Genomic DNA, 57671 nt, shown 5'->3' with positions numbered 1-57671 from the left:
TGCTTAAAGAACGCATTGAAATCCTTGGTGGCAAAGTAGTTGCGGCCCTCCAGGGTGATGGGACGGTAGCGCCCCCCTTGCAGCAGGGCGGGTTCCATCTGCTCCGCTTTGATCAGGTCCCCCTGGGAGGGGCGGACGGTGAGGGCGTACTTCCCCAGGCCCACAGGGTCCGCGAAGTGGTACTCCGCAGGCTCGCGGTGGATTTTCCCCTCCGGGTTGGTCTCTAAAAACATACGCCTTCCTCCTCTGCCAGCGCCCCAGGGGCGCGCCGGGTCTTGTTACAGTTCGTTGTCCAAACGCCGCTCGTCCACGGCCTTTTTCAGTTGGGCGGCAAAGGCCTCATAGTCCATGGCCCCCAAATCGCCCTTGGAACGGGAGCGCACGGCCACCTGGCCGCTCTCCGCCTCCTTGTCCCCCACCACCAGCATGTAGGGGACTTTTTCCAGCTGGGCTTCGCGAATCTTCTTGCCAATCTTCTCGTTGCGGTGGTCCACCTCTGCCCGGAACCCGGCGGCGTCCAGCTTGGCCGCCACGCTGTCGGCGTATTCCGCCGCCCGGTCGGTGATGGGCAGCACCTTCACCTGCACCGGGGACAGCCATGCCGGGAACGCCCCGGCGAAGTGCTCGGTAATCACGCCGATGAAGCGCTCGATGGAGCCCAGCAGGGCCCGGTGGATCATAATGGGGCGGTGCTTCTCCCCGTCCTCTCCCACGTATTCCAGCTCGAAGCGCTCGGGCATCTGCATGTCCAGCTGGATGGTGCCACACTGCCAGGTACGGCCCAGGGAGTCGGAGAGGTGGAAGTCCAGCTTGGGGCCATAGAAGGCCCCGTCCCCGGCGTTGATGATGAAGTCCTTGCCCATCTCGGTGATGGCGGTCTGCAAGGTCTCCTCCGCAAACTGCCACACCGCCTCGTCGCCCATGTGGTCCTCGGGCATGGTGCTCAGCTCGATCTGGTAGGTGAGGCCAAAGGTGGAATAGATCTCGTCAAAGAGCTTCACCACGTTCTTGATCTCGTCCTTCATCTGGTCGGGGGTCATGAAGATGTGGGCGTCGTCCTGGGTGAAGCAGCGCACCCGGAACAGGCCGTGGAGGGCGCCGCTCATCTCATGGCGGTGGACCAAGCCCAGCTCCGCCACCCGCAGGGGCAGTTCCCGGTAGGAGTGGGGCTCGTTCTTGTACACCAGCATCCCGCCAGGACAGTTCATGGGCTTCACGGCATAATCTTCCTCGTCGATCACCGTGGTGTACATGTTGTCCTTATAGTGGTCCCAGTGGCCCGACTGGTGCCACAGGTGCTGGTTGAGGATGATGGGGGTGGCGATCTCCACATAGCCGTAGCGCTTGTGGCAGCCCCGCCAGTAGTCCAGCAGGGTGTTTTTCAGCACCATACCCTTGGGGAGGAAGAAGGGGAAGCCGGGGCCCTCCTCGCTCATCATGAACAGGCCCAGCTCACGGCCCAGCTTCCGGTGGTCCCGGCGCTTGGCCTCCTCAATCTTTTCCAGGTATTCGTCCAGCTCGTCCTTCTTGGGGAAGGCAATGCCGTACACCCGCTGTAGGGTCTGGCGGTTGGAGTCCCCCCGCCAATAGGCGGCGTTGCAGGCGGTGAGCTTGATGGCGTTGCCCTTGATGCGCCCGGTGGAATCCAGGTGGGGACCGGCGCACAGGTCTGTGAAGTCCCCCTGCTTGTAGAAGCTGATGGTGGCGTCCTCCGGCAGGTCTTGGATGAGCTCCACCTTATAGGGCTCCTCCCGCTCCTCCATAAAGGCGATGGCCTCGCCGCGGGGCAGTTCGAAGCGCTCCAGCTTTAGCTTCTCCTTGCAGATTTTCCGCATCTCCGCTTCCAGCTCCTCTAGCTGGGTCTCGGAGAAGGGTTCGGGGGTGTCGAAATCGTAGTAGAAGCCGTTCTCAATGGCGGGGCCGATGGCCAATTTCACCTCCGGGTGCAGGCGCTTCATGGCCTGGGCCAGGACGTGGGAACAGGTATGCCAATAGGTCTGTTTATACTCGGGGTTTTCAAAGGTATACAGTGCAGCGTCAGACATGGTATCTCTCCTCCAAATAAAATTGATGGGGCTGCAAAGGCAGAAATCCCGCCCCTGCATCAGTCAGGGGCGGGATAGTACATATCTCGCGGTTCCACCCTGCTTGCGCCGCCTGTACAGACTGCGCCGCTTCGTTGCCGCTGTAACGGGCGGACCCGTCCCAGCCTAACAGCTATCGCTCTCGGTGGGCGGCTCAGGGATGGTGTCGCTTCCGGGGGGCGGCAGGGAGCTCACAGCCAAAGGCTCCCCTCTCTGGGCCCGCAGTGCGCCGGGCGAGTTCCCGTCTTGGCCAGTTTGGGTTTATGATGGTCTATTATAGGAGCTTTCCCCGGGCTTGTCAAGGGGTTTTCTGCCCTCTAGACAAGGCTGGAGGCCAGTGTGTCAGAGCCCACCGCACAACTCGCCCTACAATGGGCAGAATATATGGCTTTTCCGCCCCTTCTATGGTAAAATGGAAGCAACATCCCCCGCCCTGGCGGGGCAAATCAGAAGGATGGAAGGCGAACAGAGATGAACGATATGATGCGCAGAGTCCAGGAAGGGATCGACAGCCAGAGCTTTGCCAAGCTCCTGGGGCTCACCGTGGAAGAGGCCCAGGAGGGCCGTGTGGTGATCTCCTGCCAACGGCGGCCAGAGCTTTTGCAACAGACAGGCCTGCTCCACGGCGGCGTAATCAGCGCCCTGTGCGAGGCCTCCGGCGCCTACGCGGCCCTGACGGTGATCCCCGAGGGGCAGTCCATCATCGGCGTGGAGTGTAAGGTCAACCTCCTGCGGCCGGTGACGGCGGACAAGGCCATCGCCGTGGCCAAAGTCCTCAAGCGGGGCCGCCAGCTGATTGTGGTGGATGTAGAGGCCTTCAACCAGGGCAGCGACAAAATCGCCGCCAAGATGGTCTTTACCGGAACCCCGGTGGAGGGGTAAGCCGTACCACAACCCAAAACCCACAGAAAAAGAGGGGCTGTTGTAACAGTCCCTCTTTTGCATAGCTGGAAGGTTTATGTAATCTGGAAGCGTCCGATCAGGCTGTTCAGGCTCCGGGCCTGGCCAGAGAGCTCCATGGAGACCTCTGCACTCTCCTGGGCGGCGGAGGAATTGGCCTGAACCACTGTGGAAATCTCCTTGATGCCATTTTCCACAAAGGCAATCATCTCCGACTGCTGCACACTGGCGGCGGCAATCTCGTCCATCAGGGTCTTGATGGCCTGGATACACTCGTTGATGCGCTGCATGGTGGACACCGCCAGGTCTGTGGACTCCGTCCCCGTTTTCACGTCCTGGATGGAGCGTTTGATGAGCTCGTTGGTGTTCTGGGCAGCCTCTGTGGACTTGGCCGCCAGGCTGCGCACCTCTTCCGCCACCACAGAGAAGCCCTTCCCCGCCGAACCGGCGTGGGAGGCCTCCACCGAGGCATTGAGGGCCAGGATGCCCGTCTGGAAGGCGATATCCTCAATAGCCTTGGTGACTGCGACGATCTGGGCAGAGGAGCGGTCGATGTTCCGGGTGGCAGCGATGAGCTGTTCCATGTTGGTATCCGCCTCGGCGGCGTAGCCGGTAGCCTGGTCCACCAGCTTGCTGGCGCTGCCGCAGCGCACAGAGCTGTCCTGGATCTGGCTGGTGATGGCCGTCACGTTGGTGACCAGCCCGTCAATGGAGGCCGCCTGTTCGATGGTCCCCTGGGACAGGGCCTGGGCCCCGGTGGACACCCGGTCGGCACTGCTGTCCACCTGCCGGGCCACGTGGGTAATGTCCCGCAGCACCCGCACCAGGTTGGCGTGGATGGAGCGCAAGCTCTCATGGAGCAGCCGGAAGTCCCCGATATAATAGTCCTGGTTCCGGGTAACATCCACCGTAAGGTTGCCGTTGGCCATCTCTCCCAGAATCCGCCCCACGTCGTCAATGGTCTGCCGCAGGCAGCCGCAGACCCGGTGGGTGGTCTGGGCAATCATGCCGATCTCATCCTCACGGCCATAAAAGATTTCCAGCTCCCGGTCCGCTGAGAGGTTCAGGTCCCCTAGACGGCCGATGGCCCGTTCCACCACCATAAGCTCCCGGCTCTCCCGGCGCAGGATCAGCAGGGTGAGCAGGATAACCGCAACGCCTACCGCCGCGCACAGTACCCCCACCAGAATACGCACGTTGAGCACCGCTGCGTAGACCTCGGTGGCGTTGTCCCGAACCATAAAGACCCAGCCCCGGTCCTTCAAATACTTGTAGACCACCAGCTGCTTGGTGCGGTTCTCATCCCGGTAGGAATATGTACTGGCCTCGGTGCTGCCCTCGGTACGGATGCGCTGGATGATCTCCTGATACCCGGTATCTGTGGTCTCCGTATTCAGCAGGGCGTCGTCCTCATGGTATAGGTACACGCCGCTGTCCACGTTCAGGAACACGTATTCGCTGTTGGGCAGGCCCTTGATATTCAAATTCAGCAAAGCATCCATCAGGTGGCTGGCATAGACCCCGGCCCCCACATAGCCGATGCACCGCTGCCCATCAAAGATGGGGTAGTACATGGATAGGATCATGCTGCCGGTGCCTGGGGACTTCATAATCCCCAGGTTCGTCAGCTGCTGCTGGGCCAGGATGGTATCCTGGAAGGCAGCCAGGGAGTCCCCCGTCCGGGTGGTCATTCCAATGGCCCCCTGGGAGGTGTGGGTGAGGACATAGGTGCCCGGCGTGGCGATATACAAGCCCTCAAAGACCCCCTTGATGGAGGCGAATTCCTCCGTATACTTCTGGGCCCGGGCCAGCAGCCCAGGGTTCCCCGGGTCCAGGAGCAGATCATGGACCTCACTGCTCAGGGCGAACGCGGTCATGTATTCCTCCGCCGAGCGCACATACTCGTTGATGATGGCGGCCCGGGCCTCCACAGCATCAGTCATCTGGTTGGTGATATCGCTCTTGACCATGGACGCGGCATTGGTGGACACGATGATCCACAGCAGCAGCATCCCACCTAAGGTAATGGCCGATGTGATCACACCGATACGGGTGGCGAGTTTTTTGTTTGCGAGAAATTTCATAAACTCTCTCCTCCACATAATGATCCGCCCCAAAGACTCACTCCGCCCAGCGCTGCACGATGCCGTGGCGGCAGTCCATGGAGACCTTCATGCCGTCAAAGAGCTTCCGGGTCGCCCCCACGGCCCCCACGATCACCGGCTTCTCTAAGCTCATCCCCACCACGGCGGCATGGCTGCCCATGCCGTTCTCCTCGGTGATGACACCCTCCGCCTGGCGCAGATAGGGGAGGAACTCATTCCTGCTCTGGGGTACCACCAGGATCATTCCGGGACGAAATTTGTTCTTCACGTCCTCCAGGGTGCGGCAGACGCATAAAACCCCTTTGGCCGCCTTATCTCCCACCCCGGCCCCGGTGATGAGGCTGTTTCCCACCAGGTGGACCTTAATCATATTGGTAGTCCCGGCAATGCCGGCGGGAACCCCCGCCGTGACCACGGCGATGTCCCGGTCCTGGAGCAGCCCCGCCTCCTGGGCAATGCGCACGGAACCCTCGATCATCTCGTCGGTGGAGTTCACATAGTCCATAATCAGGGGGGTGACCCCCCAGGTCAGGGAGAGCTGCCGCTGGATCTTCTCATCCATCACGCAGGCAATGATGGGGGTCTCCGGGCGGAAGCGGCTGATAAGCCGGGGGGTGGCCCCGCTGGCGCTGACGGTGAGGATGGCGGTGGCATTGGTGTCTGTGGCGGTGGTGCAGGCGGCGTGGGCAGTGGCCCCGCCGATGCCCAGGCGCATATCCGGGATCATCTCCTTCAGCCGGCTATAGTAGTTGATATCGTTTTCCGTGCGCTCCGCGATGGCAGCCATGGTGGCCACGGCCTCCACAGGGTATTTCCCCGCCGCGGTCTCCGCAGAGAGCATCACCGCGGCGGTGCCGTCATACACGGCGTTGGCCACGTCGGTGATCTCCGCCCGGGTGGGGCGGGGGTTGGTGACCATGCTGTCCAACATCTGGGTGGCGGTAATCACGTGCTTGCCACAGCCCAGGGTATAGGCGATGGTCTCCTTTTGGATCACGGGAATCTCTGTGAAGTCGATCTCCACCCCCATGTCCCCCCGGGCGATCATCACCCCGTCGGCCACTGCCAAAATCTCGTCCAGGTTATCCACGCCCTCCTGGTTCTCCAGCTTGGCAATGATACGCATGTTGCACTGGTGCTCATCCAGCAGGCGGCGAATCTCCATCACGTCCTGGGCAGAGCGGCAGAAGGAGGCGGCGATGAAGTCAAAATCCTCCTGGATGCCAAAGAGGATGTCGTCCCGGTCCTGGGGGCTCATATAGGGCATGGACAGGTGGACGCCGGGGACATTGACCCCCTTATGGTCCTTGATGGGGCCGCCGTTCTCCACCACGCAGGTGATGTCCGTGTCGGTAACCTGGGTGACCCGCATGCTGATGAGGCCATCATCCAGCATGATCTGGGTGCCCTCCTTCACGTCCTGGGGCAGGCTGCGGTAGCTGATGCTGCAAATCTCATGGGTGCCCACCACCTCCCGGGCGGTGAGGGTGAAGGTCTGGCCAGTTTCCAGGGTCTCCTTCCCCTTCTCAAAGGATTTCAGGCGGATTTCAGGCCCCTTGGTATCCAGCAAGGCCGCCACAGGCTTGCCCAGCTTTTTTCGCATTGCCTTGAGGGATTCCAGGCGTTTTTTGTGGTCGGCGTGGGTGCCGTGGGAAAAGTTGAAGCGGGCCACGTCCATACCACTTCGGATCACCCCTTCCAGGATGGCGGGGTCGTCGGTGGCAGGCCCTAGGGTACAGATGATCTTTGTTTTTCTCATGAAAATACCTCCCTGTCTGATATATATTCTAATGGATAGGATGGGATAATCGAGAGTAAATCATTCTTTCATTCTACTCCCTTTCAGGGAGAGATGCAAGATATTATCGCCCCTGCCGGGGATTCAAACTTCTCCGCAATCCCTCCCCCACCAGCAGCAGGGCCAGCACCGTGGTGACGATGCACAGCCCGGGCGGGACCCAGGCCCAGGGCCGTCCGGTGAGGGTGGCCAGCTCAAGGGCACTGTTCATCAAATTCCCCCAGCTTGCCTGGGGAGTACGCAGGCCCACCCCCAGAAAGCTGAGGCTGGACTCCCACAAAATGGCCCGGCCTACCTTCATGGGCAGGCTTGCCCACACCGGGGCCACCACGTTGGGCAAAATGGTCCGCAGGAGGATGTCCCCATCTGTGGCCCCCAGGGCCCGGGCGGCCTCCACGTACTCCTTATTCTTGGCGGCCAAGGTGCTGCCATACACCAGCCGGGCCACCGAAGCCCAGCCCAGGCCACCAATGACGAAGATCAGGTTCCACACCGACGGCCCCAACAGGGACACCAGGCACAGCACCAAGATCAGGCTGGGAAAGGCCTGGACCACGTCGCAGGCCCGCATAATCCAGAACTGCCACCCCCGGCCCTTGTACCCCGCCAGCAGCCCCAGGGGGATGCCCAGTAAGGCGCTGAGCCCCGCCGAGGCGAAGCCCACCAGCAGGGACACCCGCCCCCCGTGGAGCAGCCGGGCCAGGAGGTCCCGCCCGGTGTCGTCGGTGCCCAGCCAGTGTTTCGGGCTGGGGGGGGCCCAAAAGCCGGCGGCCCGGTCTGTGAGGTTTGGGTCCTGGCCCAGGAGGGGGGGCAGCAGAAGCACCAGGGCCAGCATCCCCAGGAGGAACACCGCCCCGGCTAGGGCCGCCCGCTCCCCCAAAAAGCGGCGGAAGCTGCCGTTTCTCATGGCCTCCCACCTCCCCACTCCACGCTGGGGTCCACCAGGCGGTAAACCACGTCCATCAGCAGGCTCATCCCCAGCACCGCCAGGGCCACCACCACGGTGACGCCCATAATGACCGTATAATCCCTGCTGTTCACCGAGGTAAACAGCAGGCTCCCCATCCCCGGCCACCCAAAGACCCGCTCCACCACCATGGAACCGCCGATGAAGTGGGGGATGTGGTTCAACACGGTGGTAAGCACCGGGATCAGGGCATTGCGGAAGGCGTGTTTCCACACCACCGCCCCCTCCCCCAGGCCCTTGGCCCGGGCGGTGCGGATGTAGTCCTCCCCCAGCACCTCCCCCACCGCGCTCTGGGCCTGGCGGATCAGGTTGCCTATGCTCCCCAGGCATACCACCGCCCCTGGGAGCAACAGATGCCGCAGCAGGTCTGAAAGGGGGCCGCTTGTCCCCGCGCTGTACATCCCCGCGGCGGGAAGCCAGCCCAGTTTTACGGAAAAAAGGCAAATCCCCAGCAAGCTGAGGAAAAAGCCCGGGGCGCTGAAGCTGAACAGGGCCAGCCCCCCCGCCAGGCGGCTCCAACCGCTGTGGGGCTTCCAGGCGGCCAGCACCCCCAGGGGCACCCCCAGGAGCACCGCCCACAGGATACCCGTGCCAGTGAGGAGCAGCGAGGGGCCCATGCGCTGGGCGATCATCCTCCCCACACTCTGGCCGGTGCGGTAAGAAGTCCCCAGGTCCCCCCGGAGCAGGTCTTGCAGCCAGTGGAGATAGCGCAGGGGGATGGGCTGGTCGAAGCCAAGTTCAGCCTCCAGGGCAGCTCTTGCCGCGCTGGAGGCCTCTCCCTCTCCCGCCGCGTCCGCAATGGTGGCGGGGGCCATATTCATCATAAAAAACACCAGGAGCGTGATGCCGAAAAACACAGGCACCGCACTCAGGCAGCGTTTGGCAAATTGGTTCAAAGAAAAGTTCCTCCTGCACTTCCGGCCCCAAGGGGCACAGGCCGGGGAACCGGCCTTACGGAGGTAAGTCGATGGGTGGGCGGCCGGCCCATCAAAGGCAGCGGCCGCCCACTGGATGTTTCCTGTTAATTTTGGCCTGTCATGGTCCACGCCCACACGTTTTCGTTGCAGCTGGCGGAGGCGGGGTAGTCGATCCCCTCCACCGTCTTGGACTGGACCCGGAGGGAGTTGCTAAACCACAGGGGCACAAAGGGCATCTCCTCCCCCAGGTAGGCTTCCAGCTCTGCCACCAGGGTTTGCCGGGCATCCTCCTGGGTCTCAGCCTGGATGGCGGAGACCAACTGGGTATAGCGGCTCAGGTCCTGGACGTGGAAGATGTTGTTATCCACATGGAAGCGGCTGCCCGTAAACCACAGGGGCAGGCTGTTGGGGGTGTGGCTGGCGATGGCCATGTCATAGAGGCCGTCGCTCATCCCGGCGAAGAGGGTGGAGGAATCCACCGTCTGAATCTCCACCTGGAAGCCCACTGCCTCTAGGTCCTGCTGGATCAGGGCGGCGATGCTGGCCCGGGGGCTGGTGCAGGCCAGGGTGAGCTGCTTGCCGCTGTAGCCGCCCTCCCGCACCAATTCCTCTGCCCTGGCGGGGTCATAGCTGCCGAAGGGCTGGGGGCTGTAGGGGGTATCGGGGAGGATACTGCTGTTGGTGGCGGTGCCCAGGCTGCCAGTGGACTGCTGGCACAGCAGCTCCTTGTCCAGCGCGGCGTTGACAGCCTGCCGCAGCGCCGATGCACCCAGGGAGCTGTTGTTGAGCATCAGCTCGTAGAAGGTAGAGGGGACGCTGTCCTCCACCACGGTGAAGCCCGCCGCCTCCGCCGTGGGACGGTTCTCCTCAGAGACATTGGCCCCGAAGGCATAGTAGTCCAGGTCCCCGGAGATCAAGGCGGTGAGCAGATTGGCCTTGTCCATGACGGTGATGGTCATGGTATCGAAGCCAGGGGCCCCCAGCTGGTAGTCCTTGTTGGCCTCCAACACCAGGCTGCTCCCCGCCACCTCAGAGACAAACTTACAGGGGCCAGAGCCCACGGGCTTCAGCCAAAATTCGTCCTTCACCAGCTCCTCTATGGGGATATCCTGAAGCAGGTGGGTGGGCAGGACGTAGAGGTCCCGGTTATACTCCACCAAAAATTCCTCCGGCACCACGGTGGTCTTGAAGCTGAGCTTGAGGCTGTGGTCGTCCAGGGCTTCCACGCCCAAAGTCTCCCCACTGGCCTGGGCCCCCTGTTCGTTGGTGCCGGTGAGGCAGGCGAAGCTGCCCTGTCCCAACACGCCGCTGGCGGGGTCGGTCATCCACTGGATGGTCTCCACCCAATGCTGGGCGGTGACAGGGGTGCCGTCGTGGAACGCGGCCTTCTCGTCCAATGCAAAGACGATGGCCCTCCCCTCGTCGGCACTCTCCCAGCTCTTGGCAGCCCTCGGCAGGCAAGTCCCGTCAGCCTGGATGTAGGCCAGGCGGTCATAAATCTTGTCGTAGATGATCCGGGAGTAATTGCTGCCTGACAAGCTGTAGTAAGGCATCAGGGAATCCCAGGGGTTGGAGAGGCCATAGCTGAGGTCCCCTCCGGCGGTGGCTTCGTTCTGTGTCCCATCTCCGGCGCAGCAGGCCAGGCCCAGGGTCAGGGCCAAGGTCAAAAAGAGGGCCCCCGCTCGCTTCCAAATATTCTTCATTGTGTCTCCTTTGCCACGTGGCAGTCCGGTAAAAATTGCTGTGTGTTTGCCTTAGTCTTCCGCTGTCAACTCCTCATACTCGTCATAGTCATCTGCCGCATCCATTTGAGAGTTGATCATCATCTGCTCAAAGTGTGCGTCCAGCTGCTTGGTGAACTCCTGGGCGGCGTTATAGCCCATGCGCTTGTGGCGGTTGTTCATGGCCGCCACCTCAATGATAATGGCCAAATTCCGGCCAGGCTTCACGGGGATGGTGATGGAGGGAATCTTCATATCCAGGATGGTGGTAAACTCCTCGTTGGTGCCCATGCGGTCGTAGAAGGTATTGTCGTTCCAGGGCTCCAAATTCACCACCAGGTCTAAGTTCTTCTCCTCCCGGACAGAGGACATGCCGAAGAGCTGCTGCACATCCACAATGCCGATGCCCCGCAGCTCAATGTAATGGCGGATCAGCTCCGGGGCGGAGCCCACCAGGCGGGTGCCGATGTGGCGGATTTCCACAGCGTCGTCGGCCACCAGACGGTGGCCCCGCTTGAGCAGCTCCACAGCGGTCTCGCTCTTACCCACGCCGGACTCACCCATAATGAACACGCCCTCGCCGGATACGTCCACCAGCACACCGTGGCGGGTGATCCGGGGGGTGAGCTTGGCCTTGAGCACGTCGGTGAGGTTGGGCAGAAGCAGCGACGTGGCCTCCTTGCTGCGCAGGATGGTCCGCTGGTGCTTTTCGGCCATCTCCATCAGCTCCGGGAAGGGCTCTAAGTTCCGGGTGAGGATGAGGGCAGGAATGGGATACGCGAAAAAGGCGTCGAAGCACTTGCGCCGCTCCTCTTCGCTCTGGTTGCTCAGGTAGGTCCATTCCACCTTGCCGATGAGTTGGAGTCGGGTGGGGTCGAAGTATTCAAAAAAGCCCAAGATCTGCAACGCAGGGCGGTTGATCTCGTTTTTCCGGATCTGGCAGCGTTCAAAATTCTTGCCTTTGTTGAGCACTTCCAGCTCAAAGCGTTCGATAATCTTATCTAACCCAAGGGTCTGGGATGATGCCATGGTGATTCCTCCTCTGATGCCGCGGGACGCGGCGGATCGAATGGGGTGTCTGCCTAATCTGGTACATTATACCACAGGCTGTCCACCCTGGCAAGAAAAAGCGCGCTTCCGGCAGCGCGGCAAATGCCCCCCTTTCGTGGTTGACAAAGTACGGGGAGGAGGCGGTATAATAGACGCAGAAGGGCGCTGTTACAACGGTCAGCCCATTTCAGTCAATGTATCAAACAGTTGACGTTTGGATGCCAGCCGAGCGGTCAACACGCTTTTGCAGTCGTAAGTATAAGTCCGATTGCTAGGCACACCAAAACTCGGCGTGCTGCCCCGCCAGGGTTTGTCAATTCCTAGCACCTTGGCACAAAAAAAACAGACGCCTCCGATGATTCGGAAGCGTCTCTTTTTTCAAGCCTCGCAGGGTTCGCGCCCATGGGGCGCACGCAGTCAGGCCGCAGCCTTTGGCAAAAAGGCAACGCCGCTTGCCGCCTTACACTGCGCGGGTGACTTTGCCCGAACGGAGGCAATGGGTGCACACATAGACGTGCTTGGGCGTACCATTGACAATCGCCTTGACCCGCTTGACGTTGGGCTTCCAAGGACGATTGGAGCGGCGGTGGGAGTGGGACACCTGAATGCCGAACACGACGCCCTTGTCGCAAAATTCACACTTAGCCATTCGCTTGACCTCCTCGCTGATTTATTCTTGGGGCACAGCCGCTGAAAGCAGGGGAGGCCCACCCGTGGTTAAAAAGTATCGGTTAGTATAATACCAGAACCGGGGGAAAAATGCAAGTCCTATTTTGCGGATTTCTGAGAAAAGCTGGGGAGATTTCCCGCTGTCACGACCAAGTCTCCTCGCTCTCATGGCGCTTTTCCCGGCGCATGAGCTCTTGGAGGACAGTTTGGGGCTTTTTCCCGTGGTAGAGCACCTCATAGGCCGCCTGGGTGATGGGCATCTCCACCCCCACCCGGGCCGCCAGCTCCCGGGCGGAGGCCACGGCATAGTAGCCCTCCACCACCGCGCCGATGCGCCCGATGGCCTCCTGGACCTCCACCCCCTGGCCGATGAGGATGCCCGCCCGGTAATTGCGGGAGTTCATGGAGGTACAGGTGACAATCAGGTCCCCCATCCCCGCCAGACCCGCCAGGGTATCCCGCCGGGCCCCCAGGGCCACTGCTAGGCGGGCGGTCTCCGCCAGGCCCCGGGTCATGAGCATGGCGCGGGTATTGTCCCCCAGGCCCATGCCGGTGCAGCAGCCGGCGCACAGGGCCATGACGTTTTTCAGGGCCGCCCCCAGCTCCACCCCCACGGTGTCGTAGGCGCTGTAGACCCGAAAGCGGTCGTTGATGAACAGATCTTGGACCTTCTCCGCCGCCGCCCGGTCCTCACAGGCGGAGACCACGGCGGTGGGGACCCTGCGGGCCACCTCCTCCGCGTGGGAGGGGCCGGAGAGGGCCACCACTGGGCAGATTTCCCCGGTGACTTCCCGGATCACCTGGGTCATCCGCAGGGACGTCCCCTTCTCAATGCCCTTGGACACGGAGATGAGCACCATGTCCCGGCGCAGGTGGGGCTTGATCTCCGCCGCTGTGGCACGCAGGGCAAAGGAGGGGGTGGCCAGCACCACCGCGTCACAGCCCGCCACGCAGGCCAGGTCAAAGCTCAGCCCCAGCGTCTTGGGCAGGGGGACCCCAGGCAGGAGGGGGTTCTCCCCAGCCTCTGCCAGGTGCTTGGACTCCTCCTCCAAATAGGACCAGAGGGTCACCTGGTTCCCGTTTTCCACCAGCAGCAGGGCCAGGGCTGTCCCCCAGCCGCCGCTGCCCAACACAGCGATCTTCATGACTTCGCCTTCTTTCTCAGGGATAGCTTAGGCTCCTCCCCCCGGAGCAGACGGGCCAGGTTCGCCCGGTGCTTCCAGTCAATGAGCCCCGCCGCCAGCAGAGCCGGGATGGCGATGGAGGGGGTGGGGTACAGGAGGGCGGAGCTCACGCCAAAAGACGTGGCCGCCAAAATGGAGCCCAGAGACACCCAGCGGGTGAGCAGCACCCCCAGGAAGAAGAGCCCCCAGGCGATCAGCGCCACCCGCCAGTCCACCAGCAGGGCCAGGGTGCCCCCGGCCAGGATGCCCTTACCCCCCCGGAAATGCAGGGTACAGGGGAACACATGGCCCAGCACACAGAATACCCCCGCCCAATATTTGATAAACAGGGGCGGCTTCTCTCCCATGGGCATGACCACGGTGAAAATACCCCAGGCAATCAGCACAGACAGCACCATTTTCAGCATATCCGTGGCAATCACCATCAGGGTCAGCTTATTGCCCCCATAGGTCCGCTGGAAGTTGGTGAGGCCGCCGTTGCCGCTGCCGTGCTGGCGCACGTCGTCGTGAAGGAACAGCTTGGAAATCATCACCGCCCCGTTGCAGTTGCCCAGGAAGTAGGCAATCACCGCCGTGAGGGCCAGGGCAAACAGGGCGGTTTCCCGGCTCATGGCGTCGAAAAGCACGGAAATTCCTTCCATGGCTCAACCCTCCTTCTCGCCCTTTTGGCGGATGGTCAAGCGCAGGGGCGTGCCCTCCAAGCCAAAGGTGCTGCGGATTTGATTCTCCAAGTAACGCTGGTAGGAGAAGTGAAAGAGCTTGGCGTCGTTGCAGAAGAACACAAAGTGGGGGGGCTTGATCCCCGTCTGGGTCATGTAGTATATCTTCAGCCGCCGGCCCTTGTCTGTGGGGGGCTGAACCCGGGCGGTGGCATCCGCCAGGAGGCTGTTGAGCATCCCGGTGGTGATGCGCATGGACGCCTGTTCGTTGACATATTGAATGAGCTGGAACAGCCTTGGCACCCGCTGCCCTGTAAGGGCGGAGATGAAGAGGATGGGGGCGTAGGTCATATAGGCCAGGTCCCGGCGGATATCCTCCCGCATCCGGTCCATGGTCTTGTCGTCCTTCTCTATGGCGTCCCACTTGTTCACCACGATGATACAGGCCTTCCCGGAGTCATGGGCCATACCGGCCACCTTGGTGTCCTGCTCGGTGACCCCCTCGTTGGCGTCGATGAGCACCAGGCACACGTCGCAGCGCTCAATGGCCATGGCCGCCCGGAGGACGGAAAACTTTTCGATCTGGTCGTTGACCTTGGCCTTTTTCCGCATCCCGGCGGTGTCGATGAAGCGGAATTTCCCCACCTCGTTCTCAAAATAGCTGTCCACCGCGTCCCGGGTGGTTCCGGCCACTGGGGAGACAATTACCCGCTCCTCCCCCAAAATCCGGTTGATGAGGGAGGATTTGCCCACGTTGGGCTTGCCAATCACCGCCACCTTGATGACGTCTGGGTCCTCGTCCTCCTCGTCCTCCTCGGGAAAGTATGCAAAGCAGGCGTCCAGCAGGTCCCCGGTGCCGTGGCCGTGGACAGCTGAGACGGCCACGGGGTCCCCCAGCCCCAGGTTGTAAAACTCATAGATGTCCGGGTTGGTCATGCCCACCTGGTCCATCTTATTCACCGCCAGCACAATGGGACGGCGGGATTTCAGGAGCATATTGGCCACCTCATGGTCCGAGGCGGTGAGCCCGGTCTTGACATCGCAGAGGAACACAATCACCGTGGCGTTCTGAATGGCAATCTCCGCCTGCTTGCGCATGAAGGACAGGATTTCCGTGGTGGTCCCCGGCTCAATACCGCCGGTATCCACCAGGTCGAAGGTCCGGCCCCGCCACTCGCAGGGGGCGTAGAGCCGGTCCCTGGTCACGCCGGGGGTGTCCTCCACAATGGAGAGCCGCCGTCCCACCAGCTTATTAAATAGCATGGATTTGCCCACATTGGGGCGGCCAACAATGGCCACGAGAGGTCTTGCCATAGTCTCACCTCCAAAATAAAACGTGAAAAATTTATAGCTTAAAAATCGCGTCGAAGAGTGCAAACCCGTCCTGGGGCACGCTGCGCACCGGGACCCCCAAAGCCTGGGAGACCTGTTCCAGGCTCACGTCGTCCAAAAACACCGTCTCCCCGTGGCGCAGCATGTTCTGGGCGATGAGCAGCTCCTCCCCCAGGGGCTTGCCTCGGAGCTGGGCAATCAGGTCCCCCCCGGTGATGAGGCCTGCCACGGTGATGGTCTCCCCGAAAAAGTGGTTGACGATGGGATAGAGCTGATACTGCAAATCAGTATGACAGCTTGCCCCGCCCCTGTCAATCATTTCCCGTAGAAAGGGGGCGGCCGCCACCCCGGTGGCCATGGAAAAGGGCCGGGGGTGGAGCTCCTCTGGGGCGGTGAGGCAGGCCCCCTTCCACTCCGTCTCCAAAAGGCGGAGCATCCCCACGCCGTTTTCCAGCTGGGTGTAGTCCTCAAAATATGCATCCTCTGGCAGGGGCAGCCCGGCCTGAAGGTAAAACTCATCGGAACACCAGAAAATGCGGCTGCCGTGGGCGTCCAGGCAGTGCTGGGCGAAGGACTCCACCTGCGCCACCAGTTGGGCGGCCTCCGCCTGGGTATAGGGCCGCAGGGGGTGCAGGCCCGCCCGGTGGCGGGTGAGGCCCACAGGGACCACGGACACGCTCTTCACCTGGGGGTACAGCGCCGCCAAGTCCTCCATGCTCTTTTGGAGCACCGGGCCGTCGTTGATGCCGGGGCAGGCCACGATCTGGCAGTTCATCACGATCCCCGCCTGGGCAAAATCCCCCATGATCTCCATGCACTCCCCCGCCCGCTGGTTGCCCAGCATCAGGCGGCGGACCGCCGGGTCCGTGGCGTGGACGGAGATGTTGATGGGGGAGATATGCAGCTCACAAATCCGCTGCCGCTCCCGGCGGCTGAGGTTGGTCATGGTGATATAGTTCCCCATGAGGAAGGAGAGCCGGGCGTCGTCGTCCTTGAAGTACAAGGTCTCCCGCATCCCCGGCGGCATCTGGTCCACAAAACAGAAGATGCACCGGTTGGCGCAGCCCCGGGGGCGGTCCATCAGGTAGGTCTCAAACTCTAGGCCCAAATCCTCCCCCACGTCCTTGTGCAGGCGGAGGGTTCGGGCCTTGTCCCCGGCCTGAAGCTCTAGCTTCAGCTTGGGGTCGTAGCCGTAAAACTTATAGTCCAGCACATCCCGGATGGGATGGCCGTTGATGGACAATAGGGTCTCCCCCACCTGCACCCCTGCCCGCTGGGCGGGACTGCCGGGGCTCACCCTTTGAATCACTGTTTTCGCCATGCCGCCGCCCCCTTTTCCGCCAAAAAAAGAAAGAGGGGGGACCCCCTCCTCTTTTTTCCTATTTGGACAATTAGTTCTCCTGCACCTGACCAAACACCTTACCGTCGTAAGTCATGCAGGCCGTGCACAGCCGGTGGGGCAGACGATATGCGCCGCACTTGGGGCAGGTGGTAACTGCGGGAGCCGCCAGCTTCCAGTTGGCACGCCGCTTGTCCCGTCTCTGCTTGGAGACTTTGCTCTTAGGAACCGCCATTTCGAGACACCTCCTTGGTGACGCCCTTGCGGGCATAGTGTTGGGTACTACTCAGCGTTATCATCATGAGCAAGCAGCTTCTGGAGCGCGGCCCACCTGGGATCGGGCTGCTTCTTGCACCGGCAGGGCTCCTGATTGAGATTCACGCCGCAGCCGGGGCAAAGCCCCTTGCAGTCATCTGAGCATAAATGTTTCGTATCCATGTCGAGGACAAAAGCGGTGTAGGCCAGCTCGCCTACGTCCACCTGGCCGTCCTCCAACAGGACAAGCTCGTCCTCCTCTTCCCCCTCCAAGGTCTCGGCCAAGAGGTAGGACAAGGGGACGGTCTTTTCCCGGCTGAACTGGCCCATGCAGCGGTCGCAGGTATAGTCCAGCAGGGAGGTCGCCTGACCCTCCAGAACCAGCAATCCGGCGGTGTTCTTCACCTGCCCCGCCACCTGGACGGGCCGGGAGATGGGCTGCTCCCCAAAAAAATCCTCCTTGGACAGGTCCAGGGAGAAGGAGAAGGGGACACTGGCGCCTGGTTCATGAATGATCGCTCGAAGGTTCAGTCGCATAACATACTCCTCACATGGTACGGGGGTCATTGTAGCAAAAAAAGTCCCGCTTGTCAAACACTTTCTTCCTATTTTATAAGAGTTGTGCTAAAATATCCCCAAAGCCCCCGGCGCAGTGCGCCGCAACTGTGAAATATGATACCTGGCACGAAACCATTGTTTGAAAGGAGCTCCACCATGCGGGAGTTTACCATCGCCCCAAACGACGCCGGCCAGCGGCTGGACCGCTGGCTCTCCAAGACCCTCCCCCTCCTCCCCGCCGCCCTGGCCCAGAAGTACATCCGCCTAGGCCGGGTGAAGGTAAACGGGAAGAAATCCAAGCGGGATGTCCGCCTGGTCCGGGGGAACCTGCTCCAGCTCTACATCAACGACGAGTTTTTCGACCGCCCCACCCCGGAGAACGCCTTCCTCTCCGTCTATAAGCCCCAGCTCAGCATCCTCTATGAGGACGAGAACCTCTTGCTGGTGGACAAGCGCCCGGGGATGGTGGTCCACCCCGACGAGCAGGAGCGGGTGAACACCTTACTCACCCACATCCACGCCTACCTCTACCAGAAAAAGGAGTGGTCCCCCTACCAGGAGGGCTCCTTCGCCCCCGCCCTGTGCAACCGCATCGACCGCAACACCGGCGGCATCGTCATCGCCGCCAAGAACGCCGAGGCCCTGCGGATTATGAACCAGAAAATCCGGGACCGGGAGGTGGAGAAATCCTATCTCTGCATCATCCTGGGCACCATGGACCCACCCCAGGGGAAGCTGGAGGGCTTCCTCTTAAAGGACGAGGTGAAAAAGCAGGTCTCCGTCCACAAGCGGCCCATTGAGGGGGGCCGCACCGCCGTGACCCTCTACCGCACCCTGGCCAAGGCCAAGGGCCTCTCCCTGATGGAATGCCGCCTGGTCACCGGGCGCACCCATCAAATCCGCGCCCAGTTTGCCGCTGCGGGGCATCCCCTGCTGGGGGACGGAAAATACGGCCGGGAGCGGGAAAACCGCCAGCGGGGGCGCACCTCCGGCCAGGCCCTGTACGCCTACAAGCTCTCCTTCCCCTTCCCCACTGCGGCAGGCATCCTAGAGCCCTTGCGGGGGCGGGAGTGGGTGGTCCCGGCGGTGGATTTCGTGGCGGAATACTTCCCGGAATGCTCCATTCATGTATAATTTCCCCCCATTTCACCCCCTTTTTTGAAAAAATATCCAAGTAACGCTTGCATTCTCTCTACAATTCTGGTATATAAATTGAGTAAATTACCAGAAGGGACCCTATATATGCCGATTCGACCCATCCACATCCCATCCTTCCGCATCCCACAATTGAATGCCTTTGAGATTAAATTCTTCATGGCCCTGCTCATGGTCCTGGACCACTTGGACCATATCCCTGGGCTGCTCTCCACCACCCAGGCCGGGGTCTTTCACGTAATCACCCGCTGTGTCGCCGTCTGGTTCGCCTATGCCGCCGTGGAGGGCTTTTGGCACACCCGCAACAGCCTGCTTTACAACCTGCGCCTGCTCCTCTGGGCTCTGGGCATGGCCCTGGGGAACCTGCTGTACAACCACATGGCAGCGGAAAAAGGGCTGTCCATTCACAACAACATCTTCCTCACCCTGGCGGTGGGGGTGCTGGCCCTGAACATCCTGTCTGGGGAACACGGCGGGAAGCCCACCACTGGCGGGAAGCTGCTGCGGATTGTCATGGTAACAGCCCTGGTGGCCCTGGGCTTCATCTTCACCGAGGGCGGCATCGTCTTATTGCCCTTCATGCTCATCACCTACACCTTCCGCAGCCGCCACAGCACCCGCAACCTCCTCTACTTGGCCCTGTCCATCTTCCTCTTCGCCATCTCCTATCAGCCCTACCCCACCGCGCGAGAGACCTTACAGATGCTGGCCTTCAACTCCGACTTCCTCTTCCTCACCGTGCTGCCCTTCCTGTCCCTCTACAATGGGAAGCGGGGGCCGAAAACCACCTTTACCAAATACTTCTTCTATCTCTTCTACCCCCTGCACCTGTGGATTATTGGGGCCATCGCACTGATGATGGCATAAAGGCATTTCCCTTTACAGCTCCTTGCACAGACACCGGCGCGGCCTGAACATGGGCCGCGCCGGTTTGTTTGTGTCAGTTGATTTTCACCTGTTCCCACAGGGTATTCATATAGTTCAACATCTCGTCTGGGAGGTTGCGGTAAGCGTAGCGGTTGTACAGCTCTGCAAAGCCCTGGATCTCCGGGTAGAGGATGTCCATGACCTCCTCCCCCATCTCCTCCTGGTAGTCCTCGTTCTCATAGACCAGGCGGTTGGGGCAGGCGTAGTAGAGGTATTCCGCGTTGGCCACGGCGGGCTCCTCACTGAGCATGTAGTTGATAAAGATTTCCGCCAGCTCCTGGTCCTGGCAGCAGGCAGGCACACACATGGCATCGAAGAAGTAGTTGGTGGTTTCCGGGTAGTAGAACTGCAAATCCACCGTAGGGGCCTGGGCGTCCACCATGGTGAAGTAGTCCCCGGCGTAGTAGGCCCCAACATCCGCCTCCCCGGCCTCTAGGGCGTTGAAAATCTCGTCCATGACGTAGGCCTTTACCAGGGGGCGCTGGTCCACCAGGGCTTGGAAGGCCTGGTCCCACTGGGCCTTGTCCTCTGTATTCACGTCAATCCCCAGGCGGTACATGGCGGTGCCGAAGGCGTCCCGGGCGTTGTTAAATTGGAGGATCGACCGGGTGTACTTCTCGTTCCACAGCAAATCCCAGCCCTGGGCGTCTGCCGGGTCCACCGTATTGGCGTTGTAAATGACCCCCACCACGCCGTAAGTATAGGGCACGGTATAGGCCTCTTCTGGGTCGTAGTACAGCCCCCGGAAGTCCTCCCCGATATATTGATAGTTGGGGATGTTGTCAAAGTTCAGGGGCCGGAGCATCCCCTCCTCTTGGAGGCGGGCAATCATATAGTCCGAGGGGATGATGACATCGTAGCTTACCGCCCCGCTCTTCAGCTTGGCGTAGAGGTCCTCGTTGCTGGCGTAGGTGGAATAGTTCACCTTCACCTTCTCCCCATAGGTCTCCTCATACCATGTCTCAAAGGCGGCGATGGTATTCAGGGACCCGTCCGAGCCGTCGGAGATATATTCCCCCCAGTTGTACACGTTGAGGGTTCGGACGTTCTGCTCCCCAGCGATGGAGGTGACCACAATCAGCGCCAGGGCCACCGCCACCACGCCTCCGGCCAGGAACTTGCCCCCCCGGCCGCTGCGGCGGCGGCGCTTGGGGGCCCCCTCCTCGTCGCTGTCGTCCATCAGGTTGTTGACCACCAGCAGGGCCAGAATGGCAAAGAATATCAGGGTGGCCAGGGCGTACATCTTCGGCGTGACCGTCTTTTTGGTCATGCTATAGATGCGGATGGGCAGGGTTTCAAAGCCGTTGCCGGCGGTGAAGTAGCTGATGACGAAGTCGTCCAGAGAGAGGGTGAAGGCCATAATCATGCCGGTGAGCACCCCGGGCATGATTTCTGGCAGCTCCACCTTGAAGAAGGCCCGCACCGGGGTACAGCCCAGGTCCATGGCCGCCTCGGAGAGGGCGGGGTCCAACTGGCGCAGCTTGGGCAGCACCTGTAGGATCACATAGGGCAGGCAGAAGGTGATGTGGGCAATGAGCATGGTCCAAAAGCTCAGGCTGGTGCCCAGGCCCATGAGCCGCCCCACAAAGACGAACATCAGCATCAGGGAAATCCCGGTGATGATATCCGGGTTCACCATGGGGATGTTGGTGGCGGTGCGCAGGGCGTATTTCAAATAGCGGTTGCGCAGCTTGTTGATGCCCACAGCGGCGGCGGTACCCATGATGGTGGACAGCAGGGAGGCCGCCAGGGCCAGCACCAAGGTGTTCTTCAGGGCCCCCAGGGTGTTGGCGTCCCGGAAGAGCTCCTTGTACCAGTGCAGGGAGAAGCCGGAGAACACCGACAGGCTGTTGCCGCTGTTGAAGGAAAACACCAACAAAATCACAATGGGCGCGAAGAGGAAGAGCAGAATCAGCGCCGTATAAATTTTTGCAGAAAGCCGCATTTAGATCCCGCCTCCTTCCGTGCGCCGGGCCGCCAGGTAGTTCAGCAAGGCCATGCAGGCCAGCAGCACCACCATGAGCACAAAGGCAATGGCCGCGGCAAAGTGGAGATTATTGGCCACGTACTGCCCCTCGATGGCGTCACCGATGAGGAAGAACTTGCCGTCCCCCAGCTTTTGGGAGATATAAAAGGTACTGATGGAGGGGATGAGCACCATGTTCACCCCGGAGATTACCCCCGGCAGGCTCAGGGGCCACACCACCCGGCGCAGCACCCCGAAGCTGCTGCACCCCAGGTCCCGGGCGGCCTCCAAGAGCTTCCCGTCCATCTTTGCCATGATGGAGTAGAGGGGCAGGATCATGTAGGGGAAGTAATCGTAGACCATGCCAATGACCACCGCCGCCTCGGTGCCGATGATGTGGATACGCCCCAGGTGCAGGGCCGCCAGGAAGTTGTTCAGAATGCCGGTGTCCTGTAAAATCGTCATCCAGGCGTAGGTGCGGATGAGGAAGTTCATCCACATGGGGATCATAATGACCGTCATGAAGGTCTTTTGCACCTTGGGCTTGGCCCGGGCCATGATATAGGCGATGGGATAGCCCAGCACCAGGCAGATGGCCGTGGAAATCAACGCCAGCTTCAGGGAGCGCCAGAAGATGAGCAAGTAGGTGTGGACCTCCCCGCCATCGGCGGTGGAGAAGAAAAAGCGCTGGATGTGCGCCAAGGTGAAGGCGAAATTGTCGTCTGTAAAGGCGTAATAGGCCACGAACAGCAAGGGCACCAGGATGAAGAGCAGGGCCCAGGCGGAGTATGGGCCCAGGGCCAGGACCTGCCGCCGGGCAGGACGGGCTACAGTTTTCATGCTTCCTCCTCCCCTAAGGTCTCGTCGGAGAGCTCTTCCAGCTCGTTGGAGAAGGAGGAGTAGTCCCCATACAGGTCGGAGTACTCAGACTTCTTCATAATGTGGATGGCGTCGGGCTCTAGCTGGATGCCGATTTCCTCGTCCACGTCCACAAAGTCCGTGGTCTGGATCATCCACTTAAAGCCCCCCACGTCCACGATGATCTCATAGTGGACCCCCAGGAAGGTCACGGAGGTGACCACCCCTGTCAGCTGCCCCTGTTCCAGGGGGACAATGTCCACGTCCTCCGGCCGGACCACCACATCTACCGGCTCGTTTTTCCCAAAGCCCGCGTCCAGGCAGTGGAACTTGGCCCCGGAGAAGCGCACCTGATAGTCCGCCAGCATCACCCCGTCCAGGATGTTGCTCTCCCCGATGAAGTCCGCCACGAAGGCGTTGACAGGCTCGTTGTAGATATCCACAGAGGTGCCGATCTGGTGGATGCGGCCCTCGGACATCACCACCACCGTGTCGGACATGGACAGGGCCTCCTCCTGGTCGTGGGTGACGAAGATAAAGGTGATGCCCGTCTGCTTCTGAATCTTTTTCAGCTCCACCTGCATGTCCTTGCGCAGCTTCAGGTCCAGGGCCCCCAAGGGCTCGTCCAACAACAGCACCCGGGGGTGGGCGATGAGGGCCCGGGCGATGGCCACCCGCTGCTGCTGGCCGCCGGAGAGGCGGGTGACGTTGCGGCGTTCAAAGCCTGTCAGGGCCACCAGGGCAAGCATCTCCTGGACCCGCTCCTGGATTTCCTCCTTGGGCACCTTCTTCTCCCGGAGGGGGAAAGCCACGTTCTCGTAGACATTCAGATGGGGAAAGAGGGCATATTTCTGAAACACGGTGTTGACGCTGCGCTGGTGGGGGGGCAGGTCGTTGATCCGCCGCCCCAGGAAAAGCACGTCCCCCTCGTCTGGGGTATCGAAGCCCCCGATGAGCCGCAGCAGGGTGGTCTTGCCGCAGCCAGAGGGCCCCAGGAGGGTGAGGAATTCGTTGTCATAGATGTCTAGGTTGATCCCCTTGAGGACGGGCTCCCCATCAAAGGATTTGGTAATGTTTCTCAGTTCGATGATTTTTTTCACAGCGGGCCTCCCACGACAAAAAAAGCTGCGTGCCAAAGGCACACAGCTTGCAAAAATCGACACGTCCACCGCTGGGGAGGCGGAGGCTTCGCCCAGGGGGAGCGGGATGATGAGAGTCTATATAGCAAGAACCTTACTTTTACTACTCTTATTGACCATTTCACAAGTTTGTATGCCGTTAAGGCACTGGTTTATAGTTACCAACTTATAAAACTTGGGCTTTTAACCCAATCAATAAGGCAACAGAAGTTGCCGCCGCAACATGCGGAACTCGGCATTCGACCCGGCTGTCCGTATGGCCTTGGCTGCGGGCGGAGCGCTGGGTAAGCGCAGCTGGCAGCGGTCGTGTTCTTTGGAAAGACTCCGATTATGTTGTTTTCCAATGAAATTGTGTGTTTATTGTAGCAGAAAAACCCTGCGGTGTCAATGGCGGATTATGCGCAAAAGAGCAGCGAGAGCAGCCCCCGGTAGACCTCCAGCAGGGACAGCCTCCCCACCGCCTCCTGGGCTATCAGCTTCACCGAGGCCCGCTCCTCCCCGTCCACCAGGATGGTAAGCTGGCCCAGCTCCTGCCCCTGCTCCACCGGGGCCTGGACGGATTCCAACAGGTCTACCGTCGTGGCCAGCTTCCCGGCGTCCTCCTTGGCCAGGAGAAGCCGCACCTCCTCCGACAGCACCGGCTGCACGGAGCCCTGCCGGCCCAGCTCCACCGCCACAGGCACCAAGGGCTCTGAGGGGGCCGCTGTCACCAGGGTGTAGGCGGAGAAGCCGTAGTTCAGCAGGGTCTTGGCAGCCTCAAAGCGGTCGCTGCTGGTGGGAGAACCCAGGACCACGGCAATCATCTCCATGCCCTCCTTTTCCGCCGTGGCGGAGAGGCAGTAGAGAGCGCTGTCGGTGGAGCCGGTTTTCAGGCCGGTGGCCCCGCTGTAGTAGCGGATGAGCTTATTGGTGTTGGCCAGCTGGAAGGCGCCGTCCCGGATGGTATCCATCCAGATGGTGGTGTAAGTACGGATATCCGGGTGGTGCAAAATAAGCTCCCGGGACATGAGTGCAATGTCATAGGCGGAGGTATGGTGCCCCTCGGCGGGGAGGCCCGTACAATTTTGGAACACGGTGTCCTCCATCCCCAGCTCCGCCGCCTTGGCGTTCATTTTTTCCACAAAGGAGCTCTCGCTCCCTGCCAGATACTCCGCCATAGCCACCGAGGCGTCGTTGCCTGAGGCCACGGCGATGGCCTTGAGCATATCGTTCACGGGGAATTCCTCCCCCTCCTTCAAATACACCTGGGAGCCTCCCATCCCCGCGGCGGTGGCGGAGACGGGGATCATGGTGTCCTTGGTGATGACCCCGCCGTCTAGGGCCTCCATAATCAAGAGCATGGTCATGACCTTGGTGACGCTGGCGGGCTCGAGCTGCTGGTGGGCGTTCTCCTCATAGAGGACCTCCCCCGTGGTCTTTTCCATCAGCACCACCGCCTTGGCGTTCACGTCCAGGTTGGCGGCGAAGGCGGGGGCGGCCAGGGTGAACAGCAGCGCCAGGGCCAAACAACAGACAAAGCGTTTTTTCATGGGTGGACCCTCCTAAAAATACAAACTCAGTTGTCAACAGCCTATGCGCCCCCCAGGGTGGACAGAACCGGACAGGAACAGGGAAAAAAGCTCTTGACAAGTTAACTTGTCAGTGATATCCTAATGGTTGTCAAGAAAACTTGACGGCGCACGTCCAATTTGTCAAGAAAACTTTACAAGAACAGGAGGATACCCATGGAAAAGATGGAAAAAGACGATATTCTGCGAAAAGCCCAGGAGCAGAAGGGCGCGGATGAGTTGGAACTTGAAATAGAACGGCGAGGGAACACCCTGAGCTGGAAGATTGGCCTGCTGGTCTGTGCTGTCCTATGGATTATCAAAATATTCACCGACCAGCCCCGCCTTGATGTGAGCGGCTTATACTTCATCATGATATCCGTTGGTGGGTTATATAAGGGGTACCACTTTCAGTCAAAAAAGGATATCACCTGGGGAAGCATTGGTATCGTCATTGGGTGTGTCTGCATCGCTGTGTACCTCTGGAAGCTCTTCTTCTAAGGCGGTATTTTTATGGACAACGATCTGATTTTACACAACAACCTGAAAGCCGCCCGGGCGGAAGCGGGCCTCTCCCAGGGGGAGCTGGCCAGCTTGGTGGGGGTCTCCCGCCAGACCATCAGCTCCATCGAGACGGGGCAGTTCAGCCCCACGGCCAAGCTGGCCCTGCTGCTGTGCATCGCCCTGGACAAGAAGTTTGAGGAGATGTTTTATTTCTAAACCAAGCAAACGGCCCGGTAGGACTCCTGTCGTCCTGCCGGGCCAGTCTTAATTTTCCAAAGAAGGCGGTCGATAACCAAAGTAAGAACAAAACGAAGGAGGACACCCCATGAACGGCATCCAAAACACTCCCGTCAGCGGGAAACCCGTACAATACGGCAAATTTACCTTTTTGGACATCTCCGACCAGCTGGTGAAATCCGACAAGCCCCCGGACCTGGACAAGATGGTCCCCGTCACCGACAGTCCGGAGAAGCAGCGGCAGTTCTGGGGGAGATTCTACTCCGACGCCGCCCTCTCCCGGAGCCCTGTGGCCGGGGTGAAGGCGGAGATCGACCAGGAGAGTGAGGCAGTCATCAACGATTTCTTTGACGGCAGGGTCAGCGAGGCAGAATTGTCCGAGAAATTCCAGTCCCTGTTCTCCCGCTTCGCGGAAAGCTGCCAGGATGCGGGATACCCCATCCCCCTGGTCTCCAAGGGCACCAATCAGGTGATGCTGGACAGCTTCTACTCTGAATTTCGCCGGAAAATCCTGGACACCGCCGTCCAGCGCAACAACCAGGAGGGGAAACAGTACCTCACCGGGGAGATGAACGCCCAGCGCAACTGGAAGTATTACAACTCCGACTACTATTTCCAAAGCGAAAAGGCCCTGGGGGCCATCACCGACGGGGTAAAGACCCTGGCTCAGGACAAGGCCTATGAGGGCTTCACGCTGCGAGACTACAAGGCCGAAGGGTTGAATCTCTATTACAACTTCAACACCGCCGTCTCCAACAACATAAGCGCCGACGAACAGTACATTCTAAACCCCGACCAAGTGCCCCCGGAGCACTTCCAGTGGTTCTACCAGTCCGGCGGGGACAGCAGCCGGCGGGTGTTCTCCGTCGACGGTCTCATCGTCACAGACCCAGACGGACGGGTGGTGGAGTACTACGACTACCGCCCCACCAGCTTCGACCCCACCGACCACAGGACCGGAACCACCTGGGCCAAATACCAGGACAGCCAAGGGATTGAGCACTTCGTGACGGCGGACTTCCTCTTCGGCGGCACCAAGGCGGACCTGCACAATGTGGCCGCCCTGCTGAACTTCACCAGCGGGGACAAGGCCCAGAATGCGGCGGTGAACCGCTTCCTGGGGAACTTACAGCTCTACAACCAGGGGTATTTCTCCCGCTTCCCTCAGGGGGGTGGGGTGCGCTTGAAGGCGTGAGCCCATAGACAGCAAAACCGGCATGGCCAGTCAGGCCATGCCGGTTTGTTGATATAGTTGACGCAATCAGGGAATCCTTTTTTTCAGCTCCTGGGCCCAATCCGCGTAGCGGCGGACTTTTTCCTGGCAGTCCGCCTTAGTGTCCCCGGTGGCCAGGACATACACCTTAATCTTGGGTTCCGTGCCGGAGGGGCGAACCACAAAGTAGGTGCCGTCGGCCAGGCGGTATTTCAGCACGTCAGAGCCGGACATATCCAGGGGGGTGCTGGCCCCAGTGGCAACCTCGGTTTGGGTGCCGGACTGGTAGTCCAGCCGCAATTCCACCGGCGTTCCAGCCACCTGGGTGAGGGGCTCAGCCCGGAGGCTGGCCATGAGGGCCTTCCGGTGGGCGATGCCCTCCAAGCCGGGCATCATCAGGTTGACCGTCTCCTCGCCGTGGTAGCCGTGCTGTTGATAGAGCTGCTCCAAGGCGTCCAGGAGGGTCATGCCCTGGGCGGCGTAGTACCCGGCCATCTCCGTGAGGAGCAGGGCTGCGGTGACGGCGTCCTTGTCCCGGACATAGTCCCCGATCATATAGCCAATGGACTCCTCATACGAGAAAATCACCTGACCCTGGCCGCTCCCTTCCAGCTCATTCTTCTTCTGGGCCATGAACTTAAAGCCGGTGAAGGTGTCAAAGCTCTTCACCCCCCCTGCCTCAGCAATCTTCCGGGACAGGTCGGTGGTGACGATGGTTTTCAGGGCAACGGCGTTCTCTGGCAGGGTGTTTTGGGCCTTACGGGTCTTGATGATATAATCCAGCAGCAGGGCCCCGGTCTGGTTGCCGCTGATTTGGATGTACGCCCCCTCCGGCCCCTTCACCTGGATGGCAACCCGGTCCGCGTCGGGGTCGGAACCCAGGATGAAGTCCGCGTCCACCTCTTTCGCCAGCTTCACCGCCAGGGCAAAGCTCTCGGGGTTCTCTGGGTTGGGGGACTTCACGGTGGGGAAGGTCCCGTCAATGACCATCTGCTCTGGGACGCAGTGGAGGTGCTTCACCCCCAGCTGTTCCAAGACATAGGGAATCTGCTGGTAGCCGGTGCCATGGAAGGGGGTATAGACCATGCGGAAGTGCTCCGCCACCTTGGCCATGGCGGCTTGGCCGCTCATCTGGGCCAGGACATGCTTGAGGAACTTGTCGTCCGTCTCCTTGCCCATGAGGGTGATGCGGCCCTGGTCCAGGGCGGTCTGGTAGTCCATGGTTTTCACCCCGTCGAACACGTCCAAGCGCTCCATCTCCGCCGCCACAGCGGCGGCATGCTGGGGGGGGAGCTGGGCCCCGTCGGACCAGTAGACCTTATAGCCGTTGTACTCCGGGGGGTTGTGGCTGGCGGTGACATTGATGCCGGCGGTGCAGCCGTATTCCCGCACCGCAAAGGACAGCTCCGGGGTGGGGCGCATGGCCTCAAACAGGCGCACCTGCACGCCGTTGGCCGCCATGACACAGGCGGCCTCCTGGGCAAAGCGGGCGGAGTTGGTGCGGCAGTCAAAGCAGATGGCAATCCCCCGCTGCGCCGCCTGGGGGCCCTCGTTCAAAATCACCTGGGCGAAGGCCTGGGTGGCATGGCGGATCACATAGACATTCATCCGGCGCAGGCCTAAGCCCATAACGCCCCGGAGGCCGGCGGTGCCGAACTCCAAGAAGCCCAGGAAGCGGTCCTCTAGCTCCGTGGCGTCGGCGGACAGGGCCGTCAACTCCTCCCGCTCCGCCGGGGTGAGGGTATCGCTGCTGCACCAGCGCTGATAGTTCTCTTGATAGGACATGGCAAAAAGCTCCTTTCCCTGATGTGGCTCTCTATTTGTGGTATTTCGTCCCCTTGGTAATCTGAAAGGCCCGGTAGAGTTGTTCCAGCACCATCACCCGGGCCAGGTGGTGGGGGAAGGTCATGGGGGACATGGACAGGCGCAGCGCCGCCGCCGCTTTCACCGACGGGTGGAGGCCAAAGGAACCCCCAATGACAAACACAAGCTGGGAGGCTCCTCCCACCGTCCAGTCCTCCAACTTCCCCGCCAGGGCTTCGCTGGAAAGGGCCTGCCCCTCCACACACAAGGCGGTGAGCTTCCCTCCCCTGGGGACCTTGGCCAGGATGCGTCCCGCCTCCTTTTCCAGGGCGGCGTCAATCTGGGCCTGGGAGGGGTCCTCCGGCAGGCGCTCTTCTGGGAGCTCCGTAACGCTGAGCTTGCAAAAGCCCCCCAGGCGCTTTTCATATTCGGCGCAGGCGGCAGCGAAGTGTTTCTCCTTCAGCTTGCCCACGCAAAGGACTTGGATGGTAACCATAGCTGTATCTCTCCTGTCCGGGCACGCAAAACAGACGAAAACGACCCGGACGGGATGCCGTCCGGGCCGGTCGGCTTAAAAAAGCCTTGTTACACGACGTTATTGCGCCAATCCTTGTCGGGAATGACCTTGCACTGGATATCCGCCCCCAGCTTGGAGAGCTTTTCCACGATATCCTCATAGCCCCGCTCGATATAGTAGACCTGATCCACCTCGGTGGTGCCGTGGGCGGCCAGGCCTGCCACGATCATTGCGGCCCCGGCCCGTAGGTCGCAGGCCCGGACAGGGGCGCCGGTGAGCTGGCTGACCCCCTCAATGACGGCGATCTTCCCGTCCACCTGGATTTTGGCGCCCATGCGGCGGAACTCGTCGGCAAAGCGGTAGCGGTTATCCCAAATGCCCTCGTTGAGGATGCTGGTGCCCTCTGCCAGGCAGAGGACGGCGGCAATCTGGGGCTGCATATCTGTGGGGAAGCCGGGGTAGGGCATGGTCTTGACGTTGGCCCGGGTGAGCTTGCCTGTGCGGCGGACGGTAAGGGAATCCCCGTCCTCCTCTACCTGCACCCCCATCTCCACCAGCTTGGCGGTGATGCAGTCCATGTGCTTGGGAATGATGTTGTTGATGCGCACCTCGCCCCCGGCGGCGGCCACGGCGGCCATATAGGTGCCCGCCTCGATCTGGTCGGGGATGATGGAATAGGAGCCGCCCTTCAGGCGGTTCACCCCCCGGACCTTAATCACATCGGTACCGGCACCCATGATATCCGCCCCCATGGAGTTGAGGAAATTGGCTAAATCCACAATGTGGGGCTCCTTGGCGGCGTTCTCAATGACGGTGAGCCCGTCGGCCAGGGACGCAGCCAGGAGGATGTTCATGGTGGCCCCCACCGAGACCACGTCCAGGTACACCTGGGCCCCCCGGAGGCGGCCGTTCTCGGCGGAGGCATAGACAAAGCCATTCTCCACCTGGATTTCCGCGCCCATGGCACAGAAGCCCTTCAGGTGCTGGTCAATGGGGCGCACCCCCAGGTCGCAGCCCCCAGGGGGGGGGACCTCCGCCCGGCCGAAGCGGCCCAGCAGGGCACCGATGAGGTAGTAAGAGGCACGGATCTGGCGCGCCAGATCGTGGGGAACCTTTTGCTTATAGACTTTTGAGCAGTCCACGTCTACAGTTGTCCGGTTTACCCGGCGGATCTTGGCCCCCAGCTCCTCCATGATGTCCAGAATCATGGTCACGTCGCTGATGTTGGGGACATTTTCGATCCGGCAGACGCCGTCCACCAAAAGCGCGGCGGGGAGGATGGCCACGGCAGCGTTCTTCGCGCCGCTGATCTCCACTTCGCCGTGAAGGGGCTTACCGCCCTGGATCACATACTTCGTCAAAAAAGACACCTTCTTTTGTGCTCCTCAGGTTTTTATGGAAAACAGGGGGAACGGGACATCCCGTTTCCGTTGCAAGTAGCATTTCCGTCTTCCCCGCCGCTCATGTACCGGGACCCAAAAAGGGGAGGGGAAAAATACGGAAGGTGGATTTTGAGAAAAATCCGTAACAATTGTGTAACCATTATACCATTCCAGAGCGGAAATTGGAAGGAGATTTTTAACAAAATATGTGCAGTCTATTAAGTTTTTTCGTCCCATTGCTTAATTTTTCTGGAAATTCCTTCCTCTCAGGAGAGGGGGGCTGGCTCCAACTGGGGGGAAAGGGCTCCCTCCGCCAGGGGGGAGACGAAGCAGAGCAGGCCGTGCTGGGAGGGGAAACTGCGGATTTCCAGGGCCGGGGGGATGGGGCACTGGGCCTGGGCCAAGGCCCGGCGGACCAGGCGCAGGGTGTCGGTGTCAGAGAGGCGGCTGGGGGTGAGGCGGGCGGCTTGCAGCTCCTCCCTGGAAAAATAGAGCACCGGGGCGCTGTCACTGTGGGTGATGGTCATGAACGGAGTCCTCCTAGAAAAACGTTTTTCAGATAGAGATATTATACGTACTTTCTGCCGGGAGGGCAAATGTAAAGCTTTCCAGAAAGGAAAACCGTTATGTTCCAGCCCTGCCCCGCAGCCGGTAGCACAGGTGGAGGCTGCATAGCATGAACGCCGACAGGGCCAAGTCCGCCAGCCACGCGCCGGAATAGGAACCGTTGCGGTCAAAGACCAGGGAGCCCACCAGGGGCCCCACCGTGGCCCCCAGGGAGCTGGCCACGCTGGCATAGCTGAACAGTTGGGCAAAGGCCCGGTTGCCCATGAGGTCACTGGTGATCAGGGGCATACAGACGGTGCAGTTGGCGTTGCCCACGCCAAAGAGGAAGCCCCCCGCCGCCGCCAGCAGGAAACACGCCGCCCGGGGCAGGAGCAGGAACAAACCCAACCCCGCCATGAGGCAGAGGATGGAGACTGAGGCAGCGGTTTTGGCATTCCAGCGGTCGCTGATCACCCCCAGAAGGAGCTTCCCCACCACGATGCCAAAGGCGGAGATGGACATCACCGTGGCGGCGGTGACCGCGTCCAGGCCGCAGTCCACCATGCTGGGGATGGCATTGTTGTTAAAAATGGTGCAGGCGATGGAGAACAGGCAAAAGGTGCCGAACATGGCCCAGAACAGGCCGGAGCGCAGGGCCTGGTCTGTCCGCAAGCCCTCCAGCTGGTCCGGAGGCTGCGCCCCCTCCCCCTGTTGGGGCTCGTCCCCCAGCCGGGGGAGCCCCCGGTCGGCGGGGCTGCGGATGACGGTGCCCACCACCAGGGGCAACACCAGCAGAAAGGTCAGCAGGGCCAGCAGGCGGTAAGCCGCCTGCCAACTATAACGGGCAATGGTGGCGGAGAGCAGGGGGTTCAGGAGAACGGCCCCCACCCCGCTGCCCGCCATGGCCACCCCCATGACCTTCCCCTTCAGCCGGGGCCCAAACCAGTTGGTGATGAGGATAGACACCGGTACAAAGGACAGGAAGCGTCCGGCAAAGCCGAACACCGCGGAGATCACATAGAAATGGTATACATTGGTGGCAAAGGAATAGGCCCCAAAGCACAGGCCGGTGAGCACTGCAAAAAAGCTCATCAGCGCCCTGGGGCTGTATTTGTCAAAGGCCTTGCCCCCCACCACCGCCGCCACAGTGGAGGACAGGGAACATATGCTGATGTGCAGGTTGAAGGTGGTGCGGCTGATGCCAAAGTCCCCGGTAACAGGCACGGTGAACACCCCGGGCAGGGTGAGCATGGGGGCGTAGACCATGCCCATCAGCACCACACCAGTGAGGACAATCCACCAGCCGGGATAGATCTTCTGTTTCATGGAACCCTTTCCTTTCTATACCGCCCTATGCCGAAAAGGACGGCAGAGGCTTCTGCCGTCCTTCGGCTGACACTGGCTATGTCAGGGAGAAAAAGGAAATCTATTTCTTCACCACACCAGCAAACCCTATGGTGCGGGGTGAAGGCGTGTGTTGGTTTACTTCCACATTGAGAATCCCAATGGTGCCGGAGGCCTTGATCTCGTCCAGGGCAGGGATGATCTCCTCGGCCTTACGGAGCAGCTTGCCCACGCCATCCCAAACCGCTACCATCTTCTCGTAAGGGAACATATCCGGCAGCAGGTTGATGGGGTGGTGGCCATGCTGCGCCAAATATTCGGGGAACTTCAGCTCCTGGGAGAGCTTAATCATGCCCCAGGCGGAGTCGTTGGCAATGACACAGATGGTGGGAATCTCATAGCGCAGCAAGGTCTCAAACTCCATGGCATGGAAGCCGAAGCTGCCGTCGCCGGTGACGTACATCACAGGCTTCTTGTCCGCCGCCCAGGCCCCCAGGGCAAAGCCGGGGCCCATGCCGATGGTGCCGTTGATGCCAAAGCGGAGCATTTGTCCGGGATAGTGGGCAATGCTGTTGTACTGCACCCACTGGGCCGCGTCGCCGCCGTCGCAGATAATGTGCCAGTCCCGGCCGTTGACGTCCAGCCACCTCCGAAGCTCCCAGGTGAGGCGGCCAATGTGCAGGGGGGTGGTGGTGTCGTCGGTGCGGGCGTCGGTGAAGGGCTTCATGGCCACCGCCGTCAGCTCCCTGGCCCGTTGGACCCACAGCTCGTCATTCCGGGGGGACACCAGCTTTTCCACCGCCTCGTAGAGCTGCATCGCACCCACGCCGCAGGAGGCCACGATGCCCACGTCCGCGTCCCGGTTGAAGCCGATCATGGCCCGGTCCTCATGAATCTGAATCACCTGGGCGGACCCGTTGAGGTTGGGGGCCTGGCCCCGGTTCAGGTGGTTGTGGTTGTAGACCCCCAGCTCCAAAATCACATCTGCCTCCGCGGCAGCGGCCTCCCCCAGGTGGAAGAGCTCCGCCGTCTCCTCGTCGGCAAACAGGCCCCGGACATAGGGCATGGAGGTGGTATAGACGGGCATTTTCAGATAGTCCGCCAGCATTCCCACAAACTCCCCGTGGTTGGTGGAGTAGCGGGCCGCCTCCCCCACAATCATCACCGGGCGCTTCGCCCCCGCCAAGAGCTCTGCCGCCTGCTTGATGTACTGGGGGTCGCCGTATACGTCGCAGAAGGTCCGGGACTTCTGGGGCACCCGCACCGCGTCCTCCTCCACCGTGGCGGCGGAGACATTCATGGGAATCTCCAAGTAGACAGGCCCCGGGGTGCCGGACACCGCCGTGCGGAAGGCCTTGGACACATAGTCCGGCAGGCGCTCCGTGGTCAGGCAGCGCTTGGCGTCCTTACACACAGCGGCCATGCAGTCCAGGGTGTTCAGGTCCTGGCAGGTGCCGCTGTCATAGGTGGCCATCATGGCCCCGCCGCCAATGTGGATCAGGGGGGTACAGGCGTCCTTGGCCTCCCCCATGGCGGTGGCGGCGTTGGTGACCCCAGGGCCGGCGGTGGTGATAATCACCCCGGGCTTGCCGCTGACCCGGGCATAGGCGTCGGCGGCAAAGCCGGCGGTATCCTCATGGCGGACCATATAGACCTCGATCCCCTCCTCCCGGCAGCCGTAGATGATGTTCATAATGTGGCCGCCGGAGAGGGCAAACACGCACTCCACGCCTTCCTTCTTCAGTTGCTTTGCAACCAATTGTCCACCGGTCAACATTGCCATAATAGTACACTCCTTACATTATATACTCATATACTCAGTTGTCATGGGGGCTTATCCTATCCATCAAAGCGGGTGAAAATCTCCTTGACGTTTTCCTGCCGCATGGCCCGCTGGAACGCGTCCTCGATCTCCCGGAGGTGGCTGCGGTGGGAGATGATTTTCACAGCCTTTTCTGCCAATTCATTGTTGCCGGTGATCCACTGCACGGAGCGCTCGAAGGAATATCCGGCATACGCGCCGATGATCTTTTTGGAGTTGCGCACCGCGTCGTCTAAATTAAAGGTAGCGGGGGTGGAATAGACCCCGGCGCAGCACACGGTCCCCAGCTTGCGCACCAGGTCCAGGTTCGTCTGGAGCAGGGCCGAACGGCCTACGCATTCCAGGGCCACGTCCGCGCCCTGGCCACCGGTCAGGTTCTTGATCTCCTGGACGATGTCGCACTGGTCGCCCATAAATGTATAGTCCGCCCCCAGCTCCCTGGCCAACGCCAAGCGCGTCTCGTCCCGGGAGGTGCCATAGACGGCAATCCTGCCCGCCCCCAGGGCCCGCGCCGCCAGCAGGGCCGTCAGGCCGATGGGGCCGGGGCCGGAGATCACCACGAAGTCGCCATAGACAAGGCCGGAGCGGATGGCACAGTTGGCCCCCACCCCCAGGGGTTCCACAATGGCCCCCTGCTCCCAGGTCATGCCCTCTGGCATGTGGACCACCTGATCCTCATGAATGGCACAGTATTCCGCAAAGGCCCCGGCCTTGGTGGTGCCGCAGATGGCCCGGTCGGTGCAGTTCTGGGGCTGGTTATTCCGGCAGAACCAGCACTGCCCGCAGGGGTGGGAGGGCTTAGCCAGCACATGGTCCCCCAGCTTGACGGTCCGCACCTGCTCCCCCACTGCCACCACCTCCCCGGAAAACTCATGGCCCAGGATCAGGGGGAGGTATTTCTCCTTATAGTGCATGGTCTCTTCCCACAGGTAGGTGTGGATATCACTGCCGCACAGGCCGGAGGCCATCACCTTTACCAAAACTTCTTCGCCGCTGATCTCCGGCACGGGGACGGTAATCAGCTCGATGCCCGGTTTCGTGCTGGTCTTTGCGGCGGCCAGCATGGTTTTACTCATAAATCACTCACCTCTGTTGACGGGCGCCTGCTGGATGTCGCCATCAGCAGGCGCCCTCGGTCCGCTATGTTACATCACTTGTCCCTGCCACTGGGGCGGGGATCACTCCTGCTTCATCAGCTCTTCGTACATATCCCGGTCCTCCGAGACCATCTTGGTATAGGTCTCGCCGTCCAGGAATTCGGTGACGAATTTCAACCTCTCACAGGTGTCCAGGAAGGTCTGGTCCTGGACAGCCTTGTCGAAGGCGGCCTTGATGACGTCGATCTTACTCTGGTCCGTACCGGCGGGGAAGGCGAAGGCGCCGTAAGAGCTATACGCCACGTCATAGCCCTGTTCCTTGGCCGTGGGGATGTCGGGGAAGGCCTTGGAGCGCTCCTCGCAGGTGTTGGCAATGACGGTGAGCTCACCGCTCTCCACATAGGGCAGGAAGTCGCCGGAGGTGGCGGAGCCCAGGTAGATGTGGTTGCCCAGAAGGTTCTGGACGGTCTCGGCGGTGCCGTCGGTGGGCACCCAGGTGAACTTCTGACCAGCCAGCTCGCACAGGTCGCCCATGGTCAGGGGGTGGGGATAGCCGGCGCCAGCGCCGTTGACGCCGTCGGGCAGGTTCTCCTTGGACCAGGCAAAGAACTCATCCAGGCTGGTCACCCCCAGGCTGGCGGGAACCGCCAGGGCATATTCATAGATATTGAAGGTGGTGAAGATGTTAAAGTCCTCCAAGGTGTAGCTCAGGTCCATCTGGAAGGGGAGCAGGCATAGGGCGTTGTGGTTGACCATACCGAAGGTATAGCCGTCGTTCTTGGCATGGGCCAGCTCGCTCATGCCCACGGTGCCGGAGCCGCCCTCCTTGTTCACCACGGTGACAGGCACCCCCAGCTCTTTTTCCATGGCGGCGGCCAGGGCACGGGTGGACAGGTCAGCGGGGCCGCCGGCGGACCAGTTGACGATGCAGGTGATGGCGCTGGTGGGGTACTTCTCCTCTTTCCCGGCGTTGCCGCCGCCGTCAGAGGGGCCGCTGCAGCTTGCCAGGGTGCCGCAGGCAAGGAGCGCTGCAAGAGAGAGTGCAAACAGACGTCTTTTCATGATGGATAACCTCTTTTCTAACATTGATTATTTTCTGCCCGAAGCGTCGGGCTTGGGCACACAAAAATACAAGCATTATTCCTCGCCCTGACTGCCGCTGGGTTCCTCCACGGCCTGGCTGGCTAGGTACTCCGCCTTCTCCTTCCGGGCGGATTTCACCCGGCTGCGAACGATGGTGAGAATGGAGATGGCCACCACAGCCCACAGCACCCAGTCCAGAGGCTTTTGGAAGAAGATGTTAAAGTTACCGTCGGACATGGTGAGGGCCATGCGGGCATACTTCTCCAACATGGGGGAGAGGATAAAGCCCACCAGCATACAGGCCACAGGATAGCCAAACTTCATCAAGATATAGCCCACCACGGTGAAAATCAGCATGATGAGGATATCTTCCAGACTGGTGAACAGGGCATACACGCCCACCATGCAGAACATACACACACAGGGGATAATCACTGTGGGCGAGAGCTTGCTCACCTGCTTGAACACCTTCAGCATCACGAAGGTCATCACCAGCAGGATCAGGTTGGAGGCCAGCAGGCCCACATAGATGTTATAGACCGACTGGGGGTCCTCCCGGAAGATCATGGGGCCGGGGGTGAGGCCTTGGAGCATAAACGCGCCCACCAGCAGGGCGGCGGTAACGTCGCCGGGGATGCCCATGGTCAGCAGGGGGATCATGTTGGAGCCGCACACCGCGTTGTTGGCAGCTTCCGGCCCGGCCACGCCCTCGATGATGCCGGTGCCAAAGCGTTCCGGATGCTTGGAGCGGCGTTTGGCGGTGTCGTAGCCCAGCCAGGCGGCCAGGGTTGTCCCCAGGCCGGGGAGGGCGCCGATGCCGGAGCCGATGAGGGCGGACTGGAACCAGATTGGCACCAGGCCCTTGACCTCCTTGCGGCTGAGCTTTTCGTCCTCCGGGCCCCTTGGGGGCGGGAGCACAGTGGCCTTCCGGTTGGTGGGGGCGTGGTTCTCCACCTGGATCATGATGGCGGAGAGGGCCAGCAGGCCGATGAGCATGACCACCAGGTCGATGCCGCTGGAAAGCTTCACCTGTCCGAAGGTCAGGCGGGTGCTGCCCTCCATGGGGTCGAAGCCGATGGTGCCCAGGAGCAGGCCCAGGGCCCCGGCGGCCAAGCCCTTAAAGACATTCTCCCCGGAGGCAGAGCCGATAATGGTCATGGCGAAAAGCATGAGGATGGTGTATTCTGCGGGGCCAATCTCCAAGGCGTATTTGGCAATGGGCTCAGCCACGAAGATCAGCAGGATGGTGGCAAACATACAGCCAAACATGGAGGAAAACAACGCCGTCTTGATGGCCTTGGTGGCCTGGCCCTTTTGGGCCATGGCATATCCGTCCATGACGGTGGCACTGGCCGCTGTGGTCCCTGGCGTGGCCAGGAGGATGGCGGAGACGCTGCCCCCGAAACAGCCGCCGTTGAAGGCCCCCAGACACATAACAATGGCCTGTGTGGGGGTAAGATAATAGGTAAAGGGGATCACCAGGGCGATGGCCATGGTGGCGGAGAGCCCGGGGATGGCACCCAGGATCAGACCCACCGTCACGCCCCCCAGCAGGCAGGCCAATACGCCAGGCGTGAGAATATTGGCAACGCCATTGGCTAACATTTCTAGCATGGATGATCCCTCCTTTATGGCATATAGAGCTTGAGGCCGTAGGTGAACAGGCACCAGACCAGAATGGGCATGACGATGGAGACCCCGACAATGACAAATTTATTGCGCTGCCCCAGGAAGAGCATCAGGATGGCAAGCATCACCGCGTTCACCGGGATGTAGGGCAGGTAGTACATGGCCAGGGTGGCCGCCAGGACAATCAGCAGAACCACAGCGATGCGCCGCAGGCCCGTTAAGTTGAACGCATAGGTCTTTCGGCCATACGGCCGCTTCCTTCGGCAGAAGGCGCTGATCACCATGCCCACCGCCATCACCATTAAGATGTAACAGTACAGCGACGGGAGGGTCCTGGGGTTGGGAAAACCATCCGGATTCATGGTCCGAATCTGGCTGTCGATGAAAAAGACCCGGACAACGAGGGCGGCGATAAAAAACACCCCGCCAATGACGGCTTCGCCCTCAAACTCGCTGAGCTTCAAAACCAGCTCGTTGTGCTCGTTGCGGGAAAGATGCTTGGACTTCACAAAATTCTCCTCCTCTACGATAGGATCTCTCAGATGTGTTTGGTCTCCCCGGTAGGATCACCCCCTTCGCCCCGGGATATTTGCACTTTGTGTGGAAAGCTATGGTTGCGGGTACAAATTCCATGTGCTATAATGAAGCAAGCGATTCGTTAGGCTGCAAACCGCTTTCCCTCCGTTGTTTTTACTATAACATTTGATTATGTCTCTCGTCCATCTCAGCTTTTTGAACAAACCATTCATTTATTTGTATCAAATGACAAACTGGTATCAGGCCGTCTGCCCTCCCTTCCAGGGGCTGCCGGCCAACAAGGAGGGGTCATCCATGAACCTGCTGCACCTGGAATACTTTCGGGAAGTGGCGATGATCGAACACGTCCAGCGCACCGGGGAAAAGCTCCACGTGAGCCCGTCGGCCATCAGCGCGGGCATCCGAAGCCTGGAACAGGAGCTGGGGGTCCAGCTCTTCGACCGGGTGGGGCGCAACATGCGCCTGAGCGAATACGGCAGGCAGTTCCTGCCCTATGTGGAGGAGGCCTTCGCCGCCCTGGACCATGGGGTGGAGGCCCTCCACGCCGCCCAGGGGCGCCACTCCAAAAACGTCCGCTTCTCTGTCCAGGACGGCGCCCTGTGGAACTACCTGCTCATCCCCTTCAGCGCCAAATATCCCGACATCAACATCCATCAGATCAGCCGGGAGCCAGACCGCCAGGGGAAGCTGATGGACCAGGCCAACCTGGATTTCATCCTCACCGACCTGAACCTGGACAACAGCAACCTGGAACACTGCGAGCTCTTCCAGAGCGACCTGGTGGTGGGGGTCCCCAAGGGCCATCCCCTGGCCCAGCAGGGGGAAGTGAGCATCTTCGACCTGCAAAATGACCTCTTCCTCTTCCGCCCCAAGACCGACGCCTTCCAGCAGTACGTAGACCAAATCCTGGACGCCATCGGCTTCCAGCCCTCCAAAATCCGGGTGATGGAATACATGCTGCGCTTCCGTATGTTCCAGGAGGGGCCGGGGGTTATCATCACCACCCAGCGGATCATGGAGCGGGAGACCGCCCTATTCTCCCACGCCGCCTATCTGAAAATCCGGGAGTTCGCCGACTTCCCCCTGGTGAAAAAGCTCTATTGGAAAAAGTCGCCCCCCCTCTCCCCCAGCGCGGAAATCTTCCGGGACTACTTCCGGGAGGAAACCCAACACGGGGTGGGGAACCCTGGATTCTTCTAAGAGGCAGCCCCTGGCCGGAGCCCTCCCCCCAACCCCATCTATACCGGAAAAAACGAACAGGAACCGTGAGGCCCCTGCCGCCTCCGGTTCCTGTTTTCTTTCCCTCGGCCCCCCGCCCTGCCTTTCGTCAAAATCCTATCCCATTTCCCAGCCATCGTGTTGACATAGGCAGCGGTGTTTTGTATAATATAGACTAAAATTGCGGGTTTTTGTCACAATTTAGAACACGCAATGCTCAGCATCACAGCAGAATGTTTCGATTGGAGAATGTAACATGAAATTCCAAGGGTTGTCACCCCAAGAGGTAGAAGCAAGCCGAAAACAACACGGGAGCAATGCCCTGACCCAGCTCCCCCCGGACCCACTGTGGAAGAAGCTCCTGGAGGGCTTCAAGGACCCTATGATTATGATCCTCCTGGCCGCCCTGGTGATCCAGGTCATTTTGTTCTGCCTGGGGCAGGCAGAGTGGTTTGAGCCAGTGGGCATCCTCGTCGCCATCCTCATTGCCAACGGCGTGGCCGCCGTCAGCGAGAGCAAGCAGGAGGGCAAGGCCTCCGCCTTGAAGGAGGAGGAGGAAGCCAAGGAGATGGTAAAAGTCATCCGCTCCGGCGCCTTGTGTGAAATCCACGTCAGCGACGTGGTGGTGGGGGACCTGGTCTACCTCCAAGCCGGCGATAAACTCCCCGCCGACGGCACCGTGGTGGAGGGGACCCTCTTCGTGGACCAAGCCGCCCTCAACGGCGAGACCGAGGAGGCCGAGAAAATCCCCTTGGAAGAGGGGGCCACTTACGATATTAAGGACCTGCTGAACAAATACTACGCCTATCGCGGCACCGTGGTCTGCGGCGGCGAGGGCTTCTTAGCAGTCAAGGTGGTGGGGGACAAGACCCTCTTTGGGGAACTGGCCCTGGAAGTCCAGGAGGACACCCGGGAGACCCCCCTCCAAGTGAAGCTGGGCAAACTGGCCAAGCAGATTTCCACCTTTGGCTATGTGGGCGCCATCGCCATTGTGGCTGGCATCCTGCTCAAAACCCTGCTCACCGGGGCAATACCCAGCGGAATCTATGCGTGGATCCGGCTGGTGATGGACGCCATCACCGTGGCGGTGACCATCATCGTCTGCGCCGTCCCCGAAGGGCTGCCCATGCTCACCTCCATCCTCCTCTCCTTCCAGAGCCTGCGCATGGCCAAGGACAACGTCCTGGTGCGCAAAATCAACGGCCTGGAAACGGCGGGGAGCCTGAGCCTGCTCTTCAGCGACAAGACCGGCACCATCACCGAGGGCAAGCTCTCTGTGGTGGAGATGTCCACCGGCAACCTAGCCGTGTTCACGGACCTACAGTCCATCGCCCCAGCCCTGGCCGCCGATGTTGTCACCGGCACCGGGGTGAACAACAGCGCCGTGGTGTCCAATGACGCCATCATCGGCGGCAACAGCACAGACCGGGCCCTGATGGCCTTCCTGGTGGAGGCCCAGGCCACCCAGCAGATCAACAAAGAGGAAGTCCTCAGCTTCCACGCCTTTGACTCCAACAAAAAGTCCTCCAGCGTCACCCTCAACCGGGACGGCCAGAGCGTCACCTACATTAAGGGCGCACCGGAGAAGATCATCGAGCGCTGCACCCACTATGTGGACGAGACCGGCGCGGTGAAAGCCCTGGCAGGGCAGGACGCCCTCACCCACTATATCGACACCCAGGCAGGCCGCTCCATGCGCCTGCTGGCGGTGGCAAAGGTGGACGGCCCCTCCGACCAGGGGGACCTGACCTTGGTGTGTGTCATCAGCATCCGGGACAACGTGCGCAAGGAGGCCATTGAGGCCATCAAGGAAGTGCAGAACGCCGGCATCCAGGTGGTCATGGTCACCGGCGACCGGAAGGAAACCGCCGTGGCCATCGCCAAGGAGGCGGGATTGCTCACCAGCGACGGCGACGTGGCCCTCACCTCTGCCGAGCTGGCAGAGAAGAGCGACGAGGAATTGAAGGCCATCCTGCCCCGGCTGCGGGTGGTCTCCCGGGCCCTGCCCACAGACAAGAGCCGCCTGGTGCGGGTGGCCCAGGAATTGGACTACGTGGTGGGTATGACCGGCGACGGCGTCAACGACTCCCCCGCCCTGAAAAAGGCCGACGTGGGCTTTGCCATGGGCAGCGGCACCGAGGTGGCCAAGGAGGCCGGGGACATCACCATTCTGGACGACAACTTCTCCTCCATTGAAAAGGCCATCCTCTACGGCCGGACCATGTTTAAGAGCATCCGCAAGTTCCTGATTTTCCAGCTGACGGTCAACGTATCGGCGGTGCTCACCTGCTTCATTGGGCCCCTGCTGGGGGTGAACGTGGTGCTCACGGTGATCCAGCTGCTGCTGGTGAACCTGGCCATGGATACCCTGGCGGCCATCGCCTTTGGCAGTGAGCCGGCCTTGCGGGAATATATGAAGGACAAGCCCATCCCCCGCACCCAGGGCATCATCACCAAGGAGATGTTCACCCAAGTGCTCATCAGCGCCGCCTATATCACCGTGGCCTGCCTGGGCATCCTCTTCCTCCCCGCCATCCAGAACCTCTTCGGGGACGTGGACATGACCTATCTGAAATCCGCCGTGTTCGCCACCTTCATGATGGCCATCACCTTCAACGGCTTCAACGCCCGGACCAGCCACATCAACCCCTTTGAAAACCTGGGCAGGAACCGGAACTTCCTCCTGGTGATGCTGGCCATCTTCCTGCTGCAATTCGTCTTTGTCACCTTCGGCGGGGACGTACTCAGCGTAGAGGCCCTCACCCCCCAGTCCTGGCTGGTGTGCCTCATCCTGGCCTTCCTGGTGATCCCCATTGACATGGTCCGCAAGGCCCTCACCCACCGGCCGTGACCGGCTCTCCTATGCCCCTTCCATCCCCCAATCAGCTGAAAAGGTGGACCCACTATGCTGCAACGCACCCCGTTGGTACAACTGGATGATTACTTTCTCCCGCTGGGACAGCGCAGTACGCCAGGGGTATACTTCGTCCGGCTCAACGGGTATAACCAGCAGGTCCATCACTTTATCCAGCGCTATTACACAGCCGCCCGGGCCTCCGGGGTAATCCTGGAAGGGAAGCTGCAAAACCCCGACAACAACAACCTGGCCTACTATGGCGAGATCATGGGGATGGAGTTCCAGCTAAACATGGGCTTCCTCCTCACCAGCCTGAAAAAGTGGCTCCCCAGGATGAACGACAGCCAGCGCAACAACGTGGCTGGGGCCATTTACGACACCCTGATGGACTTGAAAAAAAGCGGCAAAACGGACATGATGCTGAAAAACGCCTACATCAAGTTCATGTGCTGGCTCTATTACAAGTTTGAACGCATCGTCAACCACCTGGGGGAAGAGACCCTCCCCAAAATCCTCTACGACGGCAGCATTGGCAGCTACGAATTGCTGTTGATGAACGTGTTGTCCCTGGCTGGCTGCGACATCCTTCTCCTGCAATACCAGGGGGACAGCGCGTACCAAAGGCTGGACCCCCAATCCAAGACCTCCCAGGACTTCACCCTGCCAGACTTCACCCCCTTCCCCCCAGGCTTTTCCCTCAAGCAGCTTCGGCAGGAGATGCAGGAGGCGGCCCAGCGGGAGCGCTTGTATGGGCCTAAGCCCCAGACTGCCAACTGCACCAACGCCTGGATCAGTGGCAAGGTTTTGGAGGATGTCCGCCGGGACTTTCCCTCCCGGGGCTCGGACCCCCAGTTCTTCTACAACTGCTTCTGCCGTATCACCGGGGTGGAGGACAAGCTCACCTATCAAAACGAGCTCTACCAGCTCCAATTGGAGCTGAAAACCACCAAGCGGCGGCTGGTCATCCTCAGCGGGGCCATCCCGCCCCCCACCATGGAGGAAATCGGCGGCATCCGCCGGAGGAACTACCAGGATCTAAACCAGCTGGTGTTGGACCTGTCCTCCAACCTCCAATACAGCGCCAGCCAGGAATTGCAGCGGCTGATGGTCCGGGCTTTCGTTGACCTGCTCTTGGAGGAGGGGCAGCGGGAGCCGGGGAAGCTGAACCGGCTGACCAACCGGGCTGTCTACCTGCTGTGCTGGCTGAAACGCTACCAGCAACAGCTCTTTGGCCAGTGGAAGTTTCCAGAAATCGCCGCGTTCCTCTACCTGGGGGGCTGCAAGAACGAAAACGAAGCCCTGTTCTGCCGCTTCCTGGCCCGGCTGCCGGTGGACGTGCTGGTGTTTCAGCCCGACCGCAACGCAAGCTGCTGTTTGGAGGACCGGCTGCTGTACACAGTAAACCATCCCCTCTCCCTCACCGTCTCCCAATACCCAGAGGAGGACGGAGACCTGCGCTTGGCCACCGCCGCCTACCAGGCGGAACGGGACTTGGACAGCCTGATGTACCAGGACTCCGGCCTCTACCGGAACCAGCAGTACGCCAAGGGCAACGCCGTAACCTTACAGACCATCTATGAGGAAATCGCCATCCTCTGGGACCAGGAGCTGAAATACCGCCCCAACTTCGCCACCGCCCAGGAGGTGGTGACCATGCCGGTGATCTTCTCCAAGGTCTCCGGGGTGAAGGACGGGAATGTCCCCGCCTACTGGGCGGGCATCAAACAGCTGCTCACCCCAGACACCCATTTGATCTCCTCCGTCCCCCACCGCAGCGGCACAGAGCCCAACCCCATCAGGGCCTTTGCCACAGAGTTTTTCAAAAACGGGCGCCTGCAAAAGGGGAAGCTCAAGGCCCATAAGGCCTACCCCTATGGCTTCCTCCGGGAGGCCATGCAGGACCACCTGCTGGACAAGCTCCAACTGCTCATCGAGCAAGCCCTCATCAAGGGGACCTTCGAGAACGGAACGGAGTACACCATTGTCTCCACCGCCCTGAACCTGGACAAGTCCATCCTGCGCCTGGTGCAGAAGTTCGACTTTACCAAGAAAAACCCCAAGCTGGTGTACCTCATCCCCGGGGAGACGGTGCTCTCCCTAGAGGACACCATCCAGGCGGCGTTTTTGAACCTGGTGGGCTTTGACATCCTATTCTTCGTGCCCACAGGGTACCAGTGCGTGGAGCGTTTCTTCAACCGTCCGGTGGTGGAGGAACACCAGATCGGGGACTATCTCTACGACCTGCCCGTCCCGAATTTTGACACGATTTCATCCAATCCACGCCCCTCCTGGCGTGAGAAACTATTCAAGAGAGGTACCTGACATGGGACTTGATTTCACGAAATCCACAACACAGGCCGCCGCCCCCGCCCCGGAGGAATCCATGGAGCTGGCGGTGCAGGAATACGACATCGTGGCCGACCGGCAGCAGATGAACCAGACCTTGGTGAACTCCCAGGAGGTGGACGACCTGGTGAGCACCATTGAAATCGACAACATGGAAACCATCGTCACCTTCGGCGCCCACGCCGCCGAGGAAATCTCCAAGGCCTCCGACGTGGTCCTCAACAGCATGAACATGTCCCAGCTGGATGAGTCCAGCAAGATGCTCAACTCCCTGGCAAAAATCATGTCCAAGTTCGACATCGAGGAGGTCAAAGACAACCCCGGCCTCTTTGGCAAGCTCTTTGGGAACATGCGCCGGCAGCTGGACAAAATCCTCAGCAAGTACCACACCATGGGGGAAGAGGTGGACAAAATTTACGTCCAGCTCAAGCAGTATGAATCGGAAATCAAGCAGTCCAACCGCAAGCTGAACCAGATGTTTGACGCCAATGTGGAGTATTACCACCAGCTGGTGCGCTACATCCTGGCGGGGGAGCAGGGCTGCCGGGAAATCGAGGCCTACATCGCCCAGCGCCAGGCGGACATGGAGGCCAGCGGGGACAATTCCATCCAGTTTGAACTCACCAGCCTGAACCAGGCCCTGATGATGCTGGAACAGCGCACCCAGGACCTGCGCACCGCGGAGAATGTGGCCATGCAGTCCATCCCCATGATTAAGACCATGGAGTTCAGCAACATGAACCTAGTGCGGAAAATCAACTCCGCCTTTATCATCACCCTGCCGGTGTTCAAGCAGGCCTTGGCCCAGGCCATCATGCTCAAGCGCCAGCGCATCCAGGCGGAGTCCATGGCGGCCCTGGACGCCAAAACCAACGAAATGCTCATCAAAAACGCCCGGAATACCGTGGAGCAGTCCAAGATGACCGCCCGCATGGCCTCCGGCAGCTCCATCAAAATCGAGACCTTGGAGACCACCTGGCGCACCATCGTCAACGGCATCGACGAGACCAAGGCCATCCAGGAAAACGCCCGGAAGCAGCGCATCGACGATCAAAAACGTCTGGAATCCATCAAGCAGGAATTCAACCAGATGTATCACATGCCCAACAAAAATTGACCACATCATAAGGAGGACGCAGTATGCCTATCAATCTGACCAAAGGACAAAAAGTAAACCTCAGCAAGGACAACCCCGGCCTGAAGAATATCATGGTGGGCCTGGGCTGGGACGTGAACGCCTTTGACTCCGGGGCGGACTTTGACCTGGACGCCTCCGCCTTCCTGGCCGGGGCCAACGGCAAGTGCCCCATGGACAAGGACTTCATCTTTTACGGCAACCTGGAGCATGAGAGCGGCGCGGTGAAGCACATGGGCGACAACCTCACCGGCGAGGGCGACGGGGACGACGAGCAGATCGAAGTGGACCTGAGCCTGGTGCCCGGGAACATCGAAAAAATCGCCTTTACCGTCACCATCTATGAGGCGGAGTCCCGGCGGCAGAATTTCGGCCAGGTGTCCAACGCCTATATCCATATCATGGACACCGCCACCAACACGGAGCTGCTGCGCTTCGATTTGGGGGAGGACTTCTCCATCGAAACCGCCGTGGTGGTGGGGGAGCTGTATAAGCACAACGGCGAGTGGAAGTTCAACGCCATTGGCAGCGGGTTCCAGGGCGGCCTGGCGGCCCTGTGCGCCCATTATGGCATCGACGCGGAATAAGGAGAGAACACCATGCCTGTAAACCTGACAAAAGGACAAAAAGTGAGCCTCACCAAGGGCAACCCCGGCCTGCGCAATGTGGTCGTCGGCCTGGGCTGGGACGTGAACCAGTTCGACACCGGCGGGGACTTTGACCTGGATGCCTCCGCCTTCCTCCTCAGCGACAGCGGGAAGGTCTCCCGCCAGGAGGATTTCGTATTCTACGGCAACCTGGCCCATCCCTCCGGCAGCGTGGTCCACCAGGGGGACAACCTCACCGGTGTGGGGGACGGGGACGACGAGCAGATCAAAATCGACCTCACCCAGGTGCCGGAGACCATCAGCAAAATCGCCTTTGCCGTGACCATTTACGACGCGGAGGGGCGGCGGCAGAATTTCGGCCAGGTGAACAACGCCTTCATCCGGATCTATGACGAGACCAACGGGGAAGAGCTGCTGCGCTATGACCTGGGGGAGGACTTCTCCATTGAGACCGCCGCCATCTTCGGCGAGCTCTACAAGCACGGCGGCGAGTGGAAATTCAACGCCATCGGCAGCGGCTACCAGGGCGGCCTGGCGGCCATCTGCGCCAGCTATGGCATAGATACAGAATAAAGAGAGGGAGGACACATCCAATGTCTGTGAAGCTACAAAAGGGGCAAAAGGTCAGCCTATCCAAGGAAAACGCCGGGCTCTCCACCGTGGTGGTGGGCCTGGGCTGGGATGAGGTGGAGCAGAAGCGCAAGGGCTTCTTCGCCCCCAAGCCCCAGCCCATCGACTGCGACGCCTTTGCCATCCTGCTGAAAAACGGCAAGCTGGTGGACAACAACGACGTGGTCTACTTCGGCAACCTCACCCACTACACCCAGTCCGTGCGCCACATGGGGGACAACCTCACCGGCGCCGGGGACGGGGACGACGAGCAGATCATCGTCGACCTGAACAGCGTCCCCGGCGAGTATGACCGCATCGTCATCGCGGTGAACATCTACCAGGCCCGGGAGCGCAATCAGCACTTCGGCATGATCCAAAACGCCTTCATCCGCCTGGTGGACGGGCGCAACAACAGCGAGATGTGCATTTACAACCTGACGGAAAACTACTCCAACCAGACAGCCATGCTCTTCGGCGAGGTGTACCGCCACAACGGCGAGTGGAAGTTCAACGCCGTAGGCCAGGGCACCACAGACAACAGCATCGGGGAGTTTGCCCGCCGGTATCTTTAACACGCAGCCTTGGCTTCTGACGCAGCCTGACTTCAAATGGAGGGATCTGGGATCTCTCCATTTGGTCTTTGTTGCGATTTTAACCCTTGCGAGGTGGGTCATATGAACACAGCCATCCGTTACCGGCACAACCCCGGGGCCATCCGCTCCTTGGAGGACTTCCTCCGGGCCCATGGGGGCTATGCGGAGGGCCAGCGGGAGGTCTATTTCCTCCGGGCCCTAGGGGCGCTGCCCAACATGGCCGCTGCCGTCCAGGACATGGACCGCCTGGGGGGCCCCACGTACCTGCGCCTGCCGGAGGCATTGCCCAAGCTCACATCCCCAGAGGACACCGCCTTTTATACCGGGGCCTATGAGGCCTGGCGCGCCGGGGGACCCCTGCGGCTGCATCTAAGCTGCCGGGACCCTCTGTTCCCCCAGGTGCTGGCCCAGGCCACGGAGGACACTTTGGCGCAATACCAACGCGTCAAGGCCGGGGCCTCGGAGACCATTTTGAAAAATTTCGCTGTAAAGCTGTGGCACTGGACAGACAGCTTGCTGGGGGGCCTCCTCTCCCAATGGTCGCCCCAGGGCAGTCTAAAAGTAGTGGCGGAGAACGTCCAGAAGGAACAGCCCTACCTGTTCTTCTACCTGCTCACCCTCCTGGGCTGCGACGTATTACTGCTGAACACCCGGGGGGAAGTCCAGGTGGGGGACGCGCTGAAAAAGCTGTCCGCACCCCTGGCCCTGGGCCCCTATGGGGAACAACCCCTGCCCAGCTTCGCCCCCAGGGTACAGGCGGCCTCCCCTGCCCCCCAGCCAATACATACCCCTCAGCCCAGCCCTGCCAGAGCCACCCCAACCCTCACCATCCCGCCCCATCCCGCCCGGGCAAGGCGGGCAGCCCCCGCCCCGGCGGCATCCTCTGGCCACGGGGCCCAGGAGAAAAGCTTTGAAGCCCTGGCCAATCTGGCCTCCTCCATCGTGATGATCACGGTTCACGGGGACAAGGGCCAGCCCATCGCCACCGGCTCCGGGATCATGATCGGCCGGAAGGGCTTCCTCCTCACCAACTTCCACGTGATTCGGGGCGGGCGCTCCTTCTCCGTGCGCATTGAGGAGGACGAGACGGTGTACCCCACCGACGAGGTCATCAAGTACAACGCCGACCTGGACCTGGCGGTGCTGCGCATCCAGCGGGAGCTGCAGGTCCTGCCCATTTACGACGGGCGGAAAAAGCTGGTGCGGGGACAAAAGGTGGTGGCCATCGGCAGCCCCCTGGGCCTGTTCAACTCTGTGTCCGACGGCATCATCTCCGGCTTCCGCCAGATCAATGACGTGGACATGATCCAGTTCACCGCCCCCATCTCCCACGGGAGCTCCGGCGGGGCGGTACTGAACATGGCCGGGGAGCTCATCGGCATCAGCACCGCGGGCTTCGACCAGGGGCAGAACATCAACCTGGCCGTGGGCTATGAGAACATCCGCCTCTTCGCCCGGGGGTTTTACAGCTCGTGACCACCCTGTTTACCGACCTGGACAATACCCTGCTCTACTCCCACCGCCACAGCACCCCGGAACCCAAGCGCTGGGTGGAACAGTTACAGGGAAAGCCCCAGGGCTTCCTGACGGAATCCACCCACCGCTTCTTTGCCCGGCAGGACTGGCTTTCCGTGGTCCCTGTCACCACCCGCACCCCCGCCCAGTTCGCCCGGCTGGCGGGGATGGTCCAGGGCTTCGGCTGGCGGGACGCCCTGGTGTGCAACGGGGCCATCCTCCTGCGGGATGGGCAGGCAGACCCGGCGTGGCAGGCGGAATCCGAAGCCCGCTCGGCGGCGGAGCAGCCGGCTTTTGACGCCGCATACGCCCTTGCCTGTGCCCTGGCGGGGGCGGAAAATCTGGTGTGCGTCCCCCCCTTCTTATTCTATGTCAAGGCCCAGGAGCCGGAGGCGGTCTTGCACAGCCTCCAAGCCCAGGCAGACACCAGCCAGCTGGTTCTGCTGGGGGACAGGCGAAAGGTCTACTGCTTCCCCCGCAGCCTGGACAAGGGGCAGGCAATCCGGCGCTACCGGGCCCGGTTTGGCCTGGGGGCCTGCATCGCCGCCGGGGACAGCGCCTTTGACCTGCCCATGCTAGAGGCGGCGGACCACTGCTTTTGTCCAGGGGCCATCGCCGGGCAGGTGGCCAACCCAAACAAAACCGTCTGCCGGGACGGCCTATTCTCCAACCTGCTCTGCGCGGGATTGGAGGCCCTGAGAAACGAGGAAACATGCATTGAAAAACCCGCAACAGAAGTTCAGCGTGGGGGCCCTGCTCTACACCCCCGCCCTGAACCCTAACATAGCCGAATCCGTGCTCCAAGGGCGGCTGGGGGGGCCCTACTCCCTGGCCCTGTGCCTAGAGGACACCATCTCCGACGACCTGATGGCGGCGGCGGAGGGGCAGGTGGTGAAGAGCCTACAACAGCTCTGGACTGCCACCCAGAGGCAAGCGCTGACCTTGCCCAAGCTCTTTCTCCGGGTGAAGGAGCCGGAACAGGTGGGGCGGCTGTTTGCCGCCGTGAAAGGCTATCAGAGCATCTTGACCGGCTTCATCTTCCCCAAGTATACCGTCACCAATGCCGCCGCCTACAACCAGGCCCTGGAAGCGGTGAACGGGCAGGCGGAACGCCCCTTGGCCATGATGCCCATTTTGGAGAGCCCGGACATCGTGGACCTCTCCGGCCGTCCGGAACGGCTGTTTGCCATCAAGGAACGCATCGACGCCATGGGGGAGCTGGTGCTCAACGTCCGGGTGGGGGGCAACGACTTCTGCAACCAGTTCTCCGCCCGGCGGCACTACGACGAGACCATCTATGACATCCTGCCTGTGGCCCAGCTTTTGGGGGATATCCTAACCGTGTTCTCCCGGGACTATGTGGTCTCCGGGCCGGTGTGGGAGTTCTTTTCCAGCCACAACGACGAGTGGAAACAGGGGCTGCGCACCGAACTGAAACGGGACCGGCTCAACGGCTTCGTGGGGAAAACGGTGATCCACCCCAAACAGATCCCCGTGGTCAACGAAATGCTCAAGGTCACCAGCAAGGATTTGCAGGACGCCAAAGCCATCCTCAACTGGGACAGCAGCGGCCTGCAAGTGGGAAAAAGCTATGGAGGGGAGCGGATGAACGAGGTCCGAACCAACTACAACTGGGCGCAAAAGACCCTGTTGCTGGCGGAGCTCTACGGCATCGTATAGGACTATGAAACAACAGATTGACGGAAATGACCTGATCCAGGTGGCCAAGCGGGAGAACAACCCCAAGCGCCATTACCTCTATGTGAACCCCCTACAGGGGAAGCACCTCCCCGTCTCCCCCAGCCGGTCCCTGGCCCTCTTTGCCAGCCTGGCGGAGGAGGCCGCCCAGCGCTTTGCCGGGGAACGGCTGCTGGTGGTGGGCTTTGCCGAAACCGCCACCGCCATTGGGGCCGCCCTGGCCTATGGGGCCGGCAATGTGGACTTCTATTGCAGCACCACCCGGGAGGCCCTCCCAGGGGCGGACTACCTCTTCTTCTCCGAGTCCCACAGCCATGCCAGGGAACAGAGGCTGGTGCTGGACCATCTGGCAGAGGTCTTGCCCCAGGTGGACCGGGTGGTGTTCGCCGAGGACGAGGTCACCACGGGGAATACCATCGCCCATTTGATCTCCGTCCTTCAGGGGGCTTTCCCTGCCCTGCCCCTGGGCTTTGGCATCCTCTCCCTGCTCAACAGCATGGAGGAAGCCCGGCTGCAGGCGTGGGAGGCCCAGGGCATCCCTGTGGGCTTCCTCCACCGCATCCCCCAGGCATACCGGGCGGAGGAAATCGCGGGCTATGCCTATCCCTCCTTGGCAGGGGTGGCCCCGGTGTATTCCCCTGCCCCTCTGCCTGTGGTGGAAATTGGCGGACGATGGGAGGCCCGGGTGGCGGGGCCCAGCGGGGACCTGCGGCGGCGCTGTGACGCCTTTGTGGCCCAGGCCCTTTCCCAGCTGACCCTCCCCGCCGGTGCCTCCTCCATCCTTGTGTTGGGAACGGAAGAGTGTATGTTCCCTGGCCTGCTGCTGGGGCAGGCCTTAGAGGAGCAGGACCCCCGCCGGGTGGTGCGCTTCCACGCCACCACCCGCAGCCCCATTGCAATCAGCCCGGACCCCGCCTATCCCCTCCATGCCCGGGACCCCCTGGACAGCGTGTATGAGGCGGGGCGGCGGACCTTCCTCTACAACCTGGCCGCCTATGACCAGGTCCTTCTGGTCACCGACGCGGAAGCCTGCACGAACCAAGGGCTTGCCAGCATCGTGGGGGCGTTGGAGCGCCACGGCAACCAAAACATCAGCTTGATCCAGTGGAGGGCAACATGAGAAGCAGCTATGACCCGGCGGAGGTAGAACTCCTGCTGAAAGACATCACCGGCCTGGTGGAGCCCCTCCCCGCCAGGGTGCGGGAGGAAAAGATTCAGAGCGGCACCCACTACTGTGAGATGCTCCCCCTGGAATACAAGCCCTCCCCCCGCTATATGGAAGCCTACTACCGCGCCCTGGACAGCTATGCCCAGGCCACCGCCGACGCCGTGGCCCTTCTGGCAGAGCGCTTGTACCAGCGCAAGGGGCCCAAGCTGGTGCTGGTCTCCCTGGCCCGGGCGGGCATCCCCATAGGTATCCTGCTGCGGCGGTATCTCCTCGCCACCCATCAAGTGGCGGTGAAGCACTACGCCATCTCCATTATCCGGGGGCGGGGCATCGACCGCAACGCCATGGGCCACATCCTGGCCCATCACGCCCCCAACAGCCTGCAATTCGTAGACGGCTGGACAGGGAAAGGGGCCATTCTGGGGCAGCTCCGGGAGGCCCTGGCAGACTACCCCGCTGTGGACGCCAGCCTGGGGGTGTTGGCAGACCCGGCAAACCTGACGGCGCTGTGTGGGACCCATGAGGATATCCTAATCCCCTCCTCCTGCCTCAACGCCACGGTGACAGGGCTATTGAGCCGGACCTTTTTGCGCGGCGACCTCATCGGCCCCCAGGATTTTCACGGGGCGGCCTATTATGGCGCACTGGCGGAGGAGGATTTGTCCAAGCAATTCCTAGACCGCATTTCAGCATGCTTTGCCCCCAGCCTCCAAGCAGGGGACGCCACCCCCACAGGGCCCAAGGGGATCGAGGTGGTGGAGGCGGTGGCCGCCTGCTACGGCATAGGGGACATCAACCTCATCAAGCCGGGAATCGGGGAGGCCACCCGGGTTCTTCTCCGCCGCCTCCCCTGGAAAATCATCGTAAACCCGGCCTTTGATGGGGGGGACGCCCTGGGGCACCTGCGGCAGTTGGCGGCAGAGAAGCAGGTCCCTTGGGAGCCTAGCCCGGTCCCCTTGGGAAACTACAAGGTCTGCGGGCTCATCAAGACCCTGTCTGATCTGTGAAGGGAAGGGAGCACCATGGAATTTCATGTGCCAAACAGGACCACACCCCCGCTGCGCCGGGAGTCGTTGGCCTCCTTAAATCAAACAACCACCCCGCCCCTGTCCAAGGACACAATCTTGCGCTTGAACAGGGCAGGCCAGGGCGGGCGGCCCCCCGCTGCCCCGCCTCCCCGCCGGGACACGCCCCCCCGGCAGCAGGCTCCGTCCAGGCCATCCCCCTCCCCTGCCCCGGCGGCGGCTCAGAACGCACCACCGCCTGTCGCCCCACCGGCGGTGGCCCCCATGGCTCTCCCGCCTTTGCCCAATCCCCTGGGCAAGGGGCAAAAGACGGCCCTGCCGGTGCAGGCGGGTGGGAAGCTCCGGGTTTGCTTTGGGTGGAACGTCTCAGACCAGCGCTGCGACGTGGACGCCTCCGCCTTTCTGGTGGATGCACGCAGCCAGGTCCCCGGCGACGAGTGGTTCGTCTTTTACGGCCAGACCCAGAGCCCTGACGGCAGCGTCCGCCAGGAACCCAGCGGGCAGGACCGGGCATGCCTCTCGGTGGACCTGGGGCGGCTGGACCCCCAGGTTCAGAAAATTGTATTCGTCCTGACCATCGACCAGGCGTTTTCCAAAAACCTCCACTTCGGGATGCTGAAGGACGCCTACCTGCGGCTGCTGGACGAGAGGGGCCAGGTGCTTTTGAGCTACCAGCCAGAGGAGTATTATCCCACTGTGACCTCCATGACCCTTGGGGAACTGTACCGCCACAAGGGCCAGTGGAAATTCAACCCCGTAGGGAATGGCGTCCACCAGGACCTGGCGGGACAGTGCGCCATTTACGGCGTGGAACTATGCTGATTGGGGAGGAAACCATGCTTACCTTTGAAACTTTGAATGAGCTGACCTTAAAGGTCACCTGCCAGGGCAACGACGTGCTCTTCACCAAGGCCGGGGCCTTCATCGCCGGGGAGAGCCCCCACAAAAACTACCGCTTTGAAAAGGTCCTCCTGGGCCCCCAGGAGAGCTTGGCCCAGGCGGCCCTGGGCTCCCTGATCCGCCGGGTGACGGGGGAAAACCTGCCCCTGATGAAGGTCACCATGAGCGGCGATTCCGTGACCTATTACGCCAACCTGGGGCAGCACGTGGTGATCTACCAGCTGGCCTATGGGGAGACCATCTCTGTGGAGTCGGAAAACATCCTGGCCTTCACCCAGGACTGCGACTACCAGGTCCGCTTTTTGGGCAAGGGCGTCCTGTCCCAGAAGGGGCTGGCCACCTCCACCCTCACGGGGAAGGGGAAAAACGCCTGCGTGGCCATCCTCTCCGACGGCAACCCCCTGGTGCTGAGCAACCAGACCAGCCGGGCCACCCTGGCGGTGGACCCCGACGCGGTAATCTGCTGGATCGGCCAGGGGCATTGCGACCCCCAGATCAAAACGGACCTGAACTGGAAAACCTTCATCGGCCAGGCCTCTGGGGAGTCCTACACCTTTGAGTGGGACGGCGGCCAGCCAGTGACGGTGGTGATCCAGCCCTCGGAACGCTCTGGGGGCATCCGGGTGGCCATGGACTAAACCCACGGGGCAAGTCGTATATTGACAGGGTGGAGACGATACAGTATAATCTAAACAACATATAAAACCATAATAAGGGAGACAGCGGCATGAAACAGTTTTTTGGTATGAGCCAACGCGGAAATTTGGAGGAAGCGGTCCGCGGGCTGCACAGCCCCCAATTTATAATGCTGTTATCAAACGACGCCCAGTTTGAAGCACACGTCCAGGCCCTAGAACGGCTCTTCCCCAACGTCCCCAGCATCGGCTGCATCGGGATGAGCTACCAGACAGGCATTGTGGAAAACGGCGTGGGGGTCATCGCCTTTTCCGACGGGGTCACCGCCGCGGCCAATGTGTTGGAGCACGCCTCCACCATGCCGGTGAAGTACATCCACCGCCTGGAACGGGATATGCAGCAGGTGGGCAGTTCCCGGGAGGACACCGTGTGCATCGACTTTTGCAGCGGCAACGACGCCTGTGTCCTCACCACCATCCATACCGCCCTGCGCAAGCAGGGTATCTCCCTTGTGGGGGGCACCGGCGACCAGGGGCGGGTCTCCGCCAACGGCCGGGTATACCCCGACGCGGTGGCCTATGGCCTGGTGCGCAACCTCCATGGCCGGGTGAAAACCTATAAGGAAAACATCTACCACCAGCTGGGGAACTACCGCTTCATCGCCTCCGGCACCGACCGCTCCAACTACATCCTGGGCTCCCTGAACGGCCGCCCTGCCAAGCAGGTCTATCAGAGCATCCTCCACGTCACCGACCAGGAAATCCTCACCCGCACCTTCCAAAACCCCTTTGGCAAGATCAACGGGAACGACACCTGCATCATCTCCATCAAGGATGTCCAGGGCAATGCCTTGGCCTGCTTCCGGCAGGTGAACGATTCCGACGTGCTCATCCTCCTGGAGCTGGGGGACTACCGGGCCATCACCCAGGACACCATCCGCCAAATCTGCCAGGACTTCCCCCGGCGCTCCGCTGTCTTCTCTGTGAACTGCCTGTTCCGTTACAAGCTCTTCTCCGAACAGGGCTATATGCAGGAATATCTCCGGGAAATGGCGGCCCTGGGCAACCACGCCGGGCTGGTGGGCTATGGGGAACACTACAATGACCGCTTTGTCAACCAGTCCATGACCTGTGTGGTCTTTGAATAAGGGAGGATACACTCATGTTGTTTGCAGAAAAGACCCGGCAGAAGCCGGCCCCCCAGCGAGCCCCAGAAAAAACCGGGCTCTCCCCGGTGCTCCACGTAGCCGACAGCCTGAAGGGCTACCAGAAGGAGCTGGTGGAAAAGGAAGTGGCCTCCCTCTTTGAGCTGAGCCTGGTAAACAGCACCTTTTCCGGGGTGCTCAGCGAGGCAGACCATTTCCAGGAAAAATTGCAGGAGCTGGGCGGCTCCTTCTCCCACATCGACAACACCGCGGAGGGCTTTTCCCAGGTGCGCGGCCAGGTGGCGGAGGCGGTGTCCGACGCCCAGGGGCAGATGGAGGCCCTGACGGCCACCTCCATGAAAATCCAGGCCTCCTATGAGGAGATGGCCGGGATTTTCAGCCAGCTCCAGGATGCCATCCAGGGGATCCAGAAGTGCATGGGGAAAATCGTGTCCATCGCCGACCAGACCAACATCCTGGCCATCAACGCCTCCATTGAGTCCGCCCGGGCCGGGGTGGAGGGGCGGGGCTTCGCCGTGGTGGCGGAGCACGTGAAGCAGCTGGCGGAGGAGATCGTGGTGCTGGCCAAGGAGGTCAACACCGGGGTCAACGACGTGGAGCTCCGGGCCGGAGAGCTCAGCGCCAGCATCAACACCTCCCAGCAGACCCTGGGCCAGGGCGTGGGCATCGTGGCCCAGACGGAGGAGAACTTCCGCCAGATCATCTCGGCGGCTGACGGGGCCACAGACGTGCAGTCGGCCATCTCCGGGGTGATCCAGGACTCCCAAGGGGAGCTGCAAAACATCCTCCAATTCTTCGACCAGATCAAGGACCAGTATCAAGAGGTCATCACCCACATCAAGCGGGCCAGCAACCTGGGGACCACCAAGAGCGCCATGTTCGAGGACATGGACAACATGATCTCCCAGCTGCCGCCGTTGGTGGAGGACGCCCAGGAGGGGCGGTAAACAGAAAAAGCAAAGCCGGGGCTGTGAAGCCCCGGCTTTTTTTCCGGCTTTCGCCTTGCGTGGTTGCTTACTGCTCCTTCTTCTTGGGGTTCAGGCAGGCAACGCCGCTTACCCATCGAATTACAAAAAACTTCCACGCTTTCCTCCCCGCATAGGGGAATGTTCCCCTGCAAATACTAGGCGTGTTCTCAAAAATATACCACAGGAGGTTTTTATAGATGAAAGCAACTGGCATCGTCCGGCGTATCGACGACTTAGGCCGGGTGGTCATCCCCAAGGAAATCCGCCGCACCATGCGGATTCGGGAGGGCGACCCCTTAGAAATCTTCACCAACAGCGACGGCGGCGTGGTGTTCAAAAAATATTCCCTCATGGGTGGCCTGGGGGATTTCTCCTCCCAGCTA

The 57671-nt window shown here is 61.0% G+C and carries 52 protein-coding genes (1 of these 52 running past the window's edge); 23 read left to right on the top strand and 29 right to left on the bottom strand.

The annotated features are described in order from the left end of the window. On the bottom strand, positions 1-233 hold the 5' portion of the coding sequence (locus ACTOZL_RS01390; RefSeq protein WP_482476273.1) for a hypothetical protein. The gene continues 172 nt to the left of window position 1, outside the view; the window shows 233 of its 405 coding nt (coding positions 1-233); the start codon lies at positions 231-233; its stop codon lies beyond the left edge, outside the window. Positions 234-278: 45 nt separating this feature from the next. Next, complete coding sequence (thrS, locus tag ACTOZL_RS01385; RefSeq protein WP_482476272.1) at positions 279-2045, bottom strand: threonine--tRNA ligase; 1767 nt, start codon at positions 2043-2045, stop codon at positions 279-281. 519 nt (positions 2046-2564) lie between these two features. Between thrS and ACTOZL_RS01380 the strand changes: the two genes are divergently transcribed. Then, the gene (locus ACTOZL_RS01380; protein ID WP_482476270.1) at positions 2565-2966 is read left to right on the top strand and encodes a PaaI family thioesterase; all 402 of its coding nucleotides are present in this window, start codon (positions 2565-2567) and stop codon (positions 2964-2966) included. A gap of 74 nt (positions 2967-3040) precedes the next feature. Here the strand turns inward: ACTOZL_RS01380 and ACTOZL_RS01375 are convergent, their stop codons facing one another. The 13 genes from ACTOZL_RS01375 to ACTOZL_RS01315 form a co-directional block, all read right to left on the bottom strand. Next, a complete protein-coding gene (locus tag ACTOZL_RS01375; RefSeq protein WP_482476269.1) occupies positions 3041-5068 on the bottom strand; it encodes a methyl-accepting chemotaxis protein in 2028 nt (675 codons plus the stop codon). Between the two features lie 37 nt (positions 5069-5105). Next, positions 5106-6848 carry a pyruvate kinase gene (gene pyk, locus ACTOZL_RS01370; RefSeq protein ID WP_482476267.1) on the bottom strand — a complete coding sequence of 581 codons (1743 nt, stop codon included), beginning with the start codon at positions 6846-6848 and terminating at the stop codon, positions 5106-5108. A gap of 103 nt (positions 6849-6951) precedes the next feature. Beyond that, positions 6952-7794 carry an ABC transporter permease gene (locus tag ACTOZL_RS01365; RefSeq protein ID WP_482476266.1) on the bottom strand — a complete coding sequence of 281 codons (843 nt, stop codon included), beginning with the start codon at positions 7792-7794 and terminating at the stop codon, positions 6952-6954. Then, entirely contained in the window at positions 7791-8750 is a 960-nt protein-coding gene (locus ACTOZL_RS01360) for an ABC transporter permease (protein WP_482476265.1), read from the bottom strand. The genes ACTOZL_RS01365 and ACTOZL_RS01360 overlap by 4 nt, the downstream gene beginning before the upstream one ends. 125 nt (positions 8751-8875) lie before the next feature. Beyond that, positions 8876-10474, bottom strand: a complete 1599-nt coding sequence (locus tag ACTOZL_RS01355; RefSeq protein ID WP_482476264.1) for an ABC transporter substrate-binding protein — start codon at positions 10472-10474, stop codon at positions 8876-8878. A 51-nt stretch (positions 10475-10525) separates the two neighbouring features. Continuing rightward, on the bottom strand, positions 10526-11521 hold the full coding sequence (gene hprK / locus ACTOZL_RS01350; RefSeq protein ID WP_482476262.1) for an HPr(Ser) kinase/phosphatase: 996 nt from the start codon (positions 11519-11521) through the stop codon (positions 10526-10528). A gap of 481 nt (positions 11522-12002) precedes the next feature. Further along, entirely contained in the window at positions 12003-12191 is a 189-nt protein-coding gene (gene rpmB / locus ACTOZL_RS01345) for a 50S ribosomal protein L28 (RefSeq protein WP_320611822.1), read from the bottom strand. Positions 12192-12354: 163 nt separating this feature from the next. Beyond that, positions 12355-13356: an NAD(P)H-dependent glycerol-3-phosphate dehydrogenase gene (locus ACTOZL_RS01340; RefSeq protein WP_482476260.1), complete on the bottom strand. Its 1002-nt coding sequence runs from the start codon at positions 13354-13356 to the stop codon at positions 12355-12357. Beyond that, a complete protein-coding gene (locus ACTOZL_RS01335; protein ID WP_482476259.1) occupies positions 13353-14036 on the bottom strand; it encodes a glycerol-3-phosphate acyltransferase in 684 nt (227 codons plus the stop codon). Before ACTOZL_RS01335 ends, ACTOZL_RS01340 begins: the two co-directional genes overlap by 4 nt. 3 nt (positions 14037-14039) lie before the next feature. Further along, a complete protein-coding gene (der, locus tag ACTOZL_RS01330) occupies positions 14040-15368 on the bottom strand; it encodes a ribosome biogenesis GTPase Der (RefSeq protein ID WP_482476257.1) in 1329 nt (442 codons plus the stop codon). 31 nt (positions 15369-15399) lie between these two features. After that, positions 15400-16707: a DUF512 domain-containing protein gene (locus tag ACTOZL_RS01325; RefSeq protein ID WP_482476256.1), complete on the bottom strand. Its 1308-nt coding sequence runs from the start codon at positions 16705-16707 to the stop codon at positions 15400-15402. 70 nt (positions 16708-16777) lie between these two features. After that, positions 16778-16960, bottom strand: a complete 183-nt coding sequence (gene rpmF / locus ACTOZL_RS01320) for a 50S ribosomal protein L32 (RefSeq protein WP_482476255.1) — start codon at positions 16958-16960, stop codon at positions 16778-16780. A 47-nt stretch (positions 16961-17007) separates the two neighbouring features. Then, positions 17008-17517 (bottom strand): YceD family protein, encoded by a 510-nt coding sequence (locus ACTOZL_RS01315; protein WP_482476254.1) that lies wholly within the window; start codon positions 17515-17517, stop codon positions 17008-17010. 177 nt (positions 17518-17694) lie between these two features. On the opposite strand from ACTOZL_RS01315, the gene ACTOZL_RS01310 reads away from it, so the two are divergent. Both ACTOZL_RS01310 and ACTOZL_RS01305 read left to right on the top strand, forming a co-directional pair. After that, complete coding sequence (locus tag ACTOZL_RS01310; RefSeq protein ID WP_482476253.1) at positions 17695-18672, top strand: RluA family pseudouridine synthase; 978 nt, start codon at positions 17695-17697, stop codon at positions 18670-18672. Positions 18673-18780: 108 nt separating this feature from the next. Beyond that, the gene (locus ACTOZL_RS01305) at positions 18781-19560 is read left to right on the top strand and encodes a TraX family protein (RefSeq protein ID WP_482476252.1); all 780 of its coding nucleotides are present in this window, start codon (positions 18781-18783) and stop codon (positions 19558-19560) included. Between the two features lie 73 nt (positions 19561-19633). Here ACTOZL_RS01305 and ACTOZL_RS01300 read toward each other — a convergent pair whose 3' ends face one another. From ACTOZL_RS01300 to ACTOZL_RS01285, 4 genes are all read right to left on the bottom strand, one after another. Then, a complete protein-coding gene (locus tag ACTOZL_RS01300; RefSeq protein WP_482476251.1) occupies positions 19634-21565 on the bottom strand; it encodes an extracellular solute-binding protein in 1932 nt (643 codons plus the stop codon). Then, complete coding sequence (locus tag ACTOZL_RS01295; protein WP_482476249.1) at positions 21566-22426, bottom strand: ABC transporter permease; 861 nt, start codon at positions 22424-22426, stop codon at positions 21566-21568. Further along, positions 22423-23544, bottom strand: coding sequence for a spermidine/putrescine ABC transporter ATP-binding protein (gene potA, locus ACTOZL_RS01290; RefSeq protein ID WP_482476248.1), 1122 nt, complete (start codon positions 23542-23544; stop codon positions 22423-22425). The genes ACTOZL_RS01295 and potA overlap by 4 nt, the downstream gene beginning before the upstream one ends. Positions 23545-23978: 434 nt before the next feature. Next, on the bottom strand, positions 23979-25112 hold the full coding sequence (locus ACTOZL_RS01285; protein ID WP_482476247.1) for a D-alanyl-D-alanine carboxypeptidase family protein: 1134 nt from the start codon (positions 25110-25112) through the stop codon (positions 23979-23981). A 195-nt stretch (positions 25113-25307) separates the two neighbouring features. Here ACTOZL_RS01285 and ACTOZL_RS01280 point away from each other — a divergent pair, with 195 nt between their 5' ends. The 3 genes from ACTOZL_RS01280 (at position 25308) to ACTOZL_RS01270 (ending at position 27066) form a co-directional block, all read left to right on the top strand. Next, the gene (locus tag ACTOZL_RS01280; RefSeq protein ID WP_482476246.1) at positions 25308-25631 is read left to right on the top strand and encodes a DUF6442 family protein; all 324 of its coding nucleotides are present in this window, start codon (positions 25308-25310) and stop codon (positions 25629-25631) included. Positions 25632-25643: 12 nt separating this feature from the next. Continuing rightward, complete coding sequence (locus ACTOZL_RS01275; protein ID WP_482476245.1) at positions 25644-25850, top strand: helix-turn-helix transcriptional regulator; 207 nt, start codon at positions 25644-25646, stop codon at positions 25848-25850. Positions 25851-25959: 109 nt separating this feature from the next. Beyond that, complete coding sequence (locus tag ACTOZL_RS01270) at positions 25960-27066, top strand: hypothetical protein (protein WP_482476244.1); 1107 nt, start codon at positions 25960-25962, stop codon at positions 27064-27066. 66 nt (positions 27067-27132) lie between these two features. Here ACTOZL_RS01270 and ACTOZL_RS01265 read toward each other — a convergent pair whose 3' ends face one another. The 10 genes from ACTOZL_RS01265 to ACTOZL_RS01220 form a co-directional block, all read right to left on the bottom strand. After that, positions 27133-28869 (bottom strand): phospho-sugar mutase, encoded by a 1737-nt coding sequence (locus tag ACTOZL_RS01265; protein ID WP_482476243.1) that lies wholly within the window; start codon positions 28867-28869, stop codon positions 27133-27135. A 31-nt stretch (positions 28870-28900) separates the two neighbouring features. Then, positions 28901-29383 carry a 23S rRNA (pseudouridine(1915)-N(3))-methyltransferase RlmH gene (gene rlmH / locus ACTOZL_RS01260; protein WP_482476242.1) on the bottom strand — a complete coding sequence of 161 codons (483 nt, stop codon included), beginning with the start codon at positions 29381-29383 and terminating at the stop codon, positions 28901-28903. An 89-nt stretch (positions 29384-29472) separates the two neighbouring features. Next, positions 29473-30765, bottom strand: a complete 1293-nt coding sequence (murA, locus tag ACTOZL_RS01255) for a UDP-N-acetylglucosamine 1-carboxyvinyltransferase (protein WP_482476240.1) — start codon at positions 30763-30765, stop codon at positions 29473-29475. A 287-nt stretch (positions 30766-31052) separates the two neighbouring features. Next, on the bottom strand, positions 31053-31313 hold the full coding sequence (locus ACTOZL_RS01250; protein ID WP_482476239.1) for a hypothetical protein: 261 nt from the start codon (positions 31311-31313) through the stop codon (positions 31053-31055). A gap of 97 nt (positions 31314-31410) precedes the next feature. Continuing rightward, positions 31411-32658 (bottom strand): MFS transporter, encoded by a 1248-nt coding sequence (locus ACTOZL_RS01245; RefSeq protein WP_482476238.1) that lies wholly within the window; start codon positions 32656-32658, stop codon positions 31411-31413. A gap of 100 nt (positions 32659-32758) precedes the next feature. Next, positions 32759-34459: a thiamine pyrophosphate-binding protein gene (locus ACTOZL_RS01240; RefSeq protein ID WP_482476237.1), complete on the bottom strand. Its 1701-nt coding sequence runs from the start codon at positions 34457-34459 to the stop codon at positions 32759-32761. 56 nt (positions 34460-34515) lie between these two features. After that, positions 34516-35574: a zinc-dependent alcohol dehydrogenase gene (locus ACTOZL_RS01235; protein WP_482476236.1), complete on the bottom strand. Its 1059-nt coding sequence runs from the start codon at positions 35572-35574 to the stop codon at positions 34516-34518. Between the two features lie 102 nt (positions 35575-35676). Then, positions 35677-36657, bottom strand: a complete 981-nt coding sequence (locus ACTOZL_RS01230; RefSeq protein WP_482476235.1) for a tripartite tricarboxylate transporter substrate binding protein — start codon at positions 36655-36657, stop codon at positions 35677-35679. Positions 36658-36732: 75 nt separating this feature from the next. Then, a complete protein-coding gene (locus ACTOZL_RS01225; protein ID WP_482476234.1) occupies positions 36733-38292 on the bottom strand; it encodes a tripartite tricarboxylate transporter permease in 1560 nt (519 codons plus the stop codon). Positions 38293-38306: 14 nt separating this feature from the next. After that, complete coding sequence (locus ACTOZL_RS01220; RefSeq protein ID WP_482476233.1) at positions 38307-38816, bottom strand: tripartite tricarboxylate transporter TctB family protein; 510 nt, start codon at positions 38814-38816, stop codon at positions 38307-38309. Between the two features lie 322 nt (positions 38817-39138). Here ACTOZL_RS01220 and ACTOZL_RS01215 point away from each other — a divergent pair, with 322 nt between their 5' ends. From ACTOZL_RS01215 to ACTOZL_RS01135, 17 genes are all read left to right on the top strand, one after another. Continuing rightward, complete coding sequence (locus ACTOZL_RS01215) at positions 39139-40044, top strand: LysR family transcriptional regulator (RefSeq protein ID WP_482476232.1); 906 nt, start codon at positions 39139-39141, stop codon at positions 40042-40044. A gap of 274 nt (positions 40045-40318) precedes the next feature. After that, the gene (locus ACTOZL_RS01210) at positions 40319-42913 is read left to right on the top strand and encodes a calcium-translocating P-type ATPase, PMCA-type (RefSeq protein ID WP_482476231.1); all 2595 of its coding nucleotides are present in this window, start codon (positions 40319-40321) and stop codon (positions 42911-42913) included. A gap of 54 nt (positions 42914-42967) precedes the next feature. After that, positions 42968-45241 carry a YceG family protein gene (locus tag ACTOZL_RS01205; RefSeq protein ID WP_482476230.1) on the top strand — a complete coding sequence of 758 codons (2274 nt, stop codon included), beginning with the start codon at positions 42968-42970 and terminating at the stop codon, positions 45239-45241. 1 nt (position 45242) lies between these two features. Then, a complete protein-coding gene (locus tag ACTOZL_RS01200; protein ID WP_482476229.1) occupies positions 45243-46382 on the top strand; it encodes a toxic anion resistance protein in 1140 nt (379 codons plus the stop codon). Positions 46383-46405: 23 nt separating this feature from the next. Then, positions 46406-46987 (top strand): TerD family protein, encoded by a 582-nt coding sequence (locus ACTOZL_RS01195; protein WP_482476228.1) that lies wholly within the window; start codon positions 46406-46408, stop codon positions 46985-46987. Positions 46988-46999: 12 nt separating this feature from the next. Further along, positions 47000-47581 (top strand): TerD family protein, encoded by a 582-nt coding sequence (locus ACTOZL_RS01190; RefSeq protein WP_482476227.1) that lies wholly within the window; start codon positions 47000-47002, stop codon positions 47579-47581. 20 nt (positions 47582-47601) lie between these two features. Further along, positions 47602-48192, top strand: coding sequence for a TerD family protein (locus ACTOZL_RS01185; RefSeq protein WP_482476226.1), 591 nt, complete (start codon positions 47602-47604; stop codon positions 48190-48192). A 102-nt stretch (positions 48193-48294) separates the two neighbouring features. Next, positions 48295-49689: a S1C family serine protease gene (locus ACTOZL_RS01180; RefSeq protein ID WP_482476225.1), complete on the top strand. Its 1395-nt coding sequence runs from the start codon at positions 48295-48297 to the stop codon at positions 49687-49689. Further along, a complete protein-coding gene (locus ACTOZL_RS01175) occupies positions 49686-50510 on the top strand; it encodes an HAD family hydrolase (RefSeq protein ID WP_482476224.1) in 825 nt (274 codons plus the stop codon). The genes ACTOZL_RS01180 and ACTOZL_RS01175 overlap by 4 nt, the downstream gene beginning before the upstream one ends. Continuing rightward, positions 50446-51408, top strand: coding sequence for an HpcH/HpaI aldolase/citrate lyase family protein (locus ACTOZL_RS01170; RefSeq protein WP_482476223.1), 963 nt, complete (start codon positions 50446-50448; stop codon positions 51406-51408). Before ACTOZL_RS01175 ends, ACTOZL_RS01170 begins: the two co-directional genes overlap by 65 nt. Positions 51409-51412: 4 nt before the next feature. After that, positions 51413-52546, top strand: a complete 1134-nt coding sequence (locus ACTOZL_RS01165; protein WP_482476222.1) for a phosphoribosyltransferase domain-containing protein — start codon at positions 51413-51415, stop codon at positions 52544-52546. Then, positions 52543-53601 (top strand): cysteine protease StiP family protein, encoded by a 1059-nt coding sequence (locus tag ACTOZL_RS01160; RefSeq protein ID WP_482476221.1) that lies wholly within the window; start codon positions 52543-52545, stop codon positions 53599-53601. The genes ACTOZL_RS01165 and ACTOZL_RS01160 overlap by 4 nt, the downstream gene beginning before the upstream one ends. A 15-nt stretch (positions 53602-53616) precedes the next feature. Then, positions 53617-54441 (top strand): TerD family protein, encoded by an 825-nt coding sequence (locus ACTOZL_RS01155; RefSeq protein WP_482476220.1) that lies wholly within the window; start codon positions 53617-53619, stop codon positions 54439-54441. A 14-nt stretch (positions 54442-54455) separates the two neighbouring features. Next, positions 54456-55157 (top strand): AIM24 family protein, encoded by a 702-nt coding sequence (locus ACTOZL_RS01150; protein ID WP_482476219.1) that lies wholly within the window; start codon positions 54456-54458, stop codon positions 55155-55157. Between the two features lie 167 nt (positions 55158-55324). Then, the gene (locus ACTOZL_RS01145) at positions 55325-56302 is read left to right on the top strand and encodes an FIST N-terminal domain-containing protein (protein WP_482476218.1); all 978 of its coding nucleotides are present in this window, start codon (positions 55325-55327) and stop codon (positions 56300-56302) included. Between the two features lie 14 nt (positions 56303-56316). After that, the gene (locus ACTOZL_RS01140; RefSeq protein WP_482476217.1) at positions 56317-57267 is read left to right on the top strand and encodes a methyl-accepting chemotaxis protein; all 951 of its coding nucleotides are present in this window, start codon (positions 56317-56319) and stop codon (positions 57265-57267) included. A 218-nt stretch (positions 57268-57485) separates the two neighbouring features. After that, a partial coding sequence (locus ACTOZL_RS01135; protein WP_482476215.1) for an AbrB/MazE/SpoVT family DNA-binding domain-containing protein occupies positions 57486-57671 on the top strand: 186 nt, incomplete at its 3' end.

The organism is Evtepia sp. (assembly GCF_056797215.1).
The sequence above is the reverse complement of the archived record's forward strand: the minus strand, read 5'-3'. Positions and strand labels throughout refer to the sequence as shown.

Excerpts from the sequence above, each read along its gene's own strand:
- ACTOZL_RS01295 (WP_482476249.1), bottom strand. The coding sequence starts at position 22,426 with ATGAAAACTGTAGCCCGTCCTGCCCGGCGGCAGGTCCTGGCCCTGGGC.
- ACTOZL_RS01340 (WP_482476260.1), bottom strand. The coding sequence starts at position 13,356 with ATGAAGATCGCTGTGTTGGGCAGCGGCGGCTGGGGGACAGCCCTGGCC.
- ACTOZL_RS01265 (WP_482476243.1), bottom strand. The coding sequence starts at position 28,869 with ATGTCCTATCAAGAGAACTATCAGCGCTGGTGCAGCAGCGATACCCTC.
- rpmF (WP_482476255.1), bottom strand. The coding sequence starts at position 16,960 with ATGGCGGTTCCTAAGAGCAAAGTCTCCAAGCAGAGACGGGACAAGCGG.
- pyk (WP_482476267.1), bottom strand. The coding sequence starts at position 6,848 with ATGAGAAAAACAAAGATCATCTGTACCCTAGGGCCTGCCACCGACGAC.
- hprK (WP_482476262.1), bottom strand. The coding sequence starts at position 11,521 with ATGGCATCATCCCAGACCCTTGGGTTAGATAAGATTATCGAACGCTTT.
- ACTOZL_RS01355 (WP_482476264.1), bottom strand. The coding sequence starts at position 10,474 with ATGAAGAATATTTGGAAGCGAGCGGGGGCCCTCTTTTTGACCTTGGCC.
- ACTOZL_RS01335 (WP_482476259.1), bottom strand. The coding sequence starts at position 14,036 with ATGGAAGGAATTTCCGTGCTTTTCGACGCCATGAGCCGGGAAACCGCC.
- ACTOZL_RS01250 (WP_482476239.1), bottom strand. The coding sequence starts at position 31,313 with ATGACCATCACCCACAGTGACAGCGCCCCGGTGCTCTATTTTTCCAGG.
- ACTOZL_RS01230 (WP_482476235.1), bottom strand. The coding sequence starts at position 36,657 with ATGAAAAGACGTCTGTTTGCACTCTCTCTTGCAGCGCTCCTTGCCTGC.
- ACTOZL_RS01180 (WP_482476225.1), top strand. The coding sequence starts at position 48,295 with ATGAACACAGCCATCCGTTACCGGCACAACCCCGGGGCCATCCGCTCC.
- ACTOZL_RS01275 (WP_482476245.1), top strand. The coding sequence starts at position 25,644 with ATGGACAACGATCTGATTTTACACAACAACCTGAAAGCCGCCCGGGCG.
- ACTOZL_RS01140 (WP_482476217.1), top strand. The coding sequence starts at position 56,317 with ATGTTGTTTGCAGAAAAGACCCGGCAGAAGCCGGCCCCCCAGCGAGCC.
- ACTOZL_RS01155 (WP_482476220.1), top strand. The coding sequence starts at position 53,617 with ATGGAATTTCATGTGCCAAACAGGACCACACCCCCGCTGCGCCGGGAG.
- ACTOZL_RS01245 (WP_482476238.1), bottom strand. The coding sequence starts at position 32,658 with ATGAAACAGAAGATCTATCCCGGCTGGTGGATTGTCCTCACTGGTGTG.
- ACTOZL_RS01380 (WP_482476270.1), top strand. The coding sequence starts at position 2,565 with ATGATGCGCAGAGTCCAGGAAGGGATCGACAGCCAGAGCTTTGCCAAG.
- der (WP_482476257.1), bottom strand. The coding sequence starts at position 15,368 with ATGGCAAGACCTCTCGTGGCCATTGTTGGCCGCCCCAATGTGGGCAAA.
- ACTOZL_RS01375 (WP_482476269.1), bottom strand. The coding sequence starts at position 5,068 with ATGAAATTTCTCGCAAACAAAAAACTCGCCACCCGTATCGGTGTGATC.
- ACTOZL_RS01160 (WP_482476221.1), top strand. The coding sequence starts at position 52,543 with ATGAGAAGCAGCTATGACCCGGCGGAGGTAGAACTCCTGCTGAAAGAC.
- ACTOZL_RS01365 (WP_482476266.1), bottom strand. The coding sequence starts at position 7,794 with ATGAGAAACGGCAGCTTCCGCCGCTTTTTGGGGGAGCGGGCGGCCCTA.
- ACTOZL_RS01215 (WP_482476232.1), top strand. The coding sequence starts at position 39,139 with ATGAACCTGCTGCACCTGGAATACTTTCGGGAAGTGGCGATGATCGAA.
- rpmB (WP_320611822.1), bottom strand. The coding sequence starts at position 12,191 with ATGGCTAAGTGTGAATTTTGCGACAAGGGCGTCGTGTTCGGCATTCAG.
- ACTOZL_RS01205 (WP_482476230.1), top strand. The coding sequence starts at position 42,968 with ATGCTGCAACGCACCCCGTTGGTACAACTGGATGATTACTTTCTCCCG.
- ACTOZL_RS01300 (WP_482476251.1), bottom strand. The coding sequence starts at position 21,565 with ATGCGGCTTTCTGCAAAAATTTATACGGCGCTGATTCTGCTCTTCCTC.
- ACTOZL_RS01270 (WP_482476244.1), top strand. The coding sequence starts at position 25,960 with ATGAACGGCATCCAAAACACTCCCGTCAGCGGGAAACCCGTACAATAC.
- ACTOZL_RS01185 (WP_482476226.1), top strand. The coding sequence starts at position 47,602 with ATGTCTGTGAAGCTACAAAAGGGGCAAAAGGTCAGCCTATCCAAGGAA.
- ACTOZL_RS01235 (WP_482476236.1), bottom strand. The coding sequence starts at position 35,574 with ATGAGTAAAACCATGCTGGCCGCCGCAAAGACCAGCACGAAACCGGGC.
- ACTOZL_RS01280 (WP_482476246.1), top strand. The coding sequence starts at position 25,308 with ATGGAAAAGATGGAAAAAGACGATATTCTGCGAAAAGCCCAGGAGCAG.
- ACTOZL_RS01210 (WP_482476231.1), top strand. The coding sequence starts at position 40,319 with ATGAAATTCCAAGGGTTGTCACCCCAAGAGGTAGAAGCAAGCCGAAAA.
- ACTOZL_RS01315 (WP_482476254.1), bottom strand. The coding sequence starts at position 17,517 with ATGCGACTGAACCTTCGAGCGATCATTCATGAACCAGGCGCCAGTGTC.
- ACTOZL_RS01190 (WP_482476227.1), top strand. The coding sequence starts at position 47,000 with ATGCCTGTAAACCTGACAAAAGGACAAAAAGTGAGCCTCACCAAGGGC.
- thrS (WP_482476272.1), bottom strand. The coding sequence starts at position 2,045 with ATGTCTGACGCTGCACTGTATACCTTTGAAAACCCCGAGTATAAACAG.
- ACTOZL_RS01195 (WP_482476228.1), top strand. The coding sequence starts at position 46,406 with ATGCCTATCAATCTGACCAAAGGACAAAAAGTAAACCTCAGCAAGGAC.
- ACTOZL_RS01325 (WP_482476256.1), bottom strand. The coding sequence starts at position 16,707 with ATGGCGAAAACAGTGATTCAAAGGGTGAGCCCCGGCAGTCCCGCCCAG.
- ACTOZL_RS01145 (WP_482476218.1), top strand. The coding sequence starts at position 55,325 with ATGCTGTTATCAAACGACGCCCAGTTTGAAGCACACGTCCAGGCCCTA.
- ACTOZL_RS01310 (WP_482476253.1), top strand. The coding sequence starts at position 17,695 with ATGCGGGAGTTTACCATCGCCCCAAACGACGCCGGCCAGCGGCTGGAC.
- rlmH (WP_482476242.1), bottom strand. The coding sequence starts at position 29,383 with ATGGTTACCATCCAAGTCCTTTGCGTGGGCAAGCTGAAGGAGAAACAC.
- ACTOZL_RS01225 (WP_482476234.1), bottom strand. The coding sequence starts at position 38,292 with ATGCTAGAAATGTTAGCCAATGGCGTTGCCAATATTCTCACGCCTGGC.
- ACTOZL_RS01165 (WP_482476222.1), top strand. The coding sequence starts at position 51,413 with ATGAAACAACAGATTGACGGAAATGACCTGATCCAGGTGGCCAAGCGG.
- ACTOZL_RS01285 (WP_482476247.1), bottom strand. The coding sequence starts at position 25,112 with ATGAAAAAACGCTTTGTCTGTTGTTTGGCCCTGGCGCTGCTGTTCACC.
- ACTOZL_RS01200 (WP_482476229.1), top strand. The coding sequence starts at position 45,243 with ATGGGACTTGATTTCACGAAATCCACAACACAGGCCGCCGCCCCCGCC.
- ACTOZL_RS01305 (WP_482476252.1), top strand. The coding sequence starts at position 18,781 with ATGCCGATTCGACCCATCCACATCCCATCCTTCCGCATCCCACAATTG.
- ACTOZL_RS01240 (WP_482476237.1), bottom strand. The coding sequence starts at position 34,459 with ATGGCAATGTTGACCGGTGGACAATTGGTTGCAAAGCAACTGAAGAAG.
- ACTOZL_RS01150 (WP_482476219.1), top strand. The coding sequence starts at position 54,456 with ATGCTTACCTTTGAAACTTTGAATGAGCTGACCTTAAAGGTCACCTGC.